Here is a 57,671-nt window from a genome sequence, read left to right as displayed (position 1 = left end):
TGGATAAATACAGTTTAAATTTTGAGGAGGCTGTTCTCCGAACTTTTCAAACTGTGGGCGTAAATATTCAATCCATTGAGCAGAAGTTTGAAGATTAAGTTGTTCGGGCTGATGGCAGAAAAAATTAACCTGAAATGATTTTTCTGTAAGTGTTTGAGTTTTTAAAATCTGTTCTCGAGCACTTTGCGCCGTATTTGCTCCGAGCCCTAATGACCCAAGACCACCCTGATTAGAAACTTCTGCGGCAAGTTCAGGCGTAGACACACCCGCCATAGGGGCAAGAAAAATAGGATGTTTAATTTCAAGTTGTTGTAACAGGGTCATTTTATTCACCTCATTTCTTTCTCTTCACCATAACGTGAAATCAGAACCAAGAGCAAATAATATTGGGCATTTAGTTTTTAAATATTTATTTCTTAAATATTTAAAAGTTCTGGTTTTTTAAAGTGGAGTAACATGAAACAAAGATCCGATCCAGCTTGAAAAAGCCATCGCTAAAATTCCCCACAAGGTAATGCGTAAACTTCCTTTCAGCTTAGAAGTACCTGCGAAATGACTTGATAGTGCCCCTAAAAAAGCTAATGAAATAATGCCAAATATTAGAACTGTCTTTTCGATCCATATATCAGGACTGAGTAGAATAGCGAGCATAGGAAACAATGCCCCAAATGAAAATGAGCCAGCTGAAGCTAATGCAGCTTGAACAGGATTTGCTGCTGTATTTTCATGAATACCAATTTCATCACGTGCGTGAGCACCCAAGGCATCATGATTTGTAAGTTCAGTCGCAACTTGTCGAGCTAAATCTGGTGCTAAGCCTCTGGCTATATAAATTTGGGTGAGCTCATCAAGTTCACGTTGCGGATGCTTTTTGAGTTCTTGTGCCTCAAATTTTAAGTCAGCTTTTTCAATATCTTCTTGTGATTTTACAGAAATGTACTCTCCGGCCGCCATAGAGGTTGCACCAGAAATTAAACCAGCAATACAGGTAATAAGAAGCGTATGAGCAGTGGCTCCACTTGCAGCCATTCCCATGATTAGACTAGTAACAGAAATAATTCCGTCATTAGCGCCTAAAACGGCTGCCCTTAACCAACCTGAGCGGTGAATAAAATGATGTTCTGGATGCTGGGAAAAGGACATGACTTTACCTTTTTTAGTTATAAATTTTTATCTTATCCTATAAGATTATTTACAATAATACGATTAAAAAATGTGTCATTATAGGAAAAACAATCAGATAACTACTTTTCAAAACATAATATAAAAGGAGATAAAATGAACAACTTATAGAATCTAGCCTACTTACCCAACAATGTAATTTATGAGTTTAATTATAATATTTATTGATTAAATTTTAATCTTACTTCTACGCAAACATTCTATCCACTTTACTCTAGAGGTCTCAATGAATAACAAAACAATAAAATCTCTAACCCGTTTCTTTATCGTTATTGGTTCGATCTGTCCAGCTTTAGGCCTCTTAAGCATGGAGACTACATTTGCCCAAGAGATTGTGAATCAAGAATATAAACCAGGTAATCCGATTTATGATAAATGGGACCAATTTTATAAAATTGAGAAGACTCAACCTGAAAATGCCGAGAAGTTATTATTAGAGCTCGGCGAAATGACACCTCAAGATATTAAAGTATGGAAAAGTTTAACTTATTTGCAAATTAGAATAGGTAAACAAGAAGCAGCTTTGCAAAGTTTAAGAAAAGCAGAGGCATTAGACCCAGCAGACGATAATTTAAAACTCCAAGAAGCTTATCTGCTTAACTCTCAAAAAAATAATAAAGAAGCTTTGGTCGTTTTTAAGGAGCTTACGCAATCTAAAGATGCTGATATTGCCAATAAGGCGACACAGGCCGTAAAGAATTTAAGTGGAGGAGAAGTCAAAACTTATTTCCGTGATGTGTATTTTGCACCTTCATATGAGTCACGTTATGACGATGTGATTTTTCCACTTAAAGCTCGCTATGGTAAGAATCTTGATAATGGTCGAGCACAGGTGTATGGCTTTTTAAACTTAAACCGTGATACTCAATCTCAGGGGGGGGTACGACCTGAGATTATTGATGAAAATGCAGTAACTCTAGGTGTTGGCGCTAATTACCAACCTTGGACATCTATACCTGTGCGAATGTATTTAGAAGTGGGGGGAAGTTACGATCTGATTGATCGAAATAGAGATAAATTTCGTGAAAGTGTTGTCGGTGGGGTGACAGGTTATCAAGAGTGGTATTCTCAAAATAATTGTAATCATTCACTTTGCTTTAATGATTACTTCACTGATTTATATGGTAATGCAGCAACGTATTCTAGAGAAGATTATAACGTTATTGGTGATTTACGCTTACGTACGGGTTTGAATGTCTATAAAGGCGAGAATGGAACTGTACAGGCTTATTTGAAATTGCATGGCTTAGCTGACAGTAAAGATGAGTATTACAATAATTTATTTGAATATGGCCCCGGTATTTCATGGCAGCCTTTTAATTATCAGCCGATAAAACTACGTGTTGAGCGACTATATGGCAATTACTTTAAAGATGTGCCAGTAAATACAAAAGATCATTACAACAATACCCGAGTGGAACTCGTCTTTTATAAGGATTTCTAAAATGAAGAAAATTTTTATATCTATTGTATTTGGAACTCGTCCTGAATTAATCAAACTTGCCCCTGTTATTTTATTGGCAAAGCAAGATCCTCGTTTTCAAGTTGAGGTGATTTTTACTGGACAACACGATGAATTAGTAAGAGATGCGATAGATTTCTTTGGGGTTGAAATTGACCATCGTCTTAAAATTATGAATGCTGGACAAAGTTTAAATCAGCTACTCATACACGGTTTGAGCCAAATCGAGAATGTATATACTGATGGGCAAAAAAGAGATGCAATTGTTATTCAGGGAGATACAACAACTGTTTTAGCAGCTGGCTTAGTCGCGTTTTCAATGAAAGTTCCTGTAGCACATGTGGAAGCTGGTTTACGTTCTTATGATTTGGATCATCCTTTTCCAGAAGAGGGAAATCGTCAGTTAGTGTCACGTATTACCAAATGGCATTTTGCTCCGACAGAACAATCAAAAAGAAATTTACTCAATGAACAAATTCCATTAGAACTCATTACAGTTACAGGCAATACCGTTGTTGATGCGGTGTATTTAGGACGTAAATTAATTTCTGAAAAATCTGATTTGAAGAACCAGCTTGAACCTTATGGAATTCAATTAAAGCAAGATGATAAAGTTGTGCTTATTACTGCGCATCGTCGTGAAAACTTTGGCGGGGGAATTCAAAATATTTGTAATGCCGTTGAGCACTTAGCCCACGACCATCCTGATTTACATTTTATTTGGCCAGTCCATTTAAACCCAGCAGTACATGATGTGGTTCATGATAAGTTTAAAGACCATCCGCAAATCCATTTAGTTAAACCATTAGACTATCCTAGTTTATTGGCAGTTATAGACCGATCTACTTTTATTCTGACGGACTCAGGTGGGTTACAAGAAGAGAGTCCATCATTTAATAAGCCAGTTTTAATCTTACGAGATACCACAGAACGACCTGAAGTTGTTGAAGTAGGGGCCGGCGTTTTGGTAGGGACAAACCAACAAAAAATTATTGAAGAAGCTGAAAAGCTACTCACCGACCAACAGCACTATGAGAAAATGGCACACGTAGAAAATCCATTTGGTGACGGGCAAGCAGCTCAACGTATTCTCGATCAAATTGCTAAATCTTATGAATTGGCATAATGATGATTTAAGTATTTCTTCTCACTTATGGCTTTATTAACACCACCATAAGTGAGGCGATACCACAAGCTCACAATATTGACGCACCAGCGGCTCATGTAATGTGGTCCATCAAAAATATAGACAGTTTTTCCTTCATATGCTTTTAGCTGAGAAATAATTTCCCACGGATATGCAGCTCTAAATTGCCCATTCTTTTTAACTCTAAAGGCTTCGAGTACTATAATTACTTTATCTTTTCCAAGCTTTTGTTCAAGTTGATCTAAAATATGTTTAGCTTGCTGCGGAGAACGTACACCTACGCCAACTCCGTCTTGGAAGAAAACGCCGTTATGTTCTGGTAACCAGCTTTTAACCCATAAATCATAATGTTCGGGTTCGGTTTCACCACTATAAATACTCACCCAAACTGGTACTGGAAGTTTAGTTAAAACCTGACCTAAAGCACTTACTCTTAACCAAGTCGGATCTGCTTCCACTGGAAAATAATAACCTTTAGGTGCAGTTTTTTGCTCTTTTATAATTTCAGCAGACTTTTCCCCTAACTCAGTGACATTTGCCCGAGCTTTAGGTTCATTATATTCGCCGGCTAAACCCAATATTAGATTTTTAGCCCAAGGCTCTTGTTTAATTTTTTCTAAATTAATTGCTTTTTCCCATTGAGGAAAATTTGATTCTTTCCACCATGATTTAGACTCAACAACAGACCATTGGGGAACAAATGTATCAACACCTAAATAGTGCCAGTTTCCCTCTGGTGGAGTAGTGTTATTGTCGGGCTGCCAGAAAATTCCTTCAATATGCGGGGCTTGTCTTTGATGTTTGAACAACCCCGCATAAGCGATAACACTACAAATAATTAAAATAATAAAAGCAGCTATTTTAATTGGTATCTGTTTTTTCATTATTTCGTCTTAACCAGTACCACAAGAAGATAATTATTATCATGATTGCAGAGATAATCACAACTAATAAGAAGAAAGAAGATTGTTGAACTAAAGGTGCTTTTTGATTTCCGACAATAAGTTTTTGTAAAACATAAATATTTCCATTTTCTGAAACGAGCATTTTTGTCACGTTATTTGGAATTTTATGTTGTATTTTTTCCCACAGGTGCATGAAAGCTTGTGCTCCACCTTGTGAGTCGGTAATCACGTCAAAGCGATTATTGTTATAACTCACAATAAAACCATTAACAGCAGCAGGCGCATAAATAGTATCTTGATGCATTAATACCTGTTGTTGATAAATATCTTTATTCACACGAACATTTATTGCTTGTGGAGCACTTGGCGAATAACGGACTAGGTTAAGCGGCATTGGTCCTTGTGTTAAAAGCATTTTTTTCGCAGTTTGGCCTAATACAATCGCGATATTTAATGCACCAGATTGATCATCAATTGCAATTGTCGGAGTCGTTGCTAAAGTCATTGAAATTGCGGCTACGCCATTTTTGAGTTTATGGGGTAACTTTAGGGTAGATTTAGCTGTATCAATCCAGAGCGAACCATGTGCAGTGGGTAAACACTGTGAATTAGCAATGACTGAGTTTTCTAGCTTTAAATTAAAATTGGTCGTATTAGAAATAGCTTTGGCAAAAATGTTGAATTGTCGGTTGACGGGATCGGAAGCAAGGTCAGCTGTTTTCATGCTGCCTGCAAGTCCGCCATCAATCCAAGCCGTAATATTTGAACCTTGCAATAGACCACTTTGAATACGTAGTGCAATTTGCCCTTGCAAGATATCAGTTGGTTGCCATACTGCTGGGAAATCAAGGAATAAATTCTTTTCAGCGTGATTTAATCTGAAGTCTTCAATGCCTAAATCGGCAAGTGTATTGATTTTTTTAAATTGTGCCCAAGTTGGGGTAGAGATTGTAGTAGGGAAAATTGCACTTCCTGTATCAAGTTGCTCTACATACGAGGGGTTGATTAGTCCATTTATGGCAGCAGTAAGTTCTTGTGGTGTGTGATAAGTAATTGAAAGAGTAGCCACTCCATCTGCTGGTTTTGCAATTTGTACTAAAGCACCCCCTTTGAGTGGTGTAGCTGAGCGAATCACTTCAATAATGAAATTTGTTTCATCATTTAAATTAGTTTGTCCTGAATCAACCCATTCAATTGGTGTGATTGAAGTCCATGAACTTGCTAATCTAGCGAGCATAGAAGCTTCTATAATCTCTTTACGATTATATTTTAAAATACCAACAAACGGAGTAGGCCGTCTCGCTTGTGGATTAGCTAAAGCATCTGGTAAGTCTTTTAAACGGTATATATTACGGATAGGCGTAAAGTCGAGTTGGGAATTGCTTAAATAAGTTAAGTGATCAATATCTTCTGTACAGAATGTTTCTTTAGTTTGATTCAGCGTAGTCGGTTTAGCATACTGTTGAATAATAAAATCTAAACGATGAAAGCCACTCTGACTTGTTGGGATATCAAATTTGAATTGACCGTCCCCACTCAGTGTAGTGTTATAAATGAGTTTATCATCATATTTTACGAGTAAAGTTGTATCACTTTCAGTGGAATAATCACTTGAAAATTGAATGTTTTGCCACTGGGCACCTTTTCCAATATAGAAAAAATGAGGCTCGACCGTATATTTAGTTGAAGTACTAATATCGTCGAGTTTCCATATGTACGCATGAGCAGACATGGTGAGCATAAGACTGGTGCTGGCAAGGAGCACTTGAGCTGTTTTGTAGAGATCAAAAGTCTTTTTCATTTATTTTTTCTCCTTGCTACGTTCCGTTTTGTACCATTGAAGGGAGTTGCCCTGTATTTTATTTTTAAGCATGTCATATGCGGCTTTAAAAACAATAAATAGAAATATTTGTGAGTAACTTACATAAGATAAAACAGAGTAAAAATAGAGTTCTGGTTTAACTTTTTCGAGTGAAAGGGTAAACCACATTTGTGCGACATATAGGCAAAACGAGAGGCCCCACAGTAATGTGAAGGGACCAGGAACTGAAATGCCTGCGATACCCAGTAACCCAAGCGTCAAGGTAATATGACTCCAGAATAAAGCAGGTACGAAAAGTATGTAGCACATAATGTTATTTAGAATTTCAATTCCAATAGGAAAAGGGGTTCTTAACGCTACGGGTAAATATTTACGAGTCACATAAAAATTACCCTGAGTCCAACGTGAGCGCTGTTTTACAAATACACTCAAAGATGGCGGATCTTGTTGCCAACCAATTGCGTAGGGAACCCATTTAATTCGTTTTTGACCGATAAAAATTCGGAAGCTCATTTCAGTGTCATCGACCAATGATTTCTCATCAAAACCACCTAAGGTTTCTAATGCATCACGCCAAATGACATAGTTGGTACCCATTAATGTTGATAGTTCAAAACGTTGCCAACGACCGCCCTGAAAAATCCATTGGAAAAATATGAACTCAATGGCAATAAATCGAGTCAGAATACTATCTTGCCAATTACGGGTTCTTACTTTGCCATTTACAGCTACTAATTTTTTATCTGCAAGTAGTGTTTGAGCTAATAACCTTACGCAGTCGGGTTCAGGTGTACTGTCTGCATCATAAACAACAATGAGTTCACCTTTGGCATGGGGGAGGCCATTATTTAGTGTTCTAGATTTACCTTTGCCTCCCATTCCTTTAGGAACGTTGACAATTTTTATGCAAGGATAAATCTGCGCTAGATTTTCGGCGATTTCTAGGGTGTTATCTTTAGAACCATCATTAATCAGCAAAACTTCATATGCTTCGGCTGGATAATCCTGTTGCGCGATTGCATGTAAAGTATCTTCAATGACTACGCCTTCATTATAGGCAGGAATCAAAACACTCAAAACGGGCCATCTATCGGGTACGGGTAGGTTCTGTAACTCTTTTTCTGCTGTTTTTGAGTATTTCCAAGCCTGATAACTTAGCCATGCCCAAAATGCTTGAGGAATCCAGATGCCTAAAAAACCAAATAGGAAGAGAATATCAATGGGAGCCATTTGATTTAACCCTCCTAATAATAGATGAGATCAGCAATAACAATAAAATCACCCCGATGACCAAGGAGATCCAAGAAATATAGCTGCCGAAAGTACCAAGTAGGTCAGGATAGGTTGTGGTTAAAATAAGATCGAGTGGAACTACAACTGTGCTTAAACCAATAAAAATATACCCAAAAAAACTAGTGTTTACATGATCAGGCGTGCTTATGTATTTAATATTATTAAATTTCCATGAAATACCGAGTTGAGGGTATCGAATATTTGTGGTCGGAAGATCAGCAGGAGGGTTAATAATGATTTCATAACCTGAAACATGACCATTAAAATTTTTGGCTGAATAAAATAAGTGCTGCTTTTGTTTAATTTCTCTGGAGGGTAGAGGAAGTTCCTTTGGATTAAACTTAACAATATAGCTGCCAGCGGTCTGGGAAATTAAGTTTTCATCCCAACCTGTTGAAACAAAAGCAGCCATAGGTCGCAAGCCAATTGCAGTTGAAAATGTAGCTTTGGCGGCAAAATATTGAGGTTGTTCAGATTTAAAAAGTACAATCGGAATAGCACCTTGGCTCACTGCTTCTTTTAATAAGAAATAGTGAGAAAAGCTAAAAACTTCATCTGGTAATATGATGCCTGGCTTAATTCCTTTATGAATAAGCCCTTGAAAACTGTCTGAACTGATTTGGTCAATTGTAAAAATAGGCCACCATGTGTCCTGTGAGGGGAAAAACATGGAAAGGTCATTAATACTTTGAACTTCAGTTCTTGTTTGTTCAGATTTAATCTCGCAATGATAATATTGACGATAGAATTGCTGCAAAGTGCCATCTGGATACTGACTAGAGGCAATAATAATTCCACAAATATTAAGAAGATTAGACATTAAGTAATCTCCTCTTCAGGTGGAATCTGAATAACTTTATATTCGACTTCAAGCCGCAAAGTCATAATTTCTTTTAGCTTTTTAATAAATTCAGGTTCTTCTTCTGTTTTTTGTTGACGAATAACAATACTGTATATCGTTTCTAGATCATCATCAGCAAACTGGAAAACAATTTCTTGCGGGTGATGCTGGCTCAAAATTTTAATCATTTCATTTTGAGTGGTTTTCCATACATCATCGCCTAACATTTCTTTAATTAAGCTTCGGTTGAGAATCCTGATTTCAAAGACTTCATAGTCTTGTATGTGATGATGATCAAGAAGTTTGAAGAAACTACGTTGAAAATACTTAAGTGCGCTAAGCGGGAAAATATCACGGCGATAATTTCGATCATAACTTTGTATATCACGATATTTTTGGACGTTAATTTCAATATTATGGCGTACAGCACTAAGAAAAAGAGGAATGAGAGGAATAATAAAAAGTAAAAGGAGCTGACGTTCAATATGTGTTTGTGCCCCTAGGTCGAGTAGAAAATATACTGCAACACCTATGAAAGCGAGTAAACCAACAATTAAAGATGCGCCAACTTCTAAAAAAGCCCCAGAAACTAAAAGAATAAGAATAAAAATCCAGCTTCCTCTAAAACTTACCGGCAGCCACTCATATGCCACCATCCCCATAAATAGATGAGCTGCGATAATCCATAAGACGAGTGTTCTTCCAGGGTTCTTCTGTTGCTGTTGCATGCGAGCTATGGCTACCTTCTTGTAATGTTAATTTTTTTATACTTTTATTACTAAACGTGAGACATTGCGAAGTTATTGTTGTTTATGGCCTTTTTAAGTATCTATTATGTTTATTTGTAGATCAAAGTCACCATTTAGTCAAATATTGTTATTATTTTTTAATCAAAAATAAACAGATAAGACGTAATTCTTATCTAAATACTCTTGTATGTTTCAATTGCTTTCAGGCGAGTTTCTTTCAAATCAACAATTGGCTTTGGATAATTCAACTGAAGCGGAGTTTTACTTGAGTAGGGTTCATGAATCACTTTATTGTCTAGATGAGCTAATTCATCCACCCATTGACGAATATAGTCTCCGTTTGGATCAAACTTCTTAGACTGAGCAATAGGGTTAAAAATTCGGAAATAGGGGACAGCATCAGTTCCGGTTGATGCACACCATTGCCAACCACCATTATTCGCTGCTAAATCACCATCAATTAAGTGTTCCATAAACCATTGTTCACCTATTCGCCAATCGATGAGTAGGTTTTTACATAAAAACATAGCGGTAATCATGCGGACTCGATTATGCATCCATCCTGTTTTTTGTAGCTGACGCATGCCCGCATCAATAATCGGTATACCTGTTTGGCCAGTTTGCCATGCGGTTAGGTGCTCTGGATTATGATTCCATTTAATTTTCTGAGTATCTTTTTTAAACGGAATGTGTTTAGAAACATGTGGAAAATCAAATAAAATATGCTGATAAAACTCTCGCCAAAGCAGTTCATCTAACCAAGTCTGCTGACCTTCGTTTGCAAGATGGAAGTTGCCATGTTCAGCTCGGAAAAGAGTTTGTAAACATTGACGAATAGACAAAATTCCAAGATTTAAATACGGTGAGAGTTGGCTAGTTCCTTTTACATTTGGAAAGTCACGTTCTAATTTATAATCAGATAAATGATCTTCAATAAATACGTCGAGCTGCTCCAGAGCAAAATCTTCTCCAGTCGGCCATAAGTTTTGTTGGTCTTTAGAAATAGATGAGTCAAAAAAAGTTTCTACATCTTCTAGACTTAAACTTTTTATATTTGAATCAGACTCTGGATTAGCTTTTTGCTTTTCAGGAATTGGATAGCACTGAGGCAAACCGCTGATATCTAGTTTCGAATAACATGCTTTTTTGAATGCACCGAAAACTTGATAGGGTTGCTGTGACTGATTGCGAATAGAACGTAAAGGAAAAATCGTACGGTCATGAAATAAAAAAAGTTCTTTACCTTGTTGATTTAAAGCCTGCTGTACAGTTTTATCTCTTTTTAACTCATTCACACCTACTTCTATATTTGAGTAAACATTTTCGATATGAAGTTGATGTGTGAGTTGGCAAATATAATCTGCAATATCTTTCCAGTAGGGAATCACTTGAATAATAAGTGGAATATTAAGCTGTTCTAATTCTTTTTTAAGTTGTTGAAGCTGATGTAAATAGAAATTAATTTTTATAGGTGCATCGTGATGTATTTTCCATTGTTCAGGCGACAAAATAATTAACCCAATTGAAGGTCCTTGCTGGCAAGCATGCCATAAAGCAGCATGGTCTCGAACTCTCAAATCCTGACGAAACCAAATCAGCTGATTTACGTTTGACATGAAAGATACCCTTATAAAGTTGAGTGAGTTTGAGGTTTATTATCAAGATATTATATAAAAATAAATCCATAAAAAAAGCAAAGCCGAAGCTTTGCTTTTATCTTCATCTAAAGATGAATTAGTGGTGGTGACCACCTGCACCGTGTACGTGACCGTGATCTAATTCTTCTTCAGAAGCTTCACGGATTTCTACGATTTCAACTTCAAAAGTTAAATCTTGACCAGCAAGTGGGAAGTTAGCATCAACAACCACGTTGTCGCCTTCAACAGCTTTAACAGTTACGATCTGAACGCCGTCATCTGTTTGAGCTTGGAATTGCATACCAGGTTGAATGTTTTCAACACCTTGGAACATTTGAGCTGGAACTTCTTGTACTAGGTCTGGGTTGTATTCGCCATAACCTTCAGCTGCTGGTACATTAACAGTAAATTTGTCACCAACAGTTTTACCTTCTAATGCATTTTCAAGACCAGGAATGATATTGCCTGCACCGTGCAAATAGGCAAGTGGTTCGCCTTGAGATTGATCAAGTGTTTCACCCTCAGCGTTTGTTAATTTGTAGTGGAATGAAACCACGTGGTTATTTGCAATAGCAGTCATGTTTTTGATCCATTCAATCAATTGAAGCGTACATCATAAAGTGAAAAATAAATTTTGTAGACTACAAAATCTTAATCTTTGGCACTTTTTCTGATGCGTTTTTATATAAATAGGGACGAACTTAAAAAATTCAACTTAATACAGCTTAATTTTTGGACGTACACGTCTTGTAAGTAAATCTTTCATTGTGAGTAGTCCAGCTTGAGTATATCCATGAATCGTTGCTTGATGTAAACGATATAAAGAGACATACATAGTTTTCGCAATATAACCTTGCACACTTACATCGCCAAGTAATTCTCCAACGGCTTTATTACGACTTAAAGACACGAGGGAGCCTTTGTCGTTAAACGTGAACATGGGCTGTGAACGGCCATTAAGTCTGGCAGCCATAGCATCAACTAAAAAGCTTGCTTGTTGGCTGGCAACTTGAGCACGTGGTCCAAGAGGAGGGTTTCGTGCATCAAGCTGGCAATGAGCACAATCACCAAACGCAAATACATTTGGATCAGAATAGGTTTGCAACGTTGCATAGACCATTAAACGATTAATGTTATCGCGTTTAAAGTCTGTAAAACTTTCTAATACCTTAGGTGCTTTTACGCCTGCTGCCCAAACGGTAATATCACTTTTGAGTTGGTTGCCATTACTAAAGTAGATGCAATGCTTATCAATTTTTTCAACGCGGTGTTGAGTTAAAATTTCAACGCCCATTTTTCTGAGTTGTTCGGCACTATGTTCAGCAGTTTTATCTGTCAGAGCAGGTAAAATACGTTCAGAGGCTTCAATGAGGGTAATTTTGACTTGGTTGGGGTGAATCTTCTTTAAACCATATCGATAAAAGTTTTTGGTTGTTTCAATTAACTCGGCTGCAAGCTCTACACCTGTAGCTCCCGCACCAACGATTCCAATATTTAAAGTTCGCTGATTAGGTTGATTTTGAGCTTCAATATAAAGATGTAATAAATCTTGCTGGAAAACATCGGCTTGTTTTCTGCTGTCGAGGAAATGGCAGTTTTCACGCACACCCGTGGTATTAAAGTCATTTGATACTGAACCAAGCGCTAAAATAAGTGTGTCATAACTGAGCTCTTGCGGATGATTCTGTTGGTCTTTAGACACTTGAGGGGGCATTAGTTCAATTAATCTTTTATCTTTATTTACCCCAACTAATGTTCCAAGCACAAATTCATAATGATGTTTTTCGGAGTGTGCGAAATAGTTAGTTTGTTCTTCGTGTGGATTTAAAGAACCAGCAGCGATTTCGTGAAGCAAAGGTTTCCAAATATGGGTAAGGTTCTGGTCAACCAATGTAATCTTTGCTTTACGATTTTTCCCAAAAGTTTCACCGAGTTGTGTTGCCAGTTCTAAGCCGCCAGCACCACCACCAACAATTACAATATGATGTAAATTTTGGGCCATTTTTTTCACCTAATTATTTTTCTATAAAAAAAGATGGCTAAATTATGCCATCTTTTATTTATAAAATTTATTGTGCGTCTGTGCACAAATTGATGTTTTTAGTGCGAATCTACAGGGTAGAGTTTTGCAGCACTATGTTCACTTGATGAAAAAATAGAGAAGAGGCTAGAAAACCACATTGCAATTTTTTGGAAAATATTAGCTTCTTCAATATGTACATTATCTTCGATTTGAAGACTACGGATCAGTTGATTATTTTGATAAATCGATACTGTTGCTAAGCTCATGACTTTCATTAACGGTGCAGTTAATTGTTTTTCATTGAGTTCAATGTTTACACGTGTTTGAGTCGTTTCGAGCGGAGCAATAACTTTTGGTTGCAGGTTGCTATCAATTACTTGAACGCGCTGAGTGATATTATCAAAATTATTTAGGTCAATTGGTGCTGGGTCAGCATATAACGAAGTCGTTACAATCGTAGGTTGTTTTGTCGCTACCTTGAACATTTTTAAAGTCGACTTTACAACAGGCAGCTCGGCAATTAATTTTTGCTCAGGAATAATGACTTCATCACGTGTATAGGTATAAGCAAGATTCATTAATTTATCTGCAATCTCAGCACGTTTTACCGCACTCGGTGTACCTAAAACGATGACCAATAAACGTCTTTGAGCTAAGTCTGATGAAAATGAAGGACGTGAAGCTGTTAATGCCAAATTATAACCCGCTGCTTTAGTGTAACCAGTTTTTAGACCATCAACAGATGGATCATATTTCAAAGCAAGGTTAGTCGCATGGTGAAAACGTTGATTGTAGCTAAAGCTTGGCATTTTTGAATAATGCAAATATTCAGGCGTTTCTTTAATTACGGCTTGACCTAATAAGCTTAAATCATGTGCCGTAGTGTAATGATCCGGCATCGTAATTCCAGGAGGGTTACTAAAATGGGTATCTTTCATACCCAAAGCCTGAGCTTCCTGATTCATACGTTGTACAAAATGGGGAACATCACCAGAAATTTTTTCAGCTAAGGTCACGGCTGCATCATTTGCAGACATAACAATTAAACCTGCCAATAACTGATCAACAGAAATTTGTTCACCAGCTTTAAGATACATTTGTGATTCATCCCACTGCACGACACCAACCACTGGTGTTGCAGTAATGATTTCTTCTTTTTTCAGCTTTCCGGCTTTAATCTCTTTTAAAGCAATATAGGCAACCATCATTTTAGTTAAAGATGCTGGCGCGCGTTGCATGTGGCTATTATGCTCGGCAATGATTTGACCCGATTGAGTATCTACAATAGTCCATGCAGCGGCTTCAACACTTTCAGGTGCAATATTGAGTAGCGCAGCATTGGTTAGGGTGGTGCAGAAAAGACTGAATAGGGTAAAAAGAGATAGAAAAAATTTCACGGATGACCTTAACTTTTACTGGCAAATACGGGACACAGATGCACAGCATGCTATGCCTTTTTTTAATGGAAGGCTAGTGGAAATTGTTGCCAAAAAATACATGTACGCAAGACGATACAAAAAAGTGATAATCTAATGCGAAGCCGTTCTTATTTTTAAATTGAAGAATTTATGTTGCATTATCAAATTGAGTTCGATGATTACAAACAACACCTTGTTCACGTGACAATTCGTTTTTTAGCCAATCCGAATCAGGAACTTTGGCTGCCAACGTGGATTCCGGGTAGTTATCTAATTCGAGAGTTTTCAAAACATATTGAAGCCGTTAAAGCTTATGATGAAGCTGGACGTCTGTTGGATATTAAAAAAACGAGCAAGAATCGTTGGCGTTTATTTAATACCGATCATGAGTTAATGACGATTGAATATGATGTATATGCATATGATTTGTCTGTACGTGGTGCATATGTCGATCAGACCCGCTTATATATCAATCCAGCATGTGTATGTTTAGCTTTAGAAGGCCAAGAACAATCTGCTTGTGAAGTCGAAGTGTTCTTGCCAGATGAATTAAAGCATTTTCAGTTAGCAACAGGTTTGGCTTCAAAAAGTCTAGTTAAAGGTCGCTTTACTTTAAAAGCTGATCATTATGATCAATTGATTGATAGCCCGTTTGAATTGGCTGATCAAACACGTTTTAGTTTTGAAACACATGACATTGAACATGAGTTTGTAATTTCTGGCCCACATAATGCCAATGTTGATCGCTTAAAAGCCGACATTAAAAAGATTTGTGCAGCCGAAATAAATATGTTCGGTTCAGCGCCTTTTAAAAACTATACCTTTATGACGATGGCAACAGGGAATAGTTATGGTGGATTAGAACATTGTAATAGTACAAGTTTGATTACACCGCGTGACGATTTGCCAAAATCGAATGAACCAACTGAACCTTCTAAAGACTATCAACGCTTTTTAGGCTTATGTAGTCACGAATACTTTCATTCATGGTTAGTAAAGTTTATTCGTCCAGAAAACTTTGCAAATTATAATTTGCATCAAGAAGGCTATACCTCTTTACTTTGGATATTTGAAGGCTTTACTTCATATTATGATGACCTGATTTTATTACGTAGTGGCGTAATTTCTCAGAAGTCTTATCTTGATTTACTTAAAGCACAAATTGATCGCTATTTACAAAATCCAGGCCGTTTTGTTCAAACAGTGGCCGAATCAAGTTTTGATGCGTGGATTAAATTTTATCGTCAAGATGAAAACTCGAATAACGCGGGTACGAGTTACTACAATAAGGGTGCTTTAGTTGCGTTGTGCCTAGATTTAGGCTTACGTCTACGTGGTTCTAGTCTTGATGCTTTAATGCGTCGATTATATGAAAATACTCAAAATGGTATGCAAGTAAACGAAAGAACCATTTTTGATTTATGTAAAGAACTGACGGGTGATAATTGGATTGAACAAATTAATCATCTGATTAACACGACTGATGAATTACCGCTTGATCAATTGTTTCCTGAGTTTGGCTTAAGCTATAGAGTTAAAACTGACAAATCTTTGCCATTAGGTTTAAAACTTGTCGATAAGCCAGAAGGTGTGCTTGTGCAAAGTGCCCGCCGTGATAGTGCAGCAGCGAAAGTAGGTATTTCTGCCAATGATGTGATTATTGCAATTGATGGTTTAAAAGCATCCACTAAGCTTATTGAGAAGTATGCAAAGCAGGGTGGTACTTATAGAGTCTTTGCTTTCCGTCGTGATGAGTTAATATCTTTTGAAGTCGATTGCGCTACATCTGAATTAACCGAAGTTGAACTCATCGTTGAAGATCAAGCTAAAACTGAAAAATGGTTAAAAGCTTAGATTAAAGCTAAATAGTTTATAAAAAACCGATGTTTTGCACATCGGTTTTTATTTTTAAGTACATCCAAATGGTGAAATCCGTTTTACCTTTGAGTTTATTTTGAATGAAAAGTATAATAATTGTCAGAACACTGAAAGATATCTCATGTAATTTAATGATGTTTAATGCCTGAAAAGTGATCTGAATGTGCGTATTACAATGACTTAGATATCAGAAAATTATCTATATATTTGAATTATGTATTATTTCGCTGCGAAATGTCGTTATCACTGGATATTTCGTTGACTGGAAGGCAATGAGAGCCGATACTCTCAGGGTTTTATTTAAGCATATCGGTTCGTAGGCACTGGGCCAAAAGCTCGGTCCTCAACACTCAATCAAACGGAAGGGGCTATATATGGCTGGTGAAAAGTCAACTATTATTTACACACTGACTGACGAGGCGCCACTATTGGCGACCTATTCGCTACTGCCGATCATTGAGACCTTTACTAAGCCAGCTGGCATCGAGATTATTAAAAGTGACATCTCTGTAGCTGCACGTGTGCTCGCAGAATTCGCTGATTACCTAAGTGAAGAGCAAAAGGTATCCGACAACCTTGCAGAGCTTGGTCGTCTTACACAAGATCCAGATACTAACATTATCAAACTCCCGAACATTAGTGCGTCTGTTGCGCAATTAACTGCATGTATCAAAGAGCTTCAATCAAAAGGTTATGCAATTCCTGATTATCCGGAAAATCCTGCAACCGAAGAAGAAAAATCAATCAAAGCTCGTTATGGTAAGTGCCTTGGTTCAGCAGTAAACCCTGTCCTTCGTGAAGGTAACTCTGACCGCCGTGCTCCAGCAGCAGTTAAAAACTATGCGAAAAAACACCCTCATTCAATGAGCGAGTGGAAACAGTGGTCACAAACTCACGTTTCACATATGGAAGAAGGTGACTTCTACCATGGTGAAAAATCAATGACACTTGATCGCGCACGTAATGTGAAAATGGAACTTATCACGACCAGTGGTAAGAGCATTGTTCTTAAGCCAAAAGTTGCGCTTCAAGAAGGCGAAATCATTGACTCAATGTTCATGAGCAAGAAAGCACTTTGTGATTTCTATGAAAAAGAACTTGATGATTGTAAAGAAGCGGGAATTTTATTCTCTCTACACGTAAAAGCGACAATGATGAAAGTTTCACACCCGATCGTTTTCGGTCACTGTGTGAAAATTTACTACAAAGAAGCTTTCGAAAAACACGGTAAGTTATTTGACGAATTAGGCATTAACGTTAATAACGGTATGGCTGGGTTATACGAGAAAATCGAAACTCTTCCTACTTCATTACGTGAAGAAATCATTGAAGACTTACATGCTTGTCAAGAACACCGTCCTGCACTTGCAATGGTTGACTCGGCAAAAGGCATCACAAACTTCCATTCACCAAACGACATCATCGTTGACGCTTCTATGCCAGCAATGATCCGTGCCGGTGGTAAAATGTGGGGTGCTGATGGTAAGCAATATGATGCTAAAGCTGTTATGCCAGAATCAACATTTGCTCGTATTTACCAAGAAATGATCAACTTCTGTAAGTGGCATGGTAACTTCGATCCGAAGACTATGGGTACTGTACCGAACGTTGGCTTGATGGCTCAAAAAGCTGAAGAATACGGTTCTCACGACAAGACTTTTGAAATTTCTGAAGCTGGTATTGCAAACATTACCGATCTTGACACTGGTGAAGTGTTATTGACTCAAAATGTTGAAGAAGGCGATATCTGGCGTATGTGTCAGGTTAAAGACGCTCCGATTCGTGACTGGGTAAAACTTGCAGTAACTCGTGCACGTAACTCAGGCATGCCTGCGATCTTCTGGCTTGACCCGTACCGTCCACACGAAAATGAATTGATCAAGAAAGTACAAACGTATTTAAAAGATCATGACACGACTGGCCTTGATATCCAGATTATGTCTCAAGTTCGTGCAATGCGTTACACACTTGAGCGTGTAGTACGTGGTCTAGATACTATTTCTGTGACTGGTAACATCTTACGTGACTACTTAACTGACTTGTTCCCAATTATGGAACTTGGCACTTCTGCGAAAATGTTATCTATCGTTCCGCTTATGGCGGGTGGTGGTATGTACGAGACTGGTGCGGGTGGTTCAGCGCCAAAACACGTACAACAGCTTGTTGAAGAAAACCACTTGCGTTGGGATTCGCTTGGTGAGTTCCTTGCTCTAGCAGCTTCTTTAGAAGAAATGGGCATTAAAGAAAATAATGCTCGTGCTAAGTTACTTGCGAAGACGCTTGATGAAGCGACTGACAAGTTACTTGATAATGGTAAGTCTCCATCACGCCGTACAGGTGAGATTGACAACCGTGGTAGCCATTTCTACTTGTCACTTTACTGGGCAGAAGCACTTGCTGCACAGAACGAAGATGCTGAGTTAAAAGCTAAATTTGCTTCACTTGCAAAAACATTAGCTGAAGAAGAACCGAAGATTGTTGCTGAACTTGCTCAAGTACAAGGTAAGCCAGCTGATATCGGTGGTTACTATGCAATTGATAAAGCAAAAGTAGATGCTGTAATGCGTCCAAGTGCTACATTTAATGCAGCTCTTGCAACTGTTGGTGCTTAATTACTAATTCGTTAGTGAATAGCTCAAAAGCCGGTGTATAAACACCGGCTTTTTTATTTTTATAAAAATAAATGACATTAAAAAAGCCCACCGAAGTGAGCTTTGAAAATTTAGATCTTAACGACTATTACGACCACGACCACGTGGTGCTTTTGTATTTGGACGAGTTGTACCATTAGTCTTACGACGTGGCTTTTCACTTTCATCCATTTGCCAAATACGTTTTGTACCAGACTTTTTCGCAGAACCATCTTTGTTTTTACGAACCATCGGTTTGCCGCCAGTACCACCTGGTTTTTTCACATATGAACGTGAACGATAAGGCTCTTCCGCAGGAACATCTTTAAAGTCAGGATAAAGCAAAGGCTCAATTTCTTTCACATCACCAGGTCTTAAACCGAGTTGAACTAAATCAATTGAACCAATTTTAGTACGAATTAAACGTAAAGTTGGAAAACCTACCGCAGAAGTCATACGACGAACTTGACGGTTACGGCCTTCGCAAATTGAAATTTCGACCCAAGATGTTGGAATATTTGCACGATAACGTACAGGTGGATTACGTTCCCATAACCACTCAGGTTCACTTACTTTAATGGCAGTAGCCGGAAGCGTCATACCATCATTAAGTTCTACACCTTTACGAAGCTGCTCAAGCGCTTCTTCAGTTACATCGCCATCAACTTGAACTAAATACGTTTTGTATTTTTTATTTGCAGGATTGGTAATGAACTGATTCAGACCACCATGATCGGTTAAAAAGACTAAACCCTCAGAGTCCATATCAAGACGGCCTGCCAAGCGCAAAGTCGGGTCATCAACAAAGTCCGAGACGGTCATATGCGCTTCGTCTTTACGAAACTGGGAGAGAACGTCATAAGGCTTGTTGAGAATGACAATTTTCATAAAAAATGGCTTCTTCTTTCAAATAACTAGAGAAAACATTGAGCTATATTTAAGTGTGAAATTTGCTTATTTCCCACATAAATCTCAAAAAGAATTAAATTCGATTAAGCTATTATGCGTTAATAAAAGTTGAAAGTATTGTTTATCGATAATTATTTTTAGTTAATTAAGTATTATAAAAGGGAGAATTTACACAATGGGTTATCAGAAGATCGTGGTTCCTGCTGACGGCGACAAAATTAAAGTAAATGCAGACCTGTCACTGAACGTACCAAATCATCCAATTATTCCTTTCATTGAAGGTGATGGTATTGGTGTGGATATTACACCAACCATGAAAGCAGTCGTAGATGCTGCTATTTTAAAAGCTTACCGTGGCAAGCGCTCAATCGAATGGATGGAAGTGTATTGCGGCGAAAAAGCCAATAAAATTTATGGCAACTACATGCCAGAAGAAACTTCTGAAGCACTCCGTGAGTTCGTTGTATCTATCAAAGGTCCGTTAACGACTCCGGTGGGTGGAGGCATTCGTTCACTCAACGTTGCCTTACGCCAAGAATTAGATCTATATGTTTGCGTACGTCCAGTACGTTGGTTTAAAGGCGTTCCTTCACCTGTTCAGCACCCAGAATTAACGGATATGGTGATTTTCCGTGAGAACTCGGAAGATATCTATGCAGGTATTGAATGGAAAGCCGATTCTGAAGAAGCTAAAAAAGTGATTAGGTTTCTTCAAGAAGAAATGGGTGTCACAAAAATCCGTTTCCCTGAAGGATGTGGGATTGGAATTAAACCTGTATCGAAAGAAGGTTCACAGCGTTTAGTCCGTAAAGCCATTCAGTTTGCAATTGAAAATGACAAGCCTTCTGTGACCCTTGTTCACAAGGGCAATATCATGAAATACACCGAAGGGGCATTTAAAGAGTGGGGCTATGAATTGGCTCTAGATCGTTTCGGTGGAGAACTAATTGATGGTGGTCCATGGGTTAAAATTAAAAATCCTAGAACTGGTAAAGACATCATTATTAAAGATGTCATTGCAGATGCATTTTTACAACAGATCCTTATGCGTCCAGCAGATTATTCCGTTATTGCTACTTTAAATTTAAATGGTGATTATATTTCTGATGCTTTGGCAGCAGAAGTAGGAGGTATTGGTATTGCACCTGGTGCAAATATTGGTGGTGCAATTGCAGTTTATGAAGCAACTCATGGTACTGCGCCTAAATATGCAGGTCAGGATAAAGTAAACCCGGGTTCTATTATTCTTTCTGCGGAAATGATGCTACGTGATATGGGCTGGACAGAAGCTGCAGACCTGATCATTAAAGGAATTGCTGGAGCGATTGCAGCTAAAACCGTAACTTACGATTTTGAACGCCTAATGCCAGGTGCAACCTTATTACGTTGTTCTGAATTTGGTGATGCGATTATCAAACACATGGAAGATTAAATAAATTTTGCATAAGAAAGCCCTCGATTGAGGGCTTTTTTTATTGCATAAATTCGGGATGCTTCGAAGTTTTAATAAAACCAGTTTTCTTTTGATAACTCTGGTCTAGGGCTTGGATAACAAGAACGAAAGCAACTAGAAATAAAGGAAAGAGCAGAGTTTTCACGATTTGGTTTCTCCGAGAGTTGAGGTGAAAGAAGGGCGTACAGGAAATAAAAGGCAAACCGCAAAAAGAAGAACGATTCCACCCAAAAGAAAGAGATGGGCATAAGACCAATGCAAATGATGTAAAGTACTAATGACAACTCCACCTAAAAGCTGCGTGCTAGCAAACCCAATAGTGGCAAGGCTCCAAAGCTTTTGATAACGTTGCTCATAAATCTGTAGCAGACTATAAGAACTAATAAATACGGTTGCGGGAGTCAGTAAGCCTGTCAGAAGCGAAGACAAAGCTAGTAAAGAAGTGGCCTGTGAAAGGAAAGGTAAAACAACGGCTAGGCAGTAAATGCCATAGAGCCATTTAATAGCTTGTATATATCCCAACATTCGGCTTAAGCAATAAGCGACAAATGCACCAATGCAGCTTCCCACTCCATAGAGAACCCAAAATAAATTTCTTTGCTGTAATGGGAAGTGCAGAGTTCCCGATAAATAATCCATCCAAAACAAAGAATGTGGAATATAGGCAAAGGCACTACACATATAGGCAATAATAATAATCAGACCCAAATGTGATTTTTGTGAGGCTTGTAAAGTAGTAGATTGCGGTTTAATAATCTGGGCAGTATTGCTACTTAATAAGCGATAAAGAGTTAAGCTTCCTAATAAAGAAATACCTGCAAAAATATCCCAAACATAATGCACGGGCATATTTTTAAGTAGGGGAATAATAATGGTGGCAGATAAAACCCCCACACCAATTCCGCTAAATCCTAAAAAATTAACTTTTAATCTTTGCGTGGTGGGAATGTATTTCATTGCAAAGCTAGGTGCCAAAATCATAAGTAAGCCGCCAGCAATACCTGAAATTGTGCGCCAGAAAATGAACCACACCAAAGGCATATCCATGAATGAACAGCATAGTAGGCTGAGGCTGCCAGCTATAGTCGAAAGTACGATCATGGATGGGACGTAATTTTCTTTAATACTCAATAGCGCTAATAAGGCACCTATGAGATAACCCAATAAATTTGCGCTGCCTAAGTAACTGGCAAAATCATGGGTCCAGTGGTACTGCTCGATCATGATGGGCATAAGCGCAGTATAGGAAAATCTAAAAACACCAATTCCCAAACAAGTTGCCAAAAAGACAATTAAGCTCATTCGATAAAACGTAGACATGAGAAGACGCTCAATTTTTTATTATTAAAAACGAGTTTATCAATCATTAAAAATGATTTAATATGATAGTAATTATCTTGTTTTGAGATAGTGAAATGTTACTTAAGTCTTTAGAGTTTTTTTTAGCGGTTGCAGAGTGTGGAAGTTTTTCATTGGCTGCACAAAAAATGTATACGGTTCAATCGAATATCACGAGCCATATAAAAAAACTTGAAGAAGAGTTAGGGGTTATTCTATTCAATCGTAATAATCCTGTGACTTTAACGAATGCCGGACAACAGCTACATAGTTACGCTGTTCAAATGATTGCACTGCATGACAAAGCGAAAAAAATCTTTCAAGAGGGTGATATTGACCCGAACGAAACCATTCGTTTGGGCAGTATGGAAACGACAGCAGCAATACGTCTACCTCAATTACTCAATCAATCTATGCAGCAATATCCTACTTTGCCCATCGAGCTTCAAACTCATCCAACCCGTTATTTATTAAATGCGGTACATCAGGGGGAATTGGACTGTGCTTTTGTGGCATCTAAACATTCAATTCCTGAGTTATATAGTTTTCCTGTGTGGCATGAAGAGCTGGTTTTGGTTTGTCCTAAGCAACAACAGAGTTTTCCAGATAAGGCAACCCTTGCAAAAACTAGATTTATTGCATTTCGGCAAGGTTGTTCATATCGACATGCTATAGAACTTTTCTTGAATGACTTTAGTATTCCGCCTTCGCAAATTATGGAAATGGGAAGTCTTGACGGAATCGTGAGTTGTGTAGAGTTGGGTGTTGGTTTTGCTTTATTACCGAAATCATATCTCATAAAAGTTGCAGATAAAGTTTCAGTTAATTGTTTTGGACTAAATACAGAATCTGCTTTTTTCACTACATATTTAGTTGCCCAGTTACCAGAAACATGGGGAACTAATTTAAAGCAATTTATTCATTTTATTGAGCAGCAATTTGAATTAAAGGTTGCTTAAGTAGAGGCTGATTTTTATACATAAATATCTCACTTAATTTATAAATTAAAAGTGATATATATGTATTTAAAAGTCATTTTATATTCTCACGCAAGTTTGTAATCATCTTGATGCTATAAAATTGTTGAAAAGGGTAGTTTATATAGGCCGGCTATGGTCAAATATGCCCCCTTGAAAGATGACACAAGCAATAATTTGGAGTTTGGGAATGAATATACCCTTAATCATCAATATTGTGGTTTTTGTCGGGTTAATATTTTTACTCGCCCAAACACGTAAAACAGACTGGAGCTTATCGAAAAAAGTTCTGGCTGGCTTAGTTCTAGGTATAGTGTTTGGTTTAGGACTACATTTGATTTATGGCGGTGGCCATCCGATTCTTGCTGAATCTATTAGCTGGTTTAATATCGTTGGAAACGGCTATGTAAAACTTTTACAAATGGTCGTTATGCCTTTGGTATTTGTGTCTATTTTGGGAGCAGTTGCAAAATTACATCAAGCCTCATCTTTAGGCAAAATCAGTTTTTATACGATCGGCACTTTACTCTTTACAACGCTGATTGCTGCACTCGTAGGCGTATTTGTTACTAACCTATTTGGCTTAACGGCGAAAGGTTTAGTGCAAGGTGCTGCTGAAACTGCACGCTTAACTGCCATTAATACAGATTATGTAGGCAAAGTTACTGATTTAAGTGTACCGCAATTTATTCTTTCTTTTATTCCAAGTAATCCATTTGCTGAATTAACTGGTGCAAACCCAACTTCAATTATTAGTGTGGTTATTTTTGCTGTCTTTTTAGGTATAGCTGCGCTTAACCTAATGAAAGATGATGCAGAGAAAGGCCAGCGTATTCTGACTGCAATTCAGACTTTACAGTCTTGGGTAATGAAGTTGGTTCGTTTAGTGATGACACTTACACCGTATGGTGTTTTTGCCCTCATGACCAAAGTTGTGGCAAGTTCGAATGTGGTAGACATCTTAAATCTAGGCGGTTTCTTGGTGGCATCTTATTTAGGTTTAGCCATCATGTTTGTCGTGCATGCCATTATTTTGACCCTGACAGGCGTTTCTCCAGTTAAGTTCTTCAAAAAAGTTGCTCCTGTTCTGACTTTCGCATTTACCAGCCGTTCAAGTGCTGCCAGTATTCCACTGAGCATTGAGACGCAGACTCGCCGTTTAGGTATTCCTGAATCTATTGCAAGTTTTTCTGCTTCTTTTGGTGCGACCATTGGTCAAAATGGTTGTGCGGGTTTATATCCAGCAATGTTGGCAGTCATGGTTGCGCCAACCATGGGAATTAACACGCTAGACCCAATGTGGATTGCTTCTTTAGTGGGTATTGTGACTTTAAGTTCAATTGGTGTAGCAGGCGTAGGTGGTGGAGCGACTTTTGCTGCACTGATTGTTCTTCCTGCTATGGGCTTACCTGTGACTTTAGTTGCTCTTCTTATTTCAATTGAACCGTTAATTGATATGGGACGTACTGCGTTAAACGTAAATGGTTCAATGACTGCGGGCGTAGTTACGAGCCAATTTATGGGTCAGACCGATAAAGACATATTAAATAGTGAAGATGAAATTGAGTTAACTCAACATCATTAAGAATTAGTATTAAACGGCTCATCTACTTTGGATGAGCCGTTTTTTTATATGCTTAAATTGGCCCTGTGATGTTAATTTTAAAAAAACTGTATCTGTTTTTCTTTTAAATAATTTTCGAAAATGAACCTATTACAAAAGAGAGCACTATCATGAAAATGTATCAAGTCGATGCTTTTACTAAAGAGTTATTTCGCGGCAATCCTGCGGCTGTGATTGTTGAAAAAGAGTGGCTAGATGCAGATTTAATGCAGAAGATAGCACTTGAAAATAATTTGTCTGAAACTGCTTTTGTAAAAATCATAGACGCTGAAAATTATGAAATTCGTTGGTTTACGCCAACGGTTGAAGCCGATTTTTGTGGTCATGCCACTCTTGCTAGTGCTTTTGTAATATTTAAAGATTTTACTGATAAAAAGACCATTAATTTTCATGTACGAAACTTAGGTCTTTTTATCGTTCATCAAGATGAAGATGGCAAAATCAGAATGAATTTTCCAGTTCGTAAAGCTCATCAAATTGAAGATTATCCGGCTGTTTTACGTCAAGCATTAACCAAACCCTTTAAAGCGGTTTATCAAAATGTTCAAGCTTACATTGTTGAATATGAATCAGTGCAAGATGTATTAGACGAGCAGCCTGACATGAGCTTGCTCAAAACCCTAGGTAAACGGACTGCGATTACAACGACGGGAATGGAGGTTGCAATTACCTCAAAAGCAGACCAGCAATATGACTGTATATCGCGTTATTTTGCACCTGTCGCGGGTATTAATGAGGACCCTGTTACAGGTTCAATTCATACCGCAATAGCGCCGTTATGGGCAGAAAAACTGGGCAAAAATAATATATTGGCTTATCAGGCTTCTAGCCGTGGAGGCGTTTTATATTGCAATATCCTGTCTGAGGAGCGTATTGAAATTTCAGGCTATGGAAAACTTTATATGCAAGCTGAAATTTTTCTTTAAAATATAAGGCCGTTTAAATAAACGGCTTTTTTTTCAAATCTTTACTATTAATGTCAGCTTAAATTTCCTACTATAGTCCCACAACTATTGATTTTTTATTATTCAAATTAATTGGTATTTATATGTTTATGCAGTTTAAACAACTGACTCTCTCCCTATGTATTCTTGGTTTAAGTGCTGCGTCTTTTGCACAAACCACACTAGTAAAAAGCAAGCAAAATATTGAGGAATATAAATTAGATAATGGTTTTCGGGTTGTACTTGCACCGAACGACAAAGAAAATAAAATCTTTATTAATACCATTTATTTAACTGGTTCATTAAACGACCCGCAAGGTAAAAGCGGTTTAGCTCATTTGCTTGAACACTTGGCTTTTAAGGGGACAAAAAATGTTAAAGGGGAAGAATTCCAGCGTCGTCTAGATCAATATACATTGATGACGAACGCCAGCACAGATTATTACTCGACCAAATATACCAATATCGTTCGTCCGGAAAAGACTGCACTCAATGAAGTGCTGTATCTTGAATCGGAACGTATGGATAAATTAGTTCTACAAGAAAAATTTGTTCCTTCTGAAATTGAAATCGTAAAACGCGAACGTGAAGTCCGTATGGATCAGCCTTTTGCTGTCCTGATGGATCAAATGTGGAAGTCAGCTTATGGTAACCAATATTTAGGTCGTTTACCGATTGGCGATTTACCTGAGCTTAAATCGATTAAAATGCCTGAACTGAATCAGTTCTATCGTAGCTGGTATGCGCCTAATAATGCAGTCATGGTAATTTCAGGTAAGTTCGATAAGACAGATGTCTTAAAAACCATTGATCAATACTTTAGCCCAATTGCGGCGCGTGATGTTCCTAAACCTGTACAGATTCCTGTGCTCGACTCTACAAAAATAAAAAATCGTCAGTTTGTGGTGAAAAAGGGGAGCGATCTCGCTAAATTCCATATCTATATGAATGGTAAAAATACCAAAATTCAGCCAACGCTCGCTTTAGCGCCGTTGTTGTATACCATGCAGCCAAGTGGTCATTTATATCAGAATATGGTTGAAACAGGCATTACCACAAATGTTGATGCGAGTACGTGGTTAGACCAAGATTTTAATGTGGTGTTTCTGGGTGCCATTTATGCACCAAGTAATGACCCTAAAAAAGTTGAAAGCTCTTTGCTAGCGGGTATCGAGAAAGGAAAGCCTTTTACTGAAGTTGAATTAAATCGTGTTAAGAGTTTAATGAAAACTCAAGGTGATTTAATTACTAAAGATGCGGTAGCACTTGGGTCACGTTTGAGTGATTACACTGTCGCTGGCGGTCAATGGGATCAATATTTTAAAGATTTAGATTCAGTAGAAAACGTTAAGTTAGACCAAGTGAATCAAACTTTAAAACAATTCCTTGTGGCTGAGCATCGCATTGACGGTGATATTTTGCCAACACCTGAAGACCAGAAAAAAGCTCAACAACAAAATGCAAAAGAAGCACCTAAGACTTTAGATCAGGTAGAAGCAAAGGTAGAGCCTTTAAAAGATCCAAAGGTGTATCAACAAGAAGTTGCGGAGTTTTTAAAAACTTCTAAGCAATATGTTGAAAGCAATGAGAAAAAGATTATCCGTGGAAAACTGAAAAATGGAATGAAGTACGCTTTATTCCCAGTTGAAACACGTGATGATCGTACTTATGCAACGATTACGATGGACTTCGGAACAGAAAAATCTTTATTTAATAAAGGTACGGTCGTTGATTTAACCTCATACTTATTGCTTCGTGGTTCTGATAAATACAGTTTGCAAGATATTGCTGATAAATCGATTGATGCGGGAGGCGCGGCTTATGCAAGTGCTGACGGCAATGGCATGACCATTAACATTCAGTCTAAATCAGAGAAATTTGATGAGTTTTTCGAGTTTGTTCTTGATGTGATGAAAAATCCGAAATTTGAGCAATCTCAATTTGATTTAATTAAATCACAAAGTTTATCAAGCCTTGATCGTCCTTATACAGAGCCAGATGTCGTAGCTGGTTTAACACTTTCACGTTTGCTTGAAGAATATCAACCGGGCGATTTACGTTATCATTTTGAACCTGAACTGGCAAAACAGCAATTGAAAAACGCAACTCAAGAGCAAGTGAAAGAGTTGTATGAGCGTTTCTTTGCAATGAACCATGCTCAAATTGCCATTACGGGTAAATTTGATGCGAAAAAAATGCAGAAATTACTTAATCAGGAATTTGGTCGTTGGAATGGTAAACAGCCTTATCAAAAAATCCTGATTAATCATGTTGATTTTCCAGCACAACAAGTTCATGTTTTGTCTGAGCAGCGCGAATTTGGTAGCTACCAAAGTGTGCTTTCAATTCCAGTTGGGAAAAACCATCCAGATGCATCTGCATTAATTTTACTTAACTATATTTTAGGTGAGTCTCAAATTTCATCACGTTTGGCTCAAGAGCTTCGTGAGAAAAATGCGCTAGTCTATGGTTTTGGAAGTGGGCTGCAACTTGACCGTGATACGAATGTAGGGGCCTTAAGCATTAGTGCAAATTATACTTCGGGTCGCTCAGCACAAGTGTCTGCATCAATACATAAAGTGTTGAATGACTTGTTGAAAAATGGTGTGACTGAGCAAGAGCTTGCAGCAGCTAAAGCAGATATCATGAAGAAACGCGTTACGGCATTGGAAGATGAACGTAATATTCATGGAATGTTAAATCTACAGCTTGAAACAGATAAAACATTACAAGACCGTGTTCGACATGATCAGAACTTGACTAAACTGACTGTTGCAGACGTAAATGCAGTAATTAAAAAGTATATTAAACCTGAACATTTGGTCGAGGTGATGGCTGATCAATATGGTCAGGCAGCAAAAAAATAAAGTTTTATCGCAAATAAAAAGCCACTAAATTGTGGCTTTTTATTTGAGTATTTAAAACATATTAATGATCATGTTTATGCGCATGAAAATCTTCATTTTTACGGAAACGTAAATAATTTTCGAACTGTTCACAGTACTCATCAAAGTTATCTTCAAGCATCATTTGAAATTGTTGCACAAGATAAGACATCACTTGATCTTTAGCAGCGCGCATTTCTTCGCCATCTTTAAAATTATTTGCTGCTACCCACGTGTTAAAACGGGCACTAGCAAACAACATAGCTGCACTTACTTGACCACGCAGTTCGGCTGGATCTGGTTTTTCACCTTTTGGCGGGCGACAAAAATCATTGGCTTGTTTAATGAATTCATCCGCACGCTCAAAGAAAACCGCATTTAACGCTTCTTCTTCAGTAATATCTGTTGCATTAATCTTTTGAGACATGACTTATTCCCGCAAAAATAGAGCTGCTTATTATAGGCAAACGCTTGCGGAAACAAAACCTTTGACTTAGTCTGTAAATAGCCTAAGTATTGGTTGGAGAGTCTAATATGCAAGATGCGATTGCTATTCAAAATTTAAAAACAGATATTGCTTTATTACGCCAGCATGTTTTCCCACCTCAATATTTAGAGCATGTTGAAGGACTGCCGATTTATTATGGCTTGCAAGAAGAAGTCGAAAATTATTATCACCAATGGCAAGGTCTAATTGAAAGGGCACAAGAACTTTTCCAGCCATTTATGGAAGATGAATTACCAGATGCCATTCATTTGCCAAGTCATTTAAATTTACCGCTATTCTTTTTTCATGTAGACCGAATTCGGATTAATAAAACGCGCGCAAAAGAATCGAAAACTTTCCGTGGTGTTGCAAGTCTTATCGAAAAGTGCGGGCAGTTCGAAACTGATCAGATTTTTACGATGCAAGAATGGTTGCAGAGCGACGATACCGCGGCTTTAGTTGCTCACCGTGAATTTATCGATTTAAGAACGTATGTATTTCAACATGGACAAAGTGAATATACCCGTTCACGGTTTTATACCAATGGTATTGTGTTAGGGGTAGAACCACATTTTAAATTGGTCGATGCCCGTGATAAGCCAAGAAAGCAACGTAGTGATAGCTATAATGACCCGTTAGCAGATAACGGTGTGTGGAAAGTATTTGGTAAATACCGATAAAAAGTCGCTGCCTGTTTACAGCGACTTTTTATAAATTACCAGAAAGTTTCAGCTTGGCTAAAAGTTTGTAAAGCTTTTGCTGAGCGCTTTTGTAGGTGCGGTTGTTTGGCTTTTACCCAGCCTAAGGCAAACCAGAAAGATGAGTCATTTTCGACAACTTTATTGAAAATACCTTCCGCAATAAATAAGTCGTTATATTGACCTAAGGTGTTTTGTACAGGTTGTAGATGTTTTAAATATTGCTGTACTTTCTTGTCAGGATAAAGACTTGAAATAAACTCAACACAATAACGTAACTGCTTAGCTGTCTTTCGTATTTTGTGCTGTTCAGAAACTTCAAGCTCAGAGAAGTGTTCAGCATTGCTAATCACTTTATGATGTAATTTATCTAAACTCTTTTTAATATGTTTTTTTAATCCACCTGTTTTGTTCTTTGAATCTTCTTCTGAATACGCAAATGCTAATAAATCGAGTAATAGCTTAATCGTGTCCGCAGAGGTAAAGATTGTTGAGAGTTCTTTTGAGGGCTGAACTGAAACAGGTAGTAAAAGTTCTGGTGAGCCATGTTGTTGAATGACAGGTAACACCTCGGTACGGATAGCATCTTTATCACGAGTGTCTCCAAGCTTACGGAAAAGCTCGGCAATTTGTTCTTCCCAAACAGGGTTTAGCTCGCTAGACCAGCCAGAGAAGTGTTTTAGTGCACTGCGTAAACGACGTAAACTTACACGTGCCTGATGAATATGCTCAGGTTCGGCAACTCCATCGGCAATTACAGCCATATTGGGTAAGAATTGTCCTAAACAGTTTTCGATAATCTTTTTTAGAGCCTGTTCAGCAGTAATATCTTTATTTAATGTCAGCGCTTTGGCATGTACAGCGGGTGAGGCTGCTTGCCCCAGTGCTAATAAATTCCCACGCTCGGCTTTACTTCTGACATCAAGCCAAAGGGCATAACGATTAATCCATTGCTGTGCAAATTGAATTAGCGTTTTTACTGCGCCTTGCTTAAGTTCAAATTCGACTTCACAAATTATACTTTGTGTATCTGCAGTTTTTACGACGCCGTCATCTAAACAAACTTCAATAGCTGTATTATCTGCTTCAAACACATGATAGGTGCGCTGTACATCGGTCTCAAACTGCAAACTTAGTTTTTCAGCTTGCGTTCCTAAAACCGCATTGATTAAATCAGTTACGACTTTATTATCTTGATATAACGCAAGGTTTAAGTCCGGTTCTTGGTCACACGCACCTAAATGAATTTCTTCTTCAACACGGTGCAGGTGGCTTTGACCTGCGGCTTTAAATGTTTGTACCCATTGATTATCTTCTTTACGTAAACGTAGAGCCATGCCATTTTTTGCGAGTAATCGATCAGGGGTATCGTAATACTTTGCCTGTAAGTGAATATATTTCGCTTTATGTTTTTTTAAGTATTGCTGGACAGTTTTTTTCTTCGATTCAGGTAACTGAAACTTTAGTTCGACTTCGACCATAATATATCTCCCTGAATCAGGTATTTAAACTATCTTGAATAAGTATAATAGCTTAGCGCTAAAAGTAATGCTTTTGATAGAGAAAGTTACAATCAAACATATGACGCTAGGCTTTTATTTAGGTGTACAATCAGGTGACGTTTTGATCAAATAAAAATCAGGAAGATGATCGTGAATGCACCAGTAAACTTCAACCATGAAGCTCAGCCAGAGTTTGAATTGCCGATTAAAAACTATCAGGAATTTTATCGTTTTTATTTAACTGAACACCGTAACATCATGAGCAGATGCTTACATGTGGTGGGTAGCAGTATTGGTATATACTTTTTTTCAAAAGCAATTCGTAAGAAACAAGCCAAATATGTGCTCTATGGTTTGGTAGCGGGTTACGCAAATGCTTGGGTTGGACATTTTGTGTTTGAAAAAAATAAGCCTGCCAGTTTTAAACAACCTTTCTATAGCTTTATTTCTGATTGGCGAATGCTATCTGATGTTGCACGTGGCCGTTTGAGTTTGGTTGATCGCAAGCACGATAAAATACCAAGTTAATTTTACTTTCTATTCTAAATATACCGATTGGTACTGGTAAGCCTATATCAATCGGTACTTATGATATCCTATAAATCCGTTATACTAGCGAAGTTTTTTAAAGCGAGAGTAGAGTATGCGCGGTTTATATCTCATTACCAATGATGACCCAATCCAATTATTATTAGAAAAATTAGACGCCGCACTCGCAACTCATCAGGTCGCAATTTTACAGTACCGCCGTAAGAAAGTAGAAAAAGCAGACCAACCCGAAGAAGTTGAACAGATCAAACTTTTATGTGAAAAATATCAAGTTCCTTTTGTGATTAATGATGACCTAAAACTGGCCGCTCAGTTTGGATTAGGTGTGCATTTAGGGCAAAGTGACGGTGAAATTACTGATGCAAAATCGCAATTACCAGAAGGCGTCATTATTGGTCGTACTTGTCTAAACTCATTAGAACTCGCCCAAAAAGCAATTGCAGATGGCGCGACTTATATTGCATTTGGTGCAGTCTATGCGACTTCTACAAAACCTGAAGCAGGTAATGTGGGTATCGAAGTGATTAAGCAAGCAGCAGCCCAATATGATTTACCAATTTGCGCGATTGGTGGTTTAACTGTTGAAAACTCAAAACCTGTGATTGAGGCTGGGGCTGACCTCTGTGCAGTCATTAGTGATATATTAGGCCGATCAACTGCTGAAATTCCTGCCCGTGTACAGGCCTGGGCACAATTATTTTCTTAAGCTTTCAAAATTATTTTTTAGATATTTAAGACGAGCATTTCCATGAGTTTATCTCCAAAGCAAGAACAGTTATTTAAACAAGCCAGCAAACACATTCCAGGTGGTGTGAACTCTCCGGTACGTGCCTTTAATGGCGTTGGAGGAACACCTGTTTTCATCGAGAAAGCAAAAGGTGCTTATTTATGGGACGTAGATGGTAAGCGTTATGTTGACTATGTTGGTTCTTGGGGACCAATGATTTTGGGCCATGCTCATCCAGAAATTATTAAAGCAGTACAAATAGCCGCAGAAGATGGTTTAAGTTTTGGTGCACCAACCGTACACGAAACTACGTTGGCAGATATTATCTGTGAAATCATGCCATCAATTGAATTGGTACGTATGACTAACTCTGGTACAGAAGCGACCATGACGGCTATTCGTTTAGCGCGTGGTTACACTGGCCGTGACAAGATCGTGAAGTTTGAAGGTTGTTACCACGGTCACTCTGACTCACTTTTAGTAAAAGCAGGTTCGGGCTTACTTACTTTGGGTGAGGGTGAACCGACTTCAAAGGGTGTTCCTGTTGATTTTGCTAAACACACTTTAACGTTACCTTACAACGATATTGCTGCATTAAAAGAATGCTTTGCTAAATTTGGTCATGAAATTGCTGGCGTCATTATTGAACCTGTTGCGGGTAACATGAATATGGTGAAACCAATCGACGGTTTCTTACAAGCCATTCGTGATGTGTGTGATGAATATAAATCTGTATTTATTATTGATGAAGTGATGACAGGTTTCCGCGTTGCTTTAGGTGGTGCTCAATCGGTTTATAACGTTAAACCTGATTTAACAACTTTAGGCAAAATTATTGGTGCTGGTTTACCTGTAGGTGCGTTTGGCGGTAAGCGTGAAATCATGGAATGTATCGCACCTTTAGGCGGCGTATACCAAGCAGGTACATTGTCTGGAAATCCACTTGCTATGCGCGCGGGTATCGAGATGTTTAAACATCTTCGCCAACCAGACTTTTACAGTAATTTATCTGCTCAACTTGAAAAGTTACTTGCAGGCTTACAAGCCGCAGCTAATGAAGCAGGTATTCCATTTAAAACTCAGCAAGCTGGTGCAATGTTCGGTCTTTACTTTACCGACCAAGAAGACATTACAAGCTTTGACTCTATGTTGGCATGTGATATTGAAGCTTTCAAAAAGTTCTTCCATGGCATGTTAAAGCGTGGAGTAAACTTGGCACCTTCAGCATTTGAAGCAGGCTTTATTTCATCTGCTCACTCTGATGAAGATATTGAATATACGATTCAAGCTGCCAAAGAAACTTTCGCTGAAATGAAGTAAGCAAAAAAGCCCGTGTTAAACGGGCTTTTTAATTTGAGCTATTTTTTATTTGTAGAGAACAATGTTTTATCCTTTACCTCGAAAAATCCAATTAGCAGCAAGTACTTCAAATTGGTCAATTGAGTCTACACAAAGTATTTTGCTCATGGTTGGGCTAAATGAACTTGAAAAATCACCTGACTGGGCACACCAGCCATTAGCTGATCATTTAGAATTACTAAGTAAAAGAGCACAGGCACTCGAAATTCCAGTTATTTTTATTGATGCATCTCAGCTTCAACAAACCATGTTGCAGTTGGGGCAACGACTGTCATCAAATAGCAAAGCTCAAGTTGTGATGGCAGGTGATTTGTCACCTCTGTTTAAACAAGTCATGCAGCTTGTTTTATCTATTACCGATTATGTAGCTATTGTAAATGATGCGATCTTGGCAGCTAATTTAGAGCAGCACATTCAATGGGTTGAAAAGATCAGTTTTGACCATATAAAACACTTAAATACACAGACCTTAATGCGTCTATGGTCTTTAAGTGCGCCGTCTGAATATATTTTGTCGGATAAAGGAATCTTATTGGCAATTGCTGAACAGGTGGGGCGACACCCCATGGAGATTCATCCTGAAATAGATTTACGAAACTACGGATTAGATCAGTCTGCTGTGGATTATCTGGTCGAACTTTGGCGTGCAAATGGTGCGAGCTTGAGCGCTGAAGAGGTAATGCAAGCACTGACATTGCAGCATATTATGCAGTTATTGAAGCCTTGACTAACTATAGACTCCAAGTGATCCATAATATTTGCAAATTATGCTGTTAATTTACCCGAACGGCATTGTAATTCGGACGTAAGCTTTTTATTATTGCCCGCTTGTTTTTCATCTTGCCTTGGGAATACAACTTTGAGTGATTTTCTAAGTGAACATCTGATCTATCGTGATGATGATTTTATGGTGATTCATAAACCTTCGGACATCTTGAGTGTTCCTGGTAAGGGTGATTTACATGATAGCGTTTTGACAAGGTTGGTTGCGATTGAACCTAAAACTTTGCTCATTCATCGTCTAGATCGAGATACTTCAGGTATTTTAGTATTTGGTTTATCAAAGCGCGGTCAAAGTGCGATTGCACGTCAATTTCAAGATCGTCAGACTTCAAAAATATATGAAGCGCTTGTCGCAGGTCATTTAGAGGGTGAGGGGACTGTAGATATTCCTGTCATCTATGATCCAAGCCGACCACCTTTACATATTGTCGACGCTTCTCACAACAAACCTGCTTTAACACATTGGCAGGCAGTAGAACATTTTCAGATACAGGGACAGCCTGTAACTCGTGTGAAATTAACACCAATTACAGGTCGATCCCATCAACTCCGTGTACACATGCAATATCTTGGGCATCCAATTGTAGGTGACACACTGTATGCAACACCGGAGCAACAACTTGTTCCGCGTTTATGTTTGCATGCCAAACAGTTAAGTTTTAATCATCCTGTCACAGCAGAAACATTAACTTTTGACTGTCCCGTACCGTTTTAATGTAAAAATTTTAATGCGTGATTTTTTGTAGCAAAGTCATTTAATTGGTTTTTGCTTCAAAATTTTGCTTTAAAGACTACATAAAAAGATGCAAAAATAAGCTAATTTGCATCGTACAATATGTAGTGCGAACTTGAGAGAAAGGTGGAAAAATTGCAGCAGTATGCTATTGGTCAACGTTGGCTATCAGACACAGAAACTGAACTCGGTTTAGGTGTGCTTATTGATGTAGATGAAAGATCTGTCAGCATTTTATTCCCCAAAAGTGATGAGACACGTGTCTATGCACGTAATAATGCTCCACTATCTCGTATCATCTTTAACACCAATGATGAAGTTCAAGATCAAGAAGGCAAGAAGTGGATTGTTGAGTCTGTTGAAGACCGACATGGTGTTTTGCGTTACAACGTTGTTCGTACCTTAGAAAATGGCGAACAAGATCGTAAAGCGCTGAATGAAACACGTATTGGTGCGCAAATTCAGTTGTCGAAGCCTTTAGATCGTTTGCTTGCAAGTCAGGTCGACTATAAAGAGTGGTATGACCTGCGTATTGAAGCGATGCTTATGCAAGCACAAATGCAGAATAGCCCTCTACGTGGGATGGTGGGTGCGCGTGTTGGTTTAATTCCACATCAGCTTTATATCGCACACGAAGTTGGTAAACGTTTTGCACCTCGTGTTTTACTTGCCGATGAAGTGGGCTTGGGTAAAACAATTGAAGCTGGGTTAATTATCCACCAACAGCTTAAAACCGGTCGCTCAGAACGAATTCTTATTTTAGTCCCTGATTCTTTACAGTATCAGTGGATGATTGAAATGCGCCGTCGTTTTAACTTGCAATTCTCTCTGTTTGATTTAACACGTACAGCATCTATTAAAGAACATGATCCAGAACTTAACCCGTTCTTGACTGAGCAATGCATTATTGCCAGCGTTGACTTAATGGTTGACCATGATGATTTACGTGAGCAAGCCATAGAAGCTGGCTTCGATTTGCTCGTGGTCGATGAAGCACATCATTTGATGTGGAGCGAAGAAGAAGGCGGTAATGATCGCTACGATTTAATTGAAGAGCTTGCTGAAAATACCGCTGGGGTGTTATTGCTTACAGCAACACCTGAACAGCTTGGTGTGGAAAGTCATTTCGCACGTTTACGTTTACTTGATCCGCAGCGTTTTAGTAGTTTAGAGCGCTTCTTAGATGAAGAAACTCAATACCAGCAGACTGCAAAAATTGCTGAAGTACTCATGTCTGATCAGCCTTTAGCTCCAGAGCATTTATCTGCTTTAGAAGGCTTATTAGGTCACAGTATTGAAGACCAACCTGACCAACGCTTTAGAGCAATTCACGAATTATTAGACCGTCACGGTACAGGTCGTATTTTATTCCGTAATACGCGTGAAGCAATTCAAGGCTTCCCAGGGCGTGATTGTCAGCCAGCACCATTACCAGCACCAGAAGATTGGTCAAAAGATGGGAAACTGCGTGAGCAAATGTGGCCAGAAGAAGCACAACTTGATGGTTCATGGATGCAAAATGACCCACGTGTGCTATGGGTAATGGAAATTCTGCGCAAAGATCTCAAGCATAAAAAAGTGCTTTTAATTGCGCGTAGTGGACCAGTTGTTGAAGCTCTAGAAAATGTATTGCGTTTGCATGCAGGCATTCGTACTGCAATGTTCCATGAAGGCATGAGCTTACTTGAACGTGACCAAGCGGCTGCCTATTTTGCTGAAGAAAGCTATGGTGCACAAATTCTCCTGTGTTCGGAAATTGGTTCGGAAGGCCGTAATTTCCAATTTGCCAGTGATCTAATTTTATTTGATCTGCCAGCTAATCCAGATGTTTTAGAGCAACGTATCGGACGTCTAGACCGTATTGGTCAAGAAAACCGTATTCAGATTCATGTGCCATATCTTGTTGGAACAGCTCAAGAGCGTATGTTCCGTTGGTACAATGAAGCACTTAATATTTTCAGTAATATTTCTCCAACAGCGCAAACGTTGCAAGAGAATTTTATTGTTGAATTAAAAGACTGTTTGCTTGCAGACCAAGGTCAAACATTTGAAGATTTGCTTGAAGAAGTGAATGTTCAACGTCAAGCTTTAGAAGCTGAACTTCAAGCGGGCCGAGATCGTTTACTTGAATATAACTCATGTCGTCCTATCGTGGCGCAAGAGATTGTTCAGGCACTTGAAGATTATGATGACAATACAACGCTACCAATGTTTGTGAAGCGTTTCATGTCATCAACCAATATTGACTTTGATGAGCAAAGTAACGGTACTGTAATTATTCGTCCAACAGACCAAATGCAAGTGCAAGGTTTGGCGTTAGACGAAGAAGGCATGACAGCAACTTTCTATCGCGATCAGGCTCAGCTTCGTGAAGATGCTCAATATTTAACTTTAGAGCACCCATTCATTGAAAGTGTAATGGAGATGATCCGTACGCAATCATTTGGTAGTACCAATGTTGCTGTACTCAAATCTAATGCGTTAAAGCAGGGTTCAGTATTAATTGAAGTGTGGTTTAAAGTCGATGTAGTTGCGCCTAAGGCGTTGAACTTACCATCGAGCTTGCCTAAGCAGTTAATTCGTGTGCTATTAAGCGAAACTGGTCAAGATTTGTCTGAAAAAATTGATCCAGCAATTTTGAAACCATATTTACATCACTTAGATGGCAATAGCTGTCGTCAGGTGGTTAAAGCTCGCCGTGATATTATTGAGCAACGTTATAAACAAGCATTGGATATCGCGAAAGTTGATTTGCCACAGCTTCAGCAGCAAGCAAAAGAACACTATGGTAATAAATGGCAATATGAAATTGACCGTTTAACTTATCTCAAACAGTTCAATCCAAGTATTCGTCAAGATGAAATTGAACGTTTACAAAAGCTGCAAAAAGAAGGCTTAAGCTTGCTTGATGGTTTAACTGTTACACCAGAAGCAATTCAAGTATTAGTTGTGGTTAAGCCATAATTAACTCAAACTAAAAAAAGCGCCTAGAGGGCGCTTTTTTTGTACATCGATTTTGAATTAAATGAGACCAGCATCTTTTAGTTCTAATTTTAAATATGCATAGAAAATTGGAGCTGCGATTAAACCGCCTAAGCCAAAAATTGACTCAAATACCAGCATTGCTAATAAAATCTCCCATGCATTTGCATTGATTTTATGCCCAATAATTTTAGCATTAATAAAATATTCAAGTTTATGAACAAGAACGAGATAAAGTAATGCTGCACCTGCGAGCCCGAGTGAAACAGTAAGCGCGGCAATGAACGTCAATGTATTGGAAATAAGATTACCTAAAATTGGAATCAATCCAAACATGAAGGTCAAAATAGTAAGCGTTTTGGCAAAAGGAAGGTGGACTCCCCAAAGCGGTAATAAAACAAATGCAAATAAAATAAAGAGCAGCGTATTAATTGCTGAAATTTTTATCTGTGCAAAAACAACATTTTTAAATGAAATTGATAGTTTCTGAATACGTTGGATCAGAAGAGATTTAAAAACAGGTTGCGGTGTACGGCGATGAAAACCATGTATAGCCACCAAAATACCGATAATGAGGCCCATAACCATTGTCACGAAATTATGCAAAATATCGGAGCTGGTATTTTTTAATATGGTCACGTTATCTTTCATAAACGCGAAAATTTCATCTTTTAATTCTGTCACGCTATCGGGAATATAACCCGGAAGATATTTGCTAATTTCAGCTTGTAAATGCAACAGGGTTTGATCGACTTTGCTGTTGATATTATGGATGCCTACACCTTTTAAATCGTGAACCACAAAGCTAATTAAACTTGTAAAGAAAAAGGCGATTAGTGAAATCGTAATAATACTTAATAAAATACTAATAAAAATGCGGGCTCTTTGACCATCAATATAACGTTCTACAACCGAGCTTAAGCTAATAATAATTTCATAAATAAGAAAGCCTGCAAAAAAACTTGCTAATAGATGTAATGGGATAACCGAAAGCAAAAAGATGCCCATAAGAATGTAGCTTGCAATCAGACTTTGACGATTATTCAAATTTTGCATGTTGATCCCTGAGATCGTTGGGAATATAGAAGAAAGAGCAAATGGAATAATTATTTATACTCTCGCAAGCTATTCGCTTCAATCGGTGAATTATATTTTTATTGGAAAATAGAGGAGTTAGATGTAAAAATGGCCTGTTTATTAACAAGCCATTCATTAGATAATTTTAACGAATTTCTGCTTCATCCAAATGCCGAGCACCTTCTAAAATCATTCGAATCATAATCATCGTTTGCTCAGCAACTTCCGCACGTTGATGAATTGGAAGATCAATCACTTTAGCGCCCATGTGAAACACAAGTTGCGTAATTGCTTTTGCAACAAGATCAGGGTGGTATAAGTGGTTATTATTTAAATGCTCTAGACGAATTAAATCTTCTTGTAGTTCTTGCTGGAAGAAGTTTAATTGACGATCAACCGCTGCTTTATAAGAAGTAGAACCTGTAAAGCCTTCGCGTAGCAATAAGCTTAAATTACCTTCATCGGCATCGAGCTGCTGAAGAAAAATATCGACAGAACTGCGAATAATACTTTCTTGTAAGGAAGCACGTAGGCGAGCCTGCCGGATAATTTTACGTAAGACGATACCTGCACGGTCGATTAAAGAAATTGCTAACTCATCAATATCTTTAAAGTGTCGATAGAAACTATTTGGCGCAATGCCAGCTTCTCGTGCTACTTCACGTAAACTTAATGAAGCAATACTCTTTTGTGGGCCAATCAGATTTAGAGCAGCCTGAAAAAGTTCTTCTTTAGTAATTGTCGCTTTTCTTCCCACAGAACGCGTAGCTGTTTTAATTTCAATGACATCTTGTTGTTGAGGTGTGTCATTCAGGTTCTGAGAAAGTGAAGATTGGGTCATGCTGTTCAATATATTTGTAAACTCTCAGGATTATAGCCTTAGAAGCTGAACTTGTGAAATTGTAATTAAAAGTACGGGTGTATATACAAATATATATACATGTGTATAATAATTAAAAAAGAGCGACAGAGCGTCCATCTATGCAAGTAATCGAAAAGAGAAATTCTCTATTCAATTCATTGACACAAGCCATCTTTGATAAAGAAATGGCTAACTTCTGGCTACAAAAAGTTAATCCTTTATGGTCGGTAAAACATGGGCTTGTTCAAATTGTAAAAAAAGAATTTGTCGCTCATGACATGGTGAGTCTTACATTAAAATGTAATCGTTTAGTGAAAGTAGGTGTTGCTGGTCAGCATCATCCTGTCATTGTTGAAATTGCTGGTCGTCGTTATGAGCGTACTTATAGCTTGACGCAAATTGATGAACAACATTTACGTTTAACGATTAAAAAAGTGGCTGATGGTATTGTCAGTAACTGGTTTATGACTGAAAGCCAAATTGGTGATGTTTTTGAGCTTGGTCAGCCTTATGGTGACATGCAACAAAACATCAAGACACCGAAATTAATTATGCTAGCTGCGGGTAGTGGTATTACCCCAATGTTGAGTTTAATCACTGCAATTAAACAAAGCCAGCAGTTAGATAAAGTTCAAGTACAGCTTTTATATTGGGTAAAGCAACGCTCTGATGCAGCTTTTGTTGAATACTTTGAAAAAGTTGCAGAGCAATTCCCAAATTTTAGTTATCAGGTTTTCTATACACAAGAAACACCAAATGATGAACGTTTAAATGCAGAGCATTTAGCATTAGTAGACGATTTGGAAAATAGCACCATATATGCATGTGGACCTTCTGGCTTCGTTTCAACAGTGGAACAGCTTTTTGAAAAAGCACCGACTGTATTAACAGAAGCTTTTAGCTTAACGCGTGATAGTACGGCTGAAGTTGGTTATGTAAATGTCACATTAACCCAGTCTAATAAGATTATTGCAATTCCAAAAGGCGAATCAATTTTGGTGAGTCTTGAACATGAAGGCCTTAAGCCAACACACGGCTGCCGTATGGGAATTTGTAATAAGTGCGTTTGTAGTAAAGCTCAAGGTTCTACACGTAACTTACTCAACGGTAGTGAAAATACCGAACCAAGCCAATTACTCAAAATTTGTGTGAACTCAGCACAATCTGATCTAGTTATTGATCTTTAAGAGAGAACTTTTATGAATATGCCAGTGAAAGTCGAATATTTTAAAAATCCTAAAAATCGCGATTTGACTCCAGCAGAACTTGACGCATTTGCAAAAGAGCTTGATCAGATCAAACAAGAAGTATTGGATGATTTGGGTGAGAAAGACGCTAAATATATCCGCCGTGTCTATGCAGCAGTTCGTTACAGTAGTTTTCTAGGCCGAGCATGTTTGTTTGCAGGTTGGTTCCCACCAGCATGGATTTTAGGAACAGGTCTATTAGGCTTTTCTAAAATTATGGAAAACATGGAACTTGGTCATAATGTTATGCATGGCCAATACGACTGGATGAATGATCCTAAATTTAATGGTCAAACCTACGAATGGGATACTGTCGGTACTTCTGATAACTGGCGTCAAACGCATAACTATAAACATCACACATATACCAATATTAAAGGTATCGATGATGATATTGGTTATGGTTTACTTCGCTTATTCCCAGAGCAGCGTTGGAAGCCTGGTTTCTTGCTTCAACCCGTTTATAGCATTCCATTTTGCTTATTGTTCCAATGGGGCGTAGCGATTCAAAACCTTGAAATTGGTCGCGTTCTTTACAAGCGTAAGAGCATGGCTAAATTCTTGGAAGAATTAAAACCAGTAAATAAAAAGATTGGTACCCAGCTTTTCAAAGATTACGTTTTTTTCCCATTAATTGCAGGGCCAGCGGCATTACCTGTATTGACAGGAAACTTGGTTGCGAATGGTCTTCGTAATATCTGGACGTTTACGATTATTTTCTGTGGTCACTTTACTAAAGATGCAGAAGTATTTCCAAAGTCTGTTTTACAGGAAGAAAGCCGTGGTCACTGGTATATGCGCCAGATTCGTGGTTCTTCAAACTTAAAAGGTTCAGAAGCATTACATATCTTAAGCGGACATTTAAGTCATCAGATCGAGCATCATTTATATCCTGATGTTCCTGCGCGCCGTTATCGCCAAATGGCTCCAAAAGTTGAAGCTGTATGTAAAAAGTATGGTTTAAATTACAATAATGCAAGTTTGGCTAAACAGTTTGGACAGGTTGTGGGTCGTATCTTTAAATATGCTTTACCCTTTAAAAAATAATCAAAAAAAGCCCTGATCAGTTCAGGGCTTTTTTATTACTTCTTTTTAGAAATCCACATGGTAATCGTAGCTTGAAAGACTTTTTCTTTCTGAGAATCATAGACTTCTACATTTACTAAATATTCGCCAGCTTTATCCCAGTCATAATTTTTTTCTACAGGCGTTGCAACTGCAATTAAGTCTGTTTCTGCCTTTTTTAAATATTCGACAGTCATACCTTTGGGAATCCAGCGATGAGTAGAAGGTACAGTGACTTCTGTCATTGTCCCACCTGCAAGCTCGGCCATATTACACATCGCAATCGCATGAACTGTTCCAATATGATTGAGAACAGAACGTTTTTTCTTAATGGCTATTTCACAATAATTCGGTTTTAACTCAATAAATAGCGGCGAAATACTGCCGAAATAAGGTGCTTTTAAACATAGCATGCGTGAGAAAGTCCATTTTCCTTTCGGAAAAGTAGACACTTTGTTCCAAAGTTCTAGTGTGGTTGCCATGATTTAAAGCTCCATATTAATAAAAACAGAATTATATTCTTTAACAGAATATAATTCTGTTTACAAAAGTGAGTCAAGTCATTCAGAATATCTCCGATAACTGGTTAGGGAACAAACAATGCAATCTGCACAAGAGTTATTAGAACGGTTATATCCAAGCAGAAAGGCTGCTTTAAAAAGACAGATTTTATTAGATGCCTTGTCTTGTTTCTTAGAAAATGGAATTGAAACCACTAGCATTGAAATGGTTCGTTCGAAATCTGACAGCAGTGTAGGGGCCATTTATCACCACTTTAAAAATAAAGAGGGGATTGTTGCGACTTTATTTTTTGCAGCTTTAGATGACCAAGCGGCATTAAGAGATGAATATTTGGAGGGTACAAAATCTCTTCAAGAAGTGTTATATGCTTTTATTCACAGCTATGTTGATTGGGTTAGTGGACAACCTGAGTTTGCTAAATTTTTAATATCTGCTCGTTTTAGTGTGATGCAGGGGGAAGACCAAGAACGTCTTGTTCAGAAAAATAAATTAAGAAATCAAAAGATCTTTAGTGAAATTTCAAAGTATGCTGAGGCCGGATTTTTAAAAGCTATACCTCATGAGCTATTACTTTCATTAGTCATTGGGTCTACAGAAAACTACTGCCGTGCGTGGTTATCACAACGTGTTCCTTCAAATCCTAAAGTTTATAAAGATATTTTGGCGAAAGCTGCTTGGGATTCTTTGCAAAATTTGAGTTAAGTTTTTTGATTCATACATAAAAAAGCCGCATATTTCATGCGGCTTTTTTAGCTCAAGCAATTATTTAAATTGAATTGAACCGTTTGCATTGACAGTAATTTTAGACTCACCAGCTGCCATGTCTTGAGCTGGTGCAGCTTCGGCCATAGCAAACTTAGCCATACTCGCTCTCATTACAGGCTGAGGAAAATAGTTATTGGTATTTAAGTTTAAGTTAACAAGCGTGTATTGGCTTTTATTCCATGCTTGAGTCAACATTTGAGCACGCTGTTGAAAGTTTTTAGAAGCTTCGACCATCAAATCATTTTCAACTTTTTTACGTTGCTCATCTGAAACCGTAAAATTAATCGATTGAGTTTGGAAGCTTTGTTGCAATTCATTGACTAACTGGCTTGCTGCTTTAAAGTCTTTACTTTCAAGACGAATTTCAGCGCGGCCACGCCATTCTTTTAGCTTATTACTATCGTTATCGTAAATTGGGTAAGTGCTTTGAGCACCAGTTTCCACTTTTACTTGCGGATATTTACGAGAAACGGCAAGTGCCTGATTCATCAATTGATTAATCTGATTTGAAAGTTCGGCTGGTTGTTTGTTACTTTTTTCAATATATAAAGTTGCATGCATTTCATCATTAGAAACTTGACGAGAAGCTTCAGCTTGTACATTCACAATATTATAGTTCAAAGCATTATCATCCTGAGCAAAAACTAAAGGGCTAAGGAGAGAACCTAAAAGAAGGGTTGAGGCAGCTAAAGTACGCATAATTTTTTCCTTTAAAAATTAATATAAATTTAATTTTTTTCATTAAGAAATGTTAAACATAAGTTATGCATAACTTTTGCAGATTTTGTGGCGTATTTGTAATATTTAGATCAGTTTTTTTAAATTTTGGTAAATGTAAAATCTTTTAAAAATAAATACTTAAAAATAAAGTGTGTCAATGTAACTTAAAAAATCAAAGTAATATAAAAAAAGAATATTTTCTTTAGGTTGTCACATAGTATGATGATAATTCATCTTAACTATTGGGATGATACATTTTTTCAATAAGATTAGATGAGTAAAGTACATAAAAGACGTTTTTTTTCTTGTAAAATTAGGTATCATCGCGCTCCTAGTTACAAGATATAAAATAAGTGTCTTTACTAGTTCTATAAAGCACCGAGTCAAAGGACCAAAAGTCACCAGACTTATTTCTTTCTACCCCTATCAGAGATGGTAATCCGATATGAGCGTTACTTCCGTTAACCCTGCCACTAATGCTACTAACGAATATTATTTGACTCGCCAAAGTCAAATGGAATCAAATGTTCGTAGCTATCCACGTAAATTACCGTTAGCGATAGCGAAAGCACAAGGATGCTGGGTTACTGATGTTGAAGGTACAGAGTACCTTGATTGTTTAGCTGGGGCAGGTACATTGGCTTTAGGTCATAATCATCCTGCGGTGATTCAAAGTATTCAAGATACATTGGCAAGTGGTTTGCCATTGCATACTTTAGACTTAACCACACCTTTAAAAGATGCATTCACTGAAGCATTGTTAGCATATTTACCTGGTGGTAAAGAAGAATACTGCTTGCAGTTCTGTGGTCCTGCTGGTGCAGACGCAACTGAAGCAGCAATTAAACTTGCTAAGACTTACACTGGCCGTAGTTCAGTGATCAGTTTCTCTGGCGGTTATCATGGTATGACCCATGGTGCACTTGCTATGACTGGTAACTTAAGTGCAAAAAATGCAGTTAACGGTTTAATGCCAGGCGTGCAATTCATGCCATATCCGCATGAATACCGCTGCCCACTTGGTTTAGGTGGTGAAGCTGGTGTTGACGCTTTAACTTACTTCTTTGAAAACTTTATCGAAGATGTTGAAAGCGGTGTAACAAAACCGGCTGCTGTTATTCTTGAAGCGATTCAAGGTGAGGGCGGCGTAGTTACAGCTCCAGTAAAATGGTTGCAAAAAATCCGTGAAGTGACTGAAAAGCACAACATCGTTTTAATTTTAGACGAAGTTCAAGCTGGCTTTGCACGTTCAGGCAAAATGTTTGCATTTGAACATGCAGGTATTGAACCTGATGTTGTTGTAATGTCTAAAGCAGTAGGTGGTGGTTTACCACTTGCAGTATTAGGTATTAAACGTAAATTTGATGCTTGGCAGCCTGCTGGTCACACTGGTACTTTCCGTGGTAACCAACTTGCTATGGGTACAGGCCTTGTCGTATTAAAAACGATTACTGAACAAAATCTTGCTCAAAATGCGCAAGAACGTGGTGATTATCTACAAGCTGAATTTAAAAAATTAGCTCAAGAATTCCCATGTATCGGTAACGTACGTGGTCGCGGTTTAATGATCGGTGTTGAGATCGTTGACGAGCGTAAACCAGCTGATCGTATTGGTTCACATCCTGCTGATTCACAATTAGCTGCTGCGATTCAAACTGCTTGTTTCAACAATAAATTATTGCTTGAAAAAGGTGGTCGTAACGGTACAGTAATTCGTTTACTTTGCCCGCTTATCATCACTCAAGAAGAGTGTGTTGAAGTAGTTGCTCGCTTTAAGAAAGCAATTGCAGAAGCATTGGTTGCAGTACGAGGCGCATAAGTATGGTGGATTTTGCAGAACATCGTAAAGCGTTACTCTGCAATGATGCACAATCCATTGCTGACTATGAGTCAGCAATGGGCGAAGCGGTAAAAGCCGTTTCAGCATGGTTGCAAAATGAAAAGATGTACACAGGCGGTAGCATTAAAGAATTGCGTTCAGCAATTTCTTTCCAACCTTCAAAAGAAGGTATGGGTGTACAAGAATCACTTCAACGTATGATTGAGCTTTTCTTAAATAAAAGCTTAAAAGTACATCATCCACATTCATTAGCACATTTACACTGCCCAACCATGGTGATGAGCCAGATTGCGGAAGTGTTAATCAATGCAACTAACCAGTCTATGGACTCATGGGATCAAAGCCCAGCCGGTTCATTAATGGAAGTTCAGCTCATTGATTGGTTGCGTCAAAAAGTTGGTTATGGTTCTGGTCAGGCAGGTGTTTTCACTTCTGGCGGTACTCAATCTAACTTAATGGGTGTGTTACTTGCTCGTGACTGGTGCATTTCGAAAAACTGGAAAGACGAAAACGGTAATCCGTGGTCTGTACAGCGTGATGGTATTCCAGCTGAAGCAATGAAAAACGTCAAAGTTATTTGTTCTGAAAATGCACATTTCTCTGTGCAAAAGAACATGGCAATGATGGGCATGGGCTTCCAGTCAGTTGTGACTGTTCCTGTGAATGAAAATGCACAGATGGATGTAGATGCTCTCGAAAAAACGATGGCGCATTTGCAATCAGAAGGCAAAGTGGTTGCTTGTGTTGTTGCGACAGCAGGTACAACTGATGCTGGTGCAATTGATCCATTGAAGAAAATTCGTGAAATCACGACGAAATATGGTTCATGGATGCACATTGATGCGGCATGGGGCGGTGCATTAATTCTGTCAAATGACTACCGTGCAATGCTTGATGGTATTGAGTTGTCTGACTCGATTACCCTCGACTTCCATAAGCATTACTTTCAAAGCATTAGCTGTGGCGCGTTCTTGTTAAAAGACGAAGCGAACTACCGTTTCATGCACTACGAAGCTGAATACTTGAACTCTGCTTATGACGAAGAACATGGTGTACCAAACCTTGTTTCTAAGTCATTACAAACGACTCGTCGTTTTGATGCATTGAAATTGTGGATGACAATTGAGTCGCTTGGTGAAGATCTTTACGGTTCAATGATTGACCATGGTGTAAAACTTACTCGTGAAGTTGCAGATTACATCAAGGCAACTGATGGTCTAGAGCTTTTAGTTGAACCACAATTTGCTTCAGTATTGTTCCGTGTTGTGCCACAAGGCTACCCAGTTGAGTTTATCGACAGCTTGAACCAAAACGTAGCGGACGAATTGTTTGCACGTGGTGAAGCAAATATCGGTGTAACAAAAGTTGGTAATGTACAGTCATTGAAGATGACAACATTAAGCCCTGTTGTGACATTCGAAAATGTTAAAAACCTTTTAGGTCAAGTATTGGCTGAAGCTGACCGTATTAAAGATGCGATTGCTTCTGGTAACTATGTACCACCAATCGACTAATTGAGTTGATAACAAAAAAAGCCTGGCTTCTTGCTGGGCTTTTTTATTACAGATTCTTTTATTCAAAATGTGTATGAGTAAATAGAAATATGCACAAACCATGCATATTTTTCAAAAACAAAAATAATTATGCATGATCTATCTTATGCAAATTTCTTATTGTATTGGTATGTCCCCAATATTTTTGGTCACATTGATATATCAATATCGTACTTACTTTAAATAATCCCGTTTTAACTGAAAAAAGTAAGTGGCTGTAATTACAATTAAGACAAGGAAGAAGAAATGCAACAAGTTAATGTGCTTAATGAATTTAAACTGATTATTAACGGTCAATCTTGTTCAGGTGAACAAGGTGAACTAGAAGTTATTAACCCTGCTACAGGTTTAACAGCTGCGCGTTGTGCAAAAGCATCGGTTGAGCAAGTAAATCAAGCAGTGAGTGCAGCTAAACAAGCATCTAAAGCTTGGCAACAAGTTTCACATGATGAACGTAAATCGATCTTAAACAAAATTGCGGATGGTATTGAAAAGCACGCTGAAATGCTTGCAGAGCTGGTTGTGCTTGAGCAAGGTAAACCACTGGCACTTGCGCAAATGGAAGTGCAGGGTGCAATTGGTTGGACTCGCTATGCTGCTGCTATGGATTTACCTGTTGAAGTGATTGAAGACAGTGAAACCAAGCGTATTGAGCGTCATCGTCAGCCATTAGGCGTGGTGGCTTCAATTACTCCGTGGAACTGGCCTCTCATGATTGCGGTTTGGCATATCATGCCTGCTTTACGTGCGGGTAACGTTGTGATTAGTAAACCTTCTGAATACACACCGCTATCAACTTTGCGTCTATGTGAAATCATTCAACAAGAAGTTCCAGCGGGTGTCATTTCAATTGTGGTAGGTGCTGGTGAGATTGGTGAAGCACTCTCTTCACATCCAGATGTGCAAAAAGTCGTATTTACGGGTTCAACTCGAACAGGTCAGCACATTATGGCTGGTGCAGCTCAACAGTTAAAACATTTAACATTAGAGCTCGGCGGTAATGACGCGGGTATTGTACTGCCTGATGCAAATATCGATGAAATTGCAGCTAAGATTTTTAATATGGCATTCTTGAACGCTGGTCAAACGTGCGCGGCCTTAAAACGTTTATATGTACATGAAAGCCAATATGAAGCTCTATCTCAAAAGTTAGCTGATATTGCCAATGCTCAAGTTGTGGGTGGTGGAATGGAGTCTTCTACAACGTTTGGTCCCGTGCAAAATCAAATGCAATATAACAAAGTGAAAGCGCTTATTACTGAAGCTATAGAGCAGGGTGCAAAAGCGCTTTCTGGTCACCAGCACTTACCAGAGCAGGGCTACTTTATTGCGCCAACTATTTTGACTGAAGTGTCTGACTCTTGCAGAGTGGTCCAAGAAGAACAATTTGGTCCAGTGTTGCCTGTTTTAAAATATACTGATATCAATGATGCAATTGCTCGTGCCAATGACAGCGAGTTTGGTTTAGGTGGTTCAATCTGGTCTTCTGATATTAAAGCTGCTCAAACTTATGCTACACAGCTTCAGTGCGGTACTGTTTGGATTAATACCCATGCAGAAGTGCTGCCTCATGCCCCTTTTGGTGGCTGGAAAATGTCAGGCTTAGGTGCTGAGTTTGGCTTAGAAGGTTTGCTTGAAAATACGATTGGGCAAACAGTTCATATCAGTAAAGTCTAAATATTGATTTTAAGGCGGATCATAGATCCGCCTTTTTATTTTAAATTATCTTATTAAATACTAACCTGCTTAAGTCGTGTGATGATAACCGTGACCTTTAGGTTTGATTAAAAAATGATTCTGTTCTTTAATTTTTTTCAGAACAATGTAAGACTTTATGTGGCCAATAAAATTATAAGAAAGCAATCTTTCGGTTACAAATTGAGAAAGCTGTTCTAAGTTTTCAGCAACGACTTTTAAAATAAAATCCGCATCGCCACTAATTGAAAATGCATCTTGAATGTTATCTTCCGCTTCAATTAACTCTTGAAAAGCCTGCTGGGATTTTGCCTCGTGTGTTCTTAAATTAATGTGGATCATCGCTGTAACTTCCAGCCCTAGCGCTTGTTGCTGGATGCGGGCCGTGTAACCTAAAATTATGCCTTTTTGCTCAAGTAGCTGTCTTCTTCTAGAACATTGAGAAGCAGATAAACCGATTAAATCTCCAACTTCCTGATTGGTGAGCCGTCCATTCTTTTGTAGTGCCTGAATGATTTGCCAGTCGAACTTATCCATTGCATAAAATCCTTTTATGATACACAAATCATGTATTTTTATTAAAATGCGTTTTCATTATGCACGAAATCTAAAAGGTAGATGAAATATTATTTTTCTATGGAATAAAAATTGGTCTCAAAGGATATAGAGCAATGTTCATAGAAATCGGTGACTTTTTAAATCTTCGTTTAAAACAAATGGGTATCCAACATCTCTTTGGTGTACCTGGTGATTTTAACCTCTCATATCTCGAACAAGTTGAAGCAGATCCAGAACTCGAATTTATCGGAAATTGTAATGAATTAAATGCTGCCTATGCAGCTGATGGTTATGCACGAATTAACGGTTTTTCTGCCTTAGCAACTACTTATGGTGTAGGTGATTTAAGCGCGATTAATGGCATTGCAGGTGCATATGCAGAAAATGTACCTCTTATTCATATCTCAGGTATTCCGCCTTTACATGCAGTTCAAAAGGGCACTTTAATTCACCATACGCTTGTCGATGGTAACTACGACAATATTATGAACTGTATGAAAGAGTTTACGGTTGCTCAAACACGTTTAACTCCTGCCAATGCAGCTTTTGAAATTGATCGTGTATTACGTCAGTGTTTCCTTGAACGTCGCCCTGTGCACATCCAGTTAGCGGGAGATATTACTCACGTTAAAATTGAAGTTACTGACCGCCCACTTGATTTAAGTTATCCATCTGTTGAACCAGACTTATTGCAAAGTGTGGTAAGCAAACTTTGCGACATTTTGAACAATGCAAAAAGCCCAGCACTTCTTATTGATAATGAAGCTTCAGTTTTTGGTGTAACTTCACTTTTAAATGATTTATCTCAAAAATGCTCAATTCCATTTGCGGGTATGAATACTGCAAAAAATATTATGGATGAAGGCTCACCTCGTTATATCGGAACGTATGTAGGTGGGGCAAGCCAACCACATGTAAAAAATATTATTGAGCAATCTGACTGCCTAATTGGTATTGGTGCACGTTTTACAGATGTTGGTTCAGCTGTATTTACTCATCAAATTGAGACCAAGAATTACATCGAAATTAAATCTTATGGCTTAAATATCTTTGGTCAGGATTTTCCAGGTATTGAAATTGGACAGTTACTTGTTGAGCTAAATAAAAAAGTTGCGCCACGTAAATCGTCAATGCCTTTTCTTGAAAAACAGCCACAGAAAGTAATAGAAGCTCCAGCCCAACAAAAGCTAAGCCAAGATGTGCTTTGGAACTATATTGCAGGTTTCTTAAAAGAAGATGATGTGATTATTGGTGAAGTAGGAACTTCAAACTCAGCTTTGTCTGGTTTAAAACTTCCTGCTACAGCTAAATATATTGCTCAGCCACTTTGGGGTTCAATTGGTTATACCTTGCCGGCATTGCTTGGTAGTTTGTTGGCTGCTCCAGAACGCCGTCAAATTTTGTTTATTGGCGATGGTTCTTTCCAGCTTACGGTACAAGAGCTTTCTACGATTATTCGTCACGGTTTAAAACCTATTATTTTCTTGCTGAACAATGGCGGCTACACCATTGAGCGCTTAATTATGGGTGAAAACGCAGCCTATAACGACGTGCAAAACTGGAAATATACCGAAATTCCTGCGGTATTTAACGGTAAAAAAGGCCATACCACCTATGTGGTTGAAACTGCTGGACAGCTTAGAAGTGTTTTAGAGAATGTTCATTTAAATGATCAGTTAACTTTTATTGAATTAAAACTACCGGCAATGGATGCGCCAGTAAGTTTGAAAAAATTTGCTTCAGTCATCGCGCGTTTTGATTACGGCGATCGTGGTTATGAAATTTTAAAGGAGCGTTCCCAGCCTATTAAATGTAAGGATGCAAGCTCGTTTTAAATAGAAGATAGGACAAGTCTTCTCAAAATTAAATGGACTCATATTAAAGCAAACGTATTTCCGAAGGTCGGTTTCTGGCCTTCGGATATGGTGCTGAATAAAGGTGTACAGGAAGTGACACCAACATTGGAGATAATGTTATGGATGCAAACAATAAGCACGAGTTAAAACAAGGCTTATCCAATCGGCATATTCAACTCATCGCACTAGGAGGCGCGATCGGAACAGGGTTATTCTTAGGTCTTTCTCAAACGATTAAACTGGCAGGTCCTTCAATTTTATTAGGATATGCAATTGCTGGAATTATCGCTTTCTTAATTATGCGTCATTTAGGTGAAATGGTTGTTGAGGAACCAGTAAGTGGTTCTTTTAGTTATTTTGCGAACAAGTATTGGGGCAAAATGGCTGGTTTTATGTCTGGCTGGAATTACTGGGTGTTGTATGTGCTGGTAAGTATGGCTGAACTCAGTGCAATTGGAACCTTCATTCAGTTTTGGTGGCCTGAAATTCCGACATGGCTGACTGCTTTATTTTTCTTTATTTTAATTAACGGCATTAACTTGGTGAATGTCCGCTTTTTTGGGGAATCCGAATTCTTATTTTCCTGCATTAAGATTGTTGCAATTTTAAGCATGATTGGTTTTGGTACTTATCTCTTATTTACAGGTTCGGCTGGTCCGCAAGCAAGTATTGCAAATTTATGGCAACACGGTGGTTTCTTCCCGCATGGGATTCACGGTTTTGTCATGGCTTTAGCCGTTATTATGTTTGCATTTGGTGGTCTAGAACTTATTGGTATTGCTGCTGCTGAAACGAAAAAACCTGAAACCACTATTCCAAAAGCAGTGAACCAAATTGTTTATCGTATTTTAATTTTTTACATCGGTGCTATTGGGATCTTACTGTGCCTTTACCCTTGGAATATGGTGGCAGAAGGCGGTAGCCCATTTGTTATGATTTTCCAGTCATTAAACAGTAATGGCGTTGCGAATGTTCTTAACTTTGTAGTTTTAATTGCTGCTATTTCGGTTTATAACAGCTGTATCTATTGTAATAGCCGTATGTTGCATGGTTTAGCAGAGCAGGGCAATGCTCCTGCAATTTTGAAAAAAGTAAACAGCCGTGGTATTCCAGTTCCAGCAGCGGTTGTTTCTGCATCAATCACAGCAATATGTGTGGTCGTAAATTACCTAATTCCTGGACAAGCCTTTCAGCTCTTTATGATGCTTGTTGTGGCTGCACTTGTTATTAACTGGCTTATGATTTCAGTCACGCATTTGAAATTTACCAAAGCAATGAAATTGCAAAAGCGTCAAACTAAGTTCCAAAGTATTATGAGTCCATGGAGTAATTACTTAACCATTAGCTTTGTATGCTTTATTCTTATTATTATGGCAATGACGCCTGATATGAGATTGGCCGTTATTTTGGGTCCAATCTGGCTTGCTGTTTTAGCGCTGATGTATTTCTTCAAATACCGCAGAAAAATGGTCGCAATGCCAGAAGTGCAATCGAATTAATCCACTAAATTTACAACGATATTGCGGTTACCTTACATACGGTAGGTAACCCTTTATCTTTTGTCATATTATTTTCATGTTACAAAGAAATTATTATCTATCGTAATTTTTGATCAGAATTTTAGTAATAAAATTATTTTTAGTAGTAAAAGTAAAAATACAGTTAAATTATCGATTTTTAAAATAATTATAATATCTTTTGGTTTTATATTTTATGAATACTTAAAATCTATATTTTTAATCAGTGTCATAATAAAGACTAATATACAGAGTAAAATATCCACTCAGATTGAATTAAATATTTGATAAAAGATAAAAAATAATAATGTGACAATTAACAATATCGAAATCATTAAAGCGTCATCATACTGTAACTTAATTGTCATATTTTCTATTCACAATGCAGCTATCGAAGAGCGTACAAGCACTCAACAAAAAGTGACGTACAACCTATTGCATTAATGAGAGAGAACAGAATGCGCTTAAATCCACGTCAAATCGCAATTGCGTTAGCAGTAACTGGGGCAGCTGTAACAACGACTGCAAATGCAGCTCGTGATACGATTCAAATTGCTGGTTCTTCAACTGTACTACCATTTGCCAGCGTTGTAGCTGAAGAGTTTGGTAATACATTTCCTCAATTTAAAACTCCGGTAGTTGGTTCTGGCGGTTCTTCTGCTGGTTTGAAACAATTCTGTCAAGGTGTTGGCGATAACACAATCGACGTTGCTAACGCTTCTCGTAAAATTAAAAGCACTGAAATTGAAGCTTGTAACAAAGCTGGTGTAAAACAAATTCAAGAAATCAAAATTGGTTACGACGGTATCGTATTTGCGTCTAACTCACACAAAGCAGCTTATAAATTAAAACCTTACCATGTGTTTGCTGCTTTAGCTGCACAATTACCTTCAAATGGTAAATTGGTTCCAAACCCATATACAAACTGGAACCAGATTGATAAATCACTTCCAAATGAACCAATTACTCTTGTAATTCCTGCATCTAACCACGGTACTCGTGAAGTTTTCCAAGAGAAAATGGTTGATGCTGGTTGTGAAGCGTATGAATACTTCAAGAACTTAGATAAAGATGCTCAGAAGAAAGCATGTTCTACTTTCCGTAAAGATGGCCGTGTAATTGAAATTGCTGGTGACTATACAGAAACTCTAGCTCGCTTAAAGACTTCTCCAAGTGCAGTAGGCGTGTTTGGTTTAAGTTTCTATGATATGAACCGTGACAAGTTACGTGTAGCAACTGTAAATAACGTTCTTCCATCTGAGAAAACTGTATTGAACGGTACATATCCTGTGTCTCGTCCATTATTCTTCTACGTGAAAGGCGAACATTTAAAATCAGTTAAAGGCTTACCGCAATATGTAGAATATTTCGTAAGCAAAAAAGCAACAGGTAAAGGCTCTAAAGCTGAACGTGATGGCTTAATCGCAATGTCTGATGCTGAACGTGCAAAAGTATTGGCTGACTTTAAAGCAGGTAAAACTGTTAAATAAGTTAGTTTGAATAGGGGCTGGTGATCTTGAGAGTTCATCAGCCTTTTTGTCTAACTTGTTTTTCCAAATTATGACAATTGAGAAAACAGTGGAGAGTACATGAATCTGCTACTTATCGGTGTGTTGTTAGCCCTTGTGGCAATCGCATATCAACTTGGGCTGAGAAAGAGCCGTAGCCTAGCAGGTAAGGGAAGCAACTCGGCGACATTACATTCTCGTCCTGGTTATTATGGTGCACTGGTTGGTCTTTGGTGCGGTATCCCTGCTTTTTTAATTTTGATCATTTGGAGCTTGGTTGAACCAAGTATTTTAAATCACATTATCTTTAATAATATTCCTGCATCTGTAAGTGCATCACTTGATGAAGCTGGCAGAAGTGTCTTGATTGATCGTGTTCAAGCGATTGCTTCAGGTTTTGGGGTAAGTGATAAGCCAGCAGCCTATGAATTAGCTGCTGCACAACAGTTTGCAAAATTTCAAACCATTGGCTCTTTTGCCAAATTTGCTGTTGTAGTTTGTGCAGCTTTATTAGGTTTAGTGTGGGCAAAGAAAAAGATTAATCAACAATATCGTGCACGTAATCAAGTTGAACGTGCGATTAATGTTGCTTTGATTTTATGTTCAGGTGTTGCGATTTTAACAACCATCGGTATTGTGATGTCGATGTTTGGCGAAGCAATGCACTTCTTCCGTTTTGTAAGCCCGCTTGATTTCTTCTTCGGGACAGAGTGGAACCCAGGCTTTAGTACTTCAGGCAATGCTGAAGGTAGTTATGGTTTATTGCCATTACTCTGGGGCACACTCATGGTCAGCGGCATTGCTTTATTAGTTGCCGTACCCATTGGATTAATGATTGCCATTTATTTAGCTGAATATGCTTCCCCGTGGTTACGCTCGTGGGCAAAACCAACAATTGAAGTTTTAGCGGGTATTCCAACAATTGTTTATGGTGTGTTTGCCATGATGATTATTGGACCATTTTTCAAGACCGCTGGTGCTTACGTTGGTCTTGAAATTAACGCGACCAGTGCTTTAACTGCTGGTTTCGTGATGGGGATTATGATTATTCCGTTTGTTTCATCTTTATCAGACGACATTATTACCCAAGTACCTCGTGCACTACGTGACGGTTCTTTAGGACTTGGAGCAACGAAGTCAGAAACAATTCGTCAAGTCGTTTTACCTGCTGCGTTACCGGGTATTACGGGCGCCTTTTTATTAGCTGTCTCTCGTGCCGTAGGGGAAACCATGATTGTGGTTTTGGCAGCAGGGAACAGTCCACTTTTACATGCAAATCCGTTTGAAGCTGTTTCGACAGTGACCGTTACGATCGTAAAACAGTTAACTGGTGATACTGACTTTGCCAGCCCACAAGCTTTGGTTGCATTCGCGTTAGGTCTGACACTCTTTGTGATTACCTTATGTTTAAACATTGTTGCACTGTACATTGTGCGTAAATACCGTGAGCAATACGAATGAGTACATCAAATACATCGTCTCCTATGGATCAGAACGTATTTGATCCACAAGCTGCTGCTCAAGCACGTGATCGCCGTAAAAAAGTGATTGAAAAGTCATTGGCTAAACGTCACCGTAAAGAAAAAGCTTTCCGTTTTGCTGGTTTATCGGCAGTTGTTATTGGTCTTGCATTCGTAGCGCTATTGTTCAGCAGTATTTTGGCAAAAGGTTTACCTGCTTTTTGGCAAACGAGCATGAATGTTCCAATTTACTTCGATCCGAAAGTAATTGATGCAGGTCCAGTACCTGTACGTACTCAAGGTGAAACACCTGCTCATTACCAAGAGCGTTATGTCGATTGGCAAACTAAAATGGGTATGGTGGATTGGGATGGCATTATTGTAAATGGAATGATCGCCAAAGATCCTGCACTTGCTAGTGAACGTGATTACTTAAGTAGTCTTTATGCAAGTTCAGAGGCTTATCGTTTACGTGACATGGTTTTTGCA

The 57,671-nt window shown here is 38.2% G+C and carries 48 protein-coding genes (2 of these 48 cut by a window edge); 27 read left to right on the top strand and 21 right to left on the bottom strand.

Features of this window, described 5'->3' with window-relative positions; translation table 11 throughout:
• Positions 1 to 324: the 5' end (the start) of an NAD(P)H-dependent flavin oxidoreductase gene (locus AC1PJP_RS05910; protein ID WP_479766654.1), read on the bottom strand. The gene continues 723 nt to the left of window position 1, outside the view; only the first 324 of its 1,047 coding nucleotides appear in the window; it begins with the start codon at positions 322 to 324; its stop codon lies off the left edge, out of view.
• A 117-nt stretch (positions 325 to 441) separates the two neighbouring features.
• Positions 442 to 1,143, bottom strand: a complete 702-nt coding sequence (locus AC1PJP_RS05905; RefSeq protein WP_005307417.1) for a VIT1/CCC1 transporter family protein — start codon at positions 1,141 to 1,143, stop codon at positions 442 to 444.
• 265 nt (positions 1,144 to 1,408) lie between these two features.
• Here AC1PJP_RS05905 and AC1PJP_RS05900 point away from each other — a divergent pair, with 265 nt between their 5' ends.
• Together AC1PJP_RS05900 and wecB are read left to right on the top strand one after the other, a co-directional pair.
• Complete coding sequence (locus AC1PJP_RS05900; RefSeq protein ID WP_479766653.1) at positions 1,409 to 2,626, top strand: tetratricopeptide repeat protein; 1,218 nt, start codon at positions 1,409 to 1,411, stop codon at positions 2,624 to 2,626.
• Position 2,627: 1 nt separating this feature from the next.
• The gene (gene wecB / locus AC1PJP_RS05895; RefSeq protein WP_111854457.1) at positions 2,628 to 3,770 is read left to right on the top strand and encodes a non-hydrolyzing UDP-N-acetylglucosamine 2-epimerase; all 1,143 of its coding nucleotides are present in this window, start codon (positions 2,628 to 2,630) and stop codon (positions 3,768 to 3,770) included.
• Here wecB and AC1PJP_RS05890 read toward each other — a convergent pair.
• From AC1PJP_RS05890 to AC1PJP_RS05850, 9 genes are all read right to left on the bottom strand, one after another.
• Positions 3,755 to 4,675 carry an alpha-amylase family protein gene (locus AC1PJP_RS05890; protein WP_479766652.1) on the bottom strand — a complete coding sequence of 307 codons (921 nt, stop codon included), beginning with the start codon at positions 4,673 to 4,675 and terminating at the stop codon, positions 3,755 to 3,757. The two genes, wecB and AC1PJP_RS05890, sit on opposite strands and share 16 nt — an antisense overlap.
• On the bottom strand, positions 4,653 to 6,497 hold the full coding sequence (locus tag AC1PJP_RS05885; protein ID WP_479766651.1) for a hypothetical protein: 1,845 nt from the start codon (positions 6,495 to 6,497) through the stop codon (positions 4,653 to 4,655). Before AC1PJP_RS05885 ends, AC1PJP_RS05890 begins: the two co-directional genes overlap by 23 nt.
• A complete protein-coding gene (locus AC1PJP_RS05880) occupies positions 6,498 to 7,748 on the bottom strand; it encodes a glycosyltransferase family 2 protein (protein WP_005307402.1) in 1,251 nt (416 codons plus the stop codon).
• A complete protein-coding gene (locus AC1PJP_RS05875) occupies positions 7,735 to 8,631 on the bottom strand; it encodes a hypothetical protein (RefSeq protein WP_416662018.1) in 897 nt (298 codons plus the stop codon). Before AC1PJP_RS05875 ends, AC1PJP_RS05880 begins: the two co-directional genes overlap by 14 nt.
• Positions 8,631 to 9,380 (bottom strand): hypothetical protein, encoded by a 750-nt coding sequence (locus AC1PJP_RS05870; protein ID WP_479766650.1) that lies wholly within the window; start codon positions 9,378 to 9,380, stop codon positions 8,631 to 8,633. The genes AC1PJP_RS05875 and AC1PJP_RS05870 overlap by 1 nt, the downstream gene beginning before the upstream one ends.
• A 194-nt stretch (positions 9,381 to 9,574) precedes the next feature.
• Positions 9,575 to 11,017 (bottom strand): cryptochrome/photolyase family protein, encoded by a 1,443-nt coding sequence (locus AC1PJP_RS05865; RefSeq protein ID WP_151988386.1) that lies wholly within the window; start codon positions 11,015 to 11,017, stop codon positions 9,575 to 9,577.
• Between the two features lie 118 nt (positions 11,018 to 11,135).
• Positions 11,136 to 11,618, bottom strand: a complete 483-nt coding sequence (gene slyD, locus AC1PJP_RS05860) for a peptidylprolyl isomerase (protein ID WP_005307390.1) — start codon at positions 11,616 to 11,618, stop codon at positions 11,136 to 11,138.
• 135 nt (positions 11,619 to 11,753) lie between these two features.
• Positions 11,754 to 13,040 carry an NAD(P)/FAD-dependent oxidoreductase gene (locus AC1PJP_RS05855; protein ID WP_151988387.1) on the bottom strand — a complete coding sequence of 429 codons (1,287 nt, stop codon included), beginning with the start codon at positions 13,038 to 13,040 and terminating at the stop codon, positions 11,754 to 11,756.
• A gap of 98 nt (positions 13,041 to 13,138) precedes the next feature.
• The gene (locus AC1PJP_RS05850) at positions 13,139 to 14,458 is read right to left on the bottom strand and encodes a D-alanyl-D-alanine carboxypeptidase PBP6B (RefSeq protein ID WP_416668959.1); all 1,320 of its coding nucleotides are present in this window, start codon (positions 14,456 to 14,458) and stop codon (positions 13,139 to 13,141) included.
• A gap of 171 nt (positions 14,459 to 14,629) precedes the next feature.
• On the opposite strand from AC1PJP_RS05850, the gene AC1PJP_RS05845 reads away from it, so the two are divergent.
• Both AC1PJP_RS05845 and AC1PJP_RS05840 read left to right on the top strand, forming a co-directional pair.
• A complete protein-coding gene (locus AC1PJP_RS05845) occupies positions 14,630 to 16,333 on the top strand; it encodes a M61 family metallopeptidase (RefSeq protein ID WP_416684135.1) in 1,704 nt (567 codons plus the stop codon).
• 398 nt (positions 16,334 to 16,731) lie between these two features.
• Positions 16,732 to 18,969, top strand: a complete 2,238-nt coding sequence (locus tag AC1PJP_RS05840; protein ID WP_005307379.1) for an NADP-dependent isocitrate dehydrogenase — start codon at positions 16,732 to 16,734, stop codon at positions 18,967 to 18,969.
• A 117-nt stretch (positions 18,970 to 19,086) separates the two neighbouring features.
• On the opposite strand, the gene AC1PJP_RS05835 is transcribed toward AC1PJP_RS05840, so the two are convergent.
• Positions 19,087 to 19,875, bottom strand: a complete 789-nt coding sequence (locus AC1PJP_RS05835; RefSeq protein ID WP_004790791.1) for an rRNA large subunit pseudouridine synthase E — start codon at positions 19,873 to 19,875, stop codon at positions 19,087 to 19,089.
• 196 nt (positions 19,876 to 20,071) lie between these two features.
• Here AC1PJP_RS05835 and icd point away from each other — a divergent pair, with 196 nt between their 5' ends.
• Entirely contained in the window at positions 20,072 to 21,328 is a 1,257-nt protein-coding gene (gene icd, locus AC1PJP_RS05830; RefSeq protein ID WP_479766649.1) for an NADP-dependent isocitrate dehydrogenase, read from the top strand.
• Positions 21,329 to 21,368: 40 nt separating this feature from the next.
• On the opposite strand, the gene AC1PJP_RS05825 is transcribed toward icd, so the two are convergent.
• Together AC1PJP_RS05825 and AC1PJP_RS05820 are read right to left on the bottom strand one after the other, a co-directional pair.
• Positions 21,369 to 21,494: a hypothetical protein gene (locus AC1PJP_RS05825; RefSeq protein WP_479766648.1), complete on the bottom strand. Its 126-nt coding sequence runs from the start codon at positions 21,492 to 21,494 to the stop codon at positions 21,369 to 21,371.
• Positions 21,491 to 22,669 (bottom strand): YbfB/YjiJ family MFS transporter, encoded by a 1,179-nt coding sequence (locus AC1PJP_RS05820; protein WP_479766647.1) that lies wholly within the window; start codon positions 22,667 to 22,669, stop codon positions 21,491 to 21,493. The genes AC1PJP_RS05825 and AC1PJP_RS05820 overlap by 4 nt, the downstream gene beginning before the upstream one ends.
• 95 nt (positions 22,670 to 22,764) lie before the next feature.
• Here AC1PJP_RS05820 and AC1PJP_RS05815 point away from each other — a divergent pair, with 95 nt between their 5' ends.
• The 4 genes from AC1PJP_RS05815 to AC1PJP_RS05800 all read left to right on the top strand — a co-directional run bounded on the left by AC1PJP_RS05815 (position 22,765) and on the right by AC1PJP_RS05800 (position 29,099).
• On the top strand, positions 22,765 to 23,646 hold the full coding sequence (locus AC1PJP_RS05815) for a LysR family transcriptional regulator (RefSeq protein ID WP_479766646.1): 882 nt from the start codon (positions 22,765 to 22,767) through the stop codon (positions 23,644 to 23,646).
• Between the two features lie 208 nt (positions 23,647 to 23,854).
• On the top strand, positions 23,855 to 25,249 hold the full coding sequence (locus AC1PJP_RS05810) for an L-cystine transporter (RefSeq protein WP_479766645.1): 1,395 nt from the start codon (positions 23,855 to 23,857) through the stop codon (positions 25,247 to 25,249).
• 149 nt (positions 25,250 to 25,398) lie between these two features.
• The gene (locus AC1PJP_RS05805) at positions 25,399 to 26,214 is read left to right on the top strand and encodes a PhzF family phenazine biosynthesis protein (RefSeq protein ID WP_151988393.1); all 816 of its coding nucleotides are present in this window, start codon (positions 25,399 to 25,401) and stop codon (positions 26,212 to 26,214) included.
• A gap of 122 nt (positions 26,215 to 26,336) precedes the next feature.
• Positions 26,337 to 29,099 (top strand): M16 family metallopeptidase, encoded by a 2,763-nt coding sequence (locus AC1PJP_RS05800; RefSeq protein WP_416706858.1) that lies wholly within the window; start codon positions 26,337 to 26,339, stop codon positions 29,097 to 29,099.
• Positions 29,100 to 29,160: 61 nt separating this feature from the next.
• Here the strand turns inward: AC1PJP_RS05800 and AC1PJP_RS05795 are convergent, their stop codons facing one another.
• On the bottom strand, positions 29,161 to 29,544 hold the full coding sequence (locus AC1PJP_RS05795) for a DUF3144 domain-containing protein (protein ID WP_004790823.1): 384 nt from the start codon (positions 29,542 to 29,544) through the stop codon (positions 29,161 to 29,163).
• A gap of 107 nt (positions 29,545 to 29,651) precedes the next feature.
• Here AC1PJP_RS05795 and AC1PJP_RS05790 point away from each other — a divergent pair, with 107 nt between their 5' ends.
• Entirely contained in the window at positions 29,652 to 30,284 is a 633-nt protein-coding gene (locus tag AC1PJP_RS05790; RefSeq protein ID WP_479766644.1) for a hypothetical protein, read from the top strand.
• 35 nt (positions 30,285 to 30,319) lie between these two features.
• Here the strand turns inward: AC1PJP_RS05790 and AC1PJP_RS05785 are convergent, their stop codons facing one another.
• Positions 30,320 to 31,783 carry a CYTH and CHAD domain-containing protein gene (locus tag AC1PJP_RS05785; protein ID WP_479766643.1) on the bottom strand — a complete coding sequence of 488 codons (1,464 nt, stop codon included), beginning with the start codon at positions 31,781 to 31,783 and terminating at the stop codon, positions 30,320 to 30,322.
• Positions 31,784 to 31,948: 165 nt separating this feature from the next.
• Between AC1PJP_RS05785 and AC1PJP_RS05780 the strand changes: the two genes are divergently transcribed.
• The 6 genes from AC1PJP_RS05780 (at position 31,949) to rapA (ending at position 38,919) form a co-directional block, all read left to right on the top strand.
• Entirely contained in the window at positions 31,949 to 32,332 is a 384-nt protein-coding gene (locus AC1PJP_RS05780) for an Mpo1-like protein (RefSeq protein WP_479766642.1), read from the top strand.
• Positions 32,333 to 32,447: 115 nt separating this feature from the next.
• A complete protein-coding gene (gene thiE, locus AC1PJP_RS05775; protein ID WP_192455002.1) occupies positions 32,448 to 33,059 on the top strand; it encodes a thiamine phosphate synthase in 612 nt (203 codons plus the stop codon).
• Between the two features lie 42 nt (positions 33,060 to 33,101).
• Positions 33,102 to 34,400: a glutamate-1-semialdehyde 2,1-aminomutase gene (gene hemL, locus AC1PJP_RS05770; RefSeq protein ID WP_416662007.1), complete on the top strand. Its 1,299-nt coding sequence runs from the start codon at positions 33,102 to 33,104 to the stop codon at positions 34,398 to 34,400.
• Between the two features lie 61 nt (positions 34,401 to 34,461).
• On the top strand, positions 34,462 to 35,166 hold the full coding sequence (locus AC1PJP_RS05765; protein ID WP_416704476.1) for an acyl carrier protein: 705 nt from the start codon (positions 34,462 to 34,464) through the stop codon (positions 35,164 to 35,166).
• A 132-nt stretch (positions 35,167 to 35,298) separates the two neighbouring features.
• Entirely contained in the window at positions 35,299 to 35,937 is a 639-nt protein-coding gene (locus AC1PJP_RS05760) for an RluA family pseudouridine synthase (protein WP_111854438.1), read from the top strand.
• A gap of 144 nt (positions 35,938 to 36,081) precedes the next feature.
• Positions 36,082 to 38,919, top strand: a complete 2,838-nt coding sequence (gene rapA / locus AC1PJP_RS05755) for an RNA polymerase-associated protein RapA (protein ID WP_013197132.1) — start codon at positions 36,082 to 36,084, stop codon at positions 38,917 to 38,919.
• A 57-nt stretch (positions 38,920 to 38,976) separates the two neighbouring features.
• Here rapA and AC1PJP_RS05750 read toward each other — a convergent pair whose 3' ends face one another.
• Both AC1PJP_RS05750 and fabR read right to left on the bottom strand, forming a co-directional pair.
• Positions 38,977 to 39,993: an AI-2E family transporter gene (locus AC1PJP_RS05750; protein WP_004790840.1), complete on the bottom strand. Its 1,017-nt coding sequence runs from the start codon at positions 39,991 to 39,993 to the stop codon at positions 38,977 to 38,979.
• A 166-nt stretch (positions 39,994 to 40,159) separates the two neighbouring features.
• Positions 40,160 to 40,855: an HTH-type transcriptional repressor FabR gene (gene fabR / locus AC1PJP_RS05745; RefSeq protein ID WP_107882831.1), complete on the bottom strand. Its 696-nt coding sequence runs from the start codon at positions 40,853 to 40,855 to the stop codon at positions 40,160 to 40,162.
• 140 nt (positions 40,856 to 40,995) lie between these two features.
• Between fabR and AC1PJP_RS05740 the strand changes: the two genes are divergently transcribed.
• Entirely contained in the window at positions 40,996 to 42,063 is a 1,068-nt protein-coding gene (locus AC1PJP_RS05740) for a ferredoxin reductase (RefSeq protein ID WP_199944332.1), read from the top strand.
• Positions 42,064 to 42,075: 12 nt separating this feature from the next.
• Positions 42,076 to 43,170, top strand: coding sequence for a fatty acid desaturase family protein (locus AC1PJP_RS05735; RefSeq protein WP_004790847.1), 1,095 nt, complete (start codon positions 42,076 to 42,078; stop codon positions 43,168 to 43,170).
• A gap of 35 nt (positions 43,171 to 43,205) precedes the next feature.
• Here the strand turns inward: AC1PJP_RS05735 and AC1PJP_RS05730 are convergent, their stop codons facing one another.
• The gene (locus tag AC1PJP_RS05730) at positions 43,206 to 43,670 is read right to left on the bottom strand and encodes a hotdog fold domain-containing protein (protein WP_013197135.1); all 465 of its coding nucleotides are present in this window, start codon (positions 43,668 to 43,670) and stop codon (positions 43,206 to 43,208) included.
• 118 nt (positions 43,671 to 43,788) lie between these two features.
• Here AC1PJP_RS05730 and AC1PJP_RS05725 point away from each other — a divergent pair, with 118 nt between their 5' ends.
• Complete coding sequence (locus AC1PJP_RS05725; protein ID WP_198306992.1) at positions 43,789 to 44,412, top strand: TetR/AcrR family transcriptional regulator; 624 nt, start codon at positions 43,789 to 43,791, stop codon at positions 44,410 to 44,412.
• A gap of 60 nt (positions 44,413 to 44,472) precedes the next feature.
• Here AC1PJP_RS05725 and AC1PJP_RS05720 read toward each other — a convergent pair whose 3' ends face one another.
• Positions 44,473 to 45,174, bottom strand: a complete 702-nt coding sequence (locus AC1PJP_RS05720; protein ID WP_198306991.1) for an SIMPL domain-containing protein — start codon at positions 45,172 to 45,174, stop codon at positions 44,473 to 44,475.
• Between the two features lie 466 nt (positions 45,175 to 45,640).
• Here AC1PJP_RS05720 and AC1PJP_RS05715 point away from each other — a divergent pair, with 466 nt between their 5' ends.
• The 3 genes from AC1PJP_RS05715 to AC1PJP_RS05705 all read left to right on the top strand — a co-directional run bounded on the left by AC1PJP_RS05715 (position 45,641) and on the right by AC1PJP_RS05705 (position 50,265).
• Positions 45,641 to 47,014: a diaminobutyrate--2-oxoglutarate transaminase gene (locus AC1PJP_RS05715; RefSeq protein WP_004790853.1), complete on the top strand. Its 1,374-nt coding sequence runs from the start codon at positions 45,641 to 45,643 to the stop codon at positions 47,012 to 47,014.
• Between the two features lie 2 nt (positions 47,015 to 47,016).
• The gene (locus AC1PJP_RS05710) at positions 47,017 to 48,549 is read left to right on the top strand and encodes a pyridoxal phosphate-dependent decarboxylase family protein (RefSeq protein WP_013197139.1); all 1,533 of its coding nucleotides are present in this window, start codon (positions 47,017 to 47,019) and stop codon (positions 48,547 to 48,549) included.
• A 285-nt stretch (positions 48,550 to 48,834) separates the two neighbouring features.
• Positions 48,835 to 50,265, top strand: a complete 1,431-nt coding sequence (locus tag AC1PJP_RS05705) for an aldehyde dehydrogenase family protein (RefSeq protein ID WP_479766641.1) — start codon at positions 48,835 to 48,837, stop codon at positions 50,263 to 50,265.
• 69 nt (positions 50,266 to 50,334) lie between these two features.
• Here the strand turns inward: AC1PJP_RS05705 and AC1PJP_RS05700 are convergent, their stop codons facing one another.
• Entirely contained in the window at positions 50,335 to 50,820 is a 486-nt protein-coding gene (locus AC1PJP_RS05700) for an Lrp/AsnC family transcriptional regulator (protein ID WP_004643588.1), read from the bottom strand.
• A gap of 134 nt (positions 50,821 to 50,954) precedes the next feature.
• Here AC1PJP_RS05700 and AC1PJP_RS05695 point away from each other — a divergent pair, with 134 nt between their 5' ends.
• From AC1PJP_RS05695 to pstA, 5 genes are all read left to right on the top strand, one after another.
• Complete coding sequence (locus tag AC1PJP_RS05695; RefSeq protein ID WP_013197141.1) at positions 50,955 to 52,676, top strand: alpha-keto acid decarboxylase family protein; 1,722 nt, start codon at positions 50,955 to 50,957, stop codon at positions 52,674 to 52,676.
• A gap of 140 nt (positions 52,677 to 52,816) precedes the next feature.
• Complete coding sequence (locus AC1PJP_RS05690) at positions 52,817 to 54,196, top strand: amino acid permease (RefSeq protein ID WP_192835375.1); 1,380 nt, start codon at positions 52,817 to 52,819, stop codon at positions 54,194 to 54,196.
• A gap of 476 nt (positions 54,197 to 54,672) precedes the next feature.
• Entirely contained in the window at positions 54,673 to 55,704 is a 1,032-nt protein-coding gene (locus AC1PJP_RS05685) for a substrate-binding domain-containing protein (protein ID WP_049837205.1), read from the top strand.
• A gap of 99 nt (positions 55,705 to 55,803) precedes the next feature.
• On the top strand, positions 55,804 to 57,183 hold the full coding sequence (gene pstC, locus AC1PJP_RS05680; protein WP_005307309.1) for a phosphate ABC transporter permease subunit PstC: 1,380 nt from the start codon (positions 55,804 to 55,806) through the stop codon (positions 57,181 to 57,183).
• On the top strand, positions 57,180 to 57,671 hold the 5' end (the start) of the coding sequence (pstA, locus tag AC1PJP_RS05675) for a phosphate ABC transporter permease PstA (protein WP_004790867.1). It continues 906 nt past the right edge of the window; only the first 492 of its 1,398 coding nucleotides appear in the window; its start codon is at positions 57,180 to 57,182; the stop codon falls past the right edge of the window. The genes pstC and pstA overlap by 4 nt, the downstream gene beginning before the upstream one ends.

Source organism: Acinetobacter sp. V116_7, assembly GCF_056735735.1.
Note: the sequence above shows the minus strand (reverse complement) of the source record. Positions and strands in the feature narration are given on the sequence as shown.

Bases quoted from the DNA above. Each gene is read 5' to 3' on its own strand.
- AC1PJP_RS05845 (WP_416684135.1), top strand. From the start codon at position 14,630: ATGTTGCATTATCAAATTGAGTTCGATGATTACAAACAACACCTTGTT.
- hemL (WP_416662007.1), top strand. From the start codon at position 33,102: ATGAGTTTATCTCCAAAGCAAGAACAGTTATTTAAACAAGCCAGCAAA.
- AC1PJP_RS05730 (WP_013197135.1), bottom strand. From the start codon at position 43,670: ATGGCAACCACACTAGAACTTTGGAACAAAGTGTCTACTTTTCCGAAA.
- AC1PJP_RS05725 (WP_198306992.1), top strand. From the start codon at position 43,789: ATGCAATCTGCACAAGAGTTATTAGAACGGTTATATCCAAGCAGAAAG.
- fabR (WP_107882831.1), bottom strand. From the start codon at position 40,855: ATGACCCAATCTTCACTTTCTCAGAACCTGAATGACACACCTCAACAA.
- AC1PJP_RS05795 (WP_004790823.1), bottom strand. From the start codon at position 29,544: ATGTCTCAAAAGATTAATGCAACAGATATTACTGAAGAAGAAGCGTTA.
- AC1PJP_RS05870 (WP_479766650.1), bottom strand. From the start codon at position 9,380: ATGCAACAGCAACAGAAGAACCCTGGAAGAACACTCGTCTTATGGATT.
- AC1PJP_RS05880 (WP_005307402.1), bottom strand. From the start codon at position 7,748: ATGGCTCCCATTGATATTCTCTTCCTATTTGGTTTTTTAGGCATCTGG.
- wecB (WP_111854457.1), top strand. From the start codon at position 2,628: ATGAAGAAAATTTTTATATCTATTGTATTTGGAACTCGTCCTGAATTA.
- AC1PJP_RS05710 (WP_013197139.1), top strand. From the start codon at position 47,017: ATGGTGGATTTTGCAGAACATCGTAAAGCGTTACTCTGCAATGATGCA.
- AC1PJP_RS05790 (WP_479766644.1), top strand. From the start codon at position 29,652: ATGCAAGATGCGATTGCTATTCAAAATTTAAAAACAGATATTGCTTTA.
- AC1PJP_RS05865 (WP_151988386.1), bottom strand. From the start codon at position 11,017: ATGTCAAACGTAAATCAGCTGATTTGGTTTCGTCAGGATTTGAGAGTT.
- AC1PJP_RS05890 (WP_479766652.1), bottom strand. From the start codon at position 4,675: ATGAAAAAACAGATACCAATTAAAATAGCTGCTTTTATTATTTTAATT.
- thiE (WP_192455002.1), top strand. From the start codon at position 32,448: ATGCGCGGTTTATATCTCATTACCAATGATGACCCAATCCAATTATTA.
- AC1PJP_RS05700 (WP_004643588.1), bottom strand. From the start codon at position 50,820: ATGGATAAGTTCGACTGGCAAATCATTCAGGCACTACAAAAGAATGGA.
- icd (WP_479766649.1), top strand. From the start codon at position 20,072: ATGGGTTATCAGAAGATCGTGGTTCCTGCTGACGGCGACAAAATTAAA.
- pstC (WP_005307309.1), top strand. From the start codon at position 55,804: ATGAATCTGCTACTTATCGGTGTGTTGTTAGCCCTTGTGGCAATCGCA.
- AC1PJP_RS05720 (WP_198306991.1), bottom strand. From the start codon at position 45,174: ATGCGTACTTTAGCTGCCTCAACCCTTCTTTTAGGTTCTCTCCTTAGC.
- AC1PJP_RS05740 (WP_199944332.1), top strand. From the start codon at position 40,996: ATGCAAGTAATCGAAAAGAGAAATTCTCTATTCAATTCATTGACACAA.
- AC1PJP_RS05885 (WP_479766651.1), bottom strand. From the start codon at position 6,497: ATGAAAAAGACTTTTGATCTCTACAAAACAGCTCAAGTGCTCCTTGCC.
- slyD (WP_005307390.1), bottom strand. From the start codon at position 11,618: ATGACTGCTATTGCAAATAACCACGTGGTTTCATTCCACTACAAATTA.
- AC1PJP_RS05805 (WP_151988393.1), top strand. From the start codon at position 25,399: ATGAAAATGTATCAAGTCGATGCTTTTACTAAAGAGTTATTTCGCGGC.
- AC1PJP_RS05855 (WP_151988387.1), bottom strand. From the start codon at position 13,040: ATGGCCCAAAATTTACATCATATTGTAATTGTTGGTGGTGGTGCTGGC.
- AC1PJP_RS05695 (WP_013197141.1), top strand. From the start codon at position 50,955: ATGTTCATAGAAATCGGTGACTTTTTAAATCTTCGTTTAAAACAAATG.
- AC1PJP_RS05690 (WP_192835375.1), top strand. From the start codon at position 52,817: ATGGATGCAAACAATAAGCACGAGTTAAAACAAGGCTTATCCAATCGG.
- AC1PJP_RS05810 (WP_479766645.1), top strand. From the start codon at position 23,855: ATGAATATACCCTTAATCATCAATATTGTGGTTTTTGTCGGGTTAATA.
- AC1PJP_RS05820 (WP_479766647.1), bottom strand. From the start codon at position 22,669: ATGTCTACGTTTTATCGAATGAGCTTAATTGTCTTTTTGGCAACTTGT.
- AC1PJP_RS05900 (WP_479766653.1), top strand. From the start codon at position 1,409: ATGAATAACAAAACAATAAAATCTCTAACCCGTTTCTTTATCGTTATT.
- AC1PJP_RS05685 (WP_049837205.1), top strand. From the start codon at position 54,673: ATGCGCTTAAATCCACGTCAAATCGCAATTGCGTTAGCAGTAACTGGG.
- AC1PJP_RS05840 (WP_005307379.1), top strand. From the start codon at position 16,732: ATGGCTGGTGAAAAGTCAACTATTATTTACACACTGACTGACGAGGCG.
- AC1PJP_RS05835 (WP_004790791.1), bottom strand. From the start codon at position 19,875: ATGAAAATTGTCATTCTCAACAAGCCTTATGACGTTCTCTCCCAGTTT.
- AC1PJP_RS05735 (WP_004790847.1), top strand. From the start codon at position 42,076: ATGAATATGCCAGTGAAAGTCGAATATTTTAAAAATCCTAAAAATCGC.
- AC1PJP_RS05715 (WP_004790853.1), top strand. From the start codon at position 45,641: ATGAGCGTTACTTCCGTTAACCCTGCCACTAATGCTACTAACGAATAT.
- AC1PJP_RS05705 (WP_479766641.1), top strand. From the start codon at position 48,835: ATGCAACAAGTTAATGTGCTTAATGAATTTAAACTGATTATTAACGGT.
- AC1PJP_RS05780 (WP_479766642.1), top strand. From the start codon at position 31,949: ATGATCGTGAATGCACCAGTAAACTTCAACCATGAAGCTCAGCCAGAG.
- AC1PJP_RS05800 (WP_416706858.1), top strand. From the start codon at position 26,337: ATGTTTATGCAGTTTAAACAACTGACTCTCTCCCTATGTATTCTTGGT.
- AC1PJP_RS05750 (WP_004790840.1), bottom strand. From the start codon at position 39,993: ATGCAAAATTTGAATAATCGTCAAAGTCTGATTGCAAGCTACATTCTT.
- AC1PJP_RS05875 (WP_416662018.1), bottom strand. From the start codon at position 8,631: ATGTCTAATCTTCTTAATATTTGTGGAATTATTATTGCCTCTAGTCAG.
- AC1PJP_RS05765 (WP_416704476.1), top strand. From the start codon at position 34,462: ATGTTTTATCCTTTACCTCGAAAAATCCAATTAGCAGCAAGTACTTCA.
- AC1PJP_RS05905 (WP_005307417.1), bottom strand. From the start codon at position 1,143: ATGTCCTTTTCCCAGCATCCAGAACATCATTTTATTCACCGCTCAGGT.
- AC1PJP_RS05815 (WP_479766646.1), top strand. From the start codon at position 22,765: ATGTTACTTAAGTCTTTAGAGTTTTTTTTAGCGGTTGCAGAGTGTGGA.
- AC1PJP_RS05785 (WP_479766643.1), bottom strand. From the start codon at position 31,783: ATGGTCGAAGTCGAACTAAAGTTTCAGTTACCTGAATCGAAGAAAAAA.